Raw genomic sequence first — 57,671 nt, forward strand, 5'->3', positions numbered from 1 at the left:
CATATACTGGGGATAAAACAAAGGAACTTGTCTTACGAAATAATAGTGAAAAATTCCGCGCAGCATATCTTTATGGGGAAGGCTTAAAAGAAATTGGTAGAGGAAAAAGTGGTGAAAAAAACAACATATTAGGAGAGTTTATAGGCATTAAGAAAAATGACTTAAATTCAATGATGTCATTTTTTAAAAAGTATGGATTTTTATTTCCTCTAAAAAATTACGAACAATTTGTAACTTTTCAAATAAAAGATGTAAATTATATAAAAGACAATCTAGAAGCTTTAATAAACATCTTTAGTGCCCAGGATACAGACAACATTGATTATAGAACTTTATTGGATTCGGTTCTTTTTCTGTTACTACAGAAAGAAAAGGTTATAAAAATCAATGACAACACTTGCTATAAATCTTCGAATAAAGACTTATTGCATAACATTAATAATGCAAATAAGATACGATTTGATGACAACAGCAACACAATACAAATTCCTAGAGATGATGGCGGGACAGTGCCAGCATTCGAAGTTAAGGATTATCTTTTAGGTGAGGGTATAAATGTGGTGATTATTGAAGAATACGAGAATTTAATGCAGGATGATGATTATTCATTATCGTTTCTAAAACAAATTGTAAAGGCCTACGTTAGTAAAAAAACAACTATTTTTAGTGAAGATGAATGTTTGATTATTGATTTTTTATATCATTTTTCAAGAAGAATCTCTATCATCATCCCAGAAGATATTTCATTAAATACACTATTTCAGGAAGTGGTATATGAAACATTTACTAAAAGGAAGAATGATGATTTAAAACAAGCTTTATTAAAAATATCAAAGTATTTAATTGAAAAAGAATTGAATCACTTTTTATCGGAAATCAAGCCAAAGTATGATGCGGACACGATGCGTCCCAACTGGAAATTACCTTCTTTATTTTCAGCAATGTATTTGTCACTTTTTTACTTAGATTCTAATCAAGCTATGTACAGGGTTTGTCAAAATATAAATTGCAATCAATTATTTTTAGTATCCAAAACAAACCAAGTTAAAAAGTACTGCTGCGTTTACTGCACTAATGCTGTATCACAAAGGAGATATAGGCAAAAAAAATAGAGTGGAAACTTTTATTAGTTCCCACTCTTTTGCATTTTTTTATTTCGTATTAGACTATCCTTAATTGCATCTGATAACTTTTTAATTTCCTGTCGATTTGGCTTAGTAGAATTTGCCATTAATTTTTTTACATCTATTAGTATCCCCTGCACACGTTCATAATCTTTATCCGCCTGTTTCCAATCGGCAACAGCTTCGCCAATAGAATAATAGTTTTCATTTCCCCCAAGTCTATTATCATATAGATTGAATGGTAATAAAAATGCATTAAGTATCTGTTTATTATTCTTCCTATCCTTAATAAACTTTGAGTTTTCAGCTATATATTCTGCATATGTTATCTGTTTATTTATGGACGTAGAACGTGGTAAATCGCTCACTCTTCCAGTCACACCGTACTTATAATATTTTGCATCCAATACCGCGATACTTTCATCAGTAATCATAATAGTATCTGGTTCAAGTGCTGCATTATCTCTATCACCAACACGTAGTTTCCAGTTAGTTTTAGGGAAATAATAGCCTTTATTAGACTCGCCATAAGTCTCATCAATTAATTTTTCCCAAACATATTCAAAATTGTTAGTTCCAAAATAAAACTCTTCCGGATCATCTGCACTATTTCTGAATTCAATAATTGCCAACATGCTTTGAAATAATTGCTTTAAAGAATCTTCATTTGTTTTCTCTAGTTTTTGTCGCAAAATAGTTTGATACATTTTAAGGTTTGGATTTCGAACATTAGCAGGTTGCGGTAACCTTTGCTTATAAATCCATCCCAATTTCATAAAGCTTTCATATACACAAAACTTATTTATTTCAGTGATAATATGTTTATCAGTATCACTATTTTTTCGAACCATTAAATTAGGATATACAAAACCTGTTTTTTGAGCGATAGGAGTCACTCTTCTTATAGTTTGTTTCATACTTACAGGGCCAGACGTTCCTTGAACATATACTTCTTCATTTTCCATATAGTAATCATAATCTAAATAATATCGCATTACTCGAAAGTATGCTTGGACTGGAAACCTAACTGTTTTTAATACTTGATTAGAAGAAATTTGCGAAACCCTAGACTGTTTATCATTATAAGCAGACAAAACCGATATCAAGTCAATAATATCATCGCGTAAGTTTTCTTCTTTTTTTGAGATATTATATCCTATAGGGAAATTCACACTAATTTCATGCTTGTCTCCCTTAATTTCTGATTTGATACCTACAAATGTATCTCCTTCTTTATTCGTTGCATTTCTACAATAACTATTCAAAGTTTTGGATAACACTACATCAGTAAAAGGCTTACTCATCCTCACTATCCCTTGAATCTAATGTTCTAAACAAATTTTCTTTTATGTCTTGATTGAACACATTGAATCTTTCTTCACCAACAGAATAGTTAAAAGTATCCAAAACTTTTTCTAAGCTTTTATATTCAACATCAAACAGTTCATCTCTACTGAATTTGAATGCATCATCCCAAAGATATTTAATAACTTTATCCCCAAATCTTGAATTCAAATCCTTAATAGCTTTATCGATTTTATCTGTATCTCTATCATTAATACCATATTTTTGTATTACATCATCAAGATTTTCTTCTTTACTATAGTATTTTAAAATTTCTTTTGTTACAAAGTAAGCACCTAATCTCTTATCCTCTGACGATAATGTAGCAGCACTACTTGTAATAATTTGGTCATTAATAACTGTATTGAATCTTTCCCATGTCACACTTGTATCAAGTATTGATTTTGAAGCATGTTCAGCCTTTGCTACATCATTTTCAATCATCTTCATATCCCATCTTCTTTGAAATGCAGTATCTAAAGTAAATACATTTTGATCTGCTGTATTCATTGTTGCTAGAATATATAAATTAGATGGAAGGTAGATAGGCTTTTCTTTCTCATCGAACACTTCATTAGCTATATTGTAATTGGTAATCTCATACGAACTTTTTCCATCATCATCTCTATCAAGTAACTGGAATATCTCTCCAAATATTGCTGGAGCATTACCTCGATTAATTTCCTCAATAACAAGATAGTAGTGGTCTCCAGGATTTTCAATCGCCTTTTTAAGTACTCTTGTAAAAGGACCAGGTGTGAAGTCGTAAGTAATTACTTTATCGTCACCCTCCCCCTTTACTGTTGGTAATATTTGTCCAACAAAATCCGTGTTCATATAATCTGGGTGGAAAACCACTCGTTCCATAAATTTAAAATCATTACAGTATTCCTTTTCAATTTTATAGCTTTTACCTGAACCGGGGACACCATATAGTAAAACGTTATTCCCACCCTTTACTCGATCAACATAATCACTTTTCGATTCATGTACTTCTTGTATTTCTTGAATAGTAACCTTTGGAATGTCATAATATGCACAAAAGTTCTCATATGAAAAACGTTCGAAAAATTCCTTTTCATCCATGTTATTTTCCATAGGTAGAGTTGAATTCACTTTTTCTATGATGCGATTCAATTCATCTATATTGTTTTCAATAATGAAGAGTTCATCGTTTTCATTTAACGATATTGGATAGCCATAAGCCTGAATAGCATTCTTTAAAATATCACTACTTTTCCCATCACCAAAATATTTTGTTGAGAAGTCTTCAAAGTGCATCCTATTACTTTCCGAATTTAACAACTCATTAGCAATCGCTACAAAAATAGAAATAGGCGGATCTTCTGACTTTACATAAGGATTTGGAGCTACATACATTTTAAACCAAAAATGTAAATACCTCTCTAAGTTTTCATCGTCAAAAGAATATAAATAACTTTGAACTTTAAATTTTTCTCCACGACATTCGAGCCCTAATTGACAAGCGTGTTGATATGCAGTTCGTTTATAGCCTCTCAGCTTCTCTTCTATTTGATCTATCGCTTCCAATCGTGGAATGTCATATGTCATATCTGGATATATTTTTAAAATCGTTTTTAAATTATCTAAAGTGAAGTTTCTCCACCTGGCTAATGGAGTATATCCCATAGTTTATTCCCCCTTCTTCAAATTTGGATAGTATTCTAATATTTTATCTACAATTGCTATTAAAACATCTACAACTATTGAATTTCCCGCCTGTTGATAAGCTGGGGTGTCAGCAACAACAATTTTAAAACTATCGCAAAAACCCATCAATCTCAAACATTCCCTAGGAGTTAACTTTCTTAACCGACCTTCTGTTGTTACATAATTATCTACACCAGCTCTATGCATTTTATGCATAGAGGTTAACAACGGTCGGGCAACATCTAAATCTGTTTCAGGACGTGAATAAAAACCTTTTGTTCCAGATGATAATACATATTTTTTAACCTTTTCCGACAAAAAGTATTTTTCTAAATCCTGAATTGTTTTTTCTTTGTCTTTGTTTTCTTCAACAAATACAAAGTCACCATGCCAATTAAATTGCTGATTCTTTTTTTGACACAATTGAATATCACCATCAATTTGTGTATAACGTTTATCTAAGTTCTTTTTATCTGTTACAAAATTAACACCTTTTTGTGGTAAGAAGTATTTACCCGAAACATTATCAATTAAATAGTCTTGCATTGTTTTATCTAGTTTAATTGGTTCAGGGAATTTAAACTCTTTTATTTTTAAATCCTTTCTAAATCCAACTACAAATAATCTTTCCCTATTTTGTGGTACGCCGTAATCTTTCGCATTTAAAATAGCATCGTGCCAATCATAGTTAAGTTCGTCAAATACATCCTTCATTGTTCTCCAGGTATTTCCGTCATCATTACTTAAAACTGCTTTGACATTTTCATAAATAAATACCTTGGGTTGTATCTCCTTAACAAGTCGAGCAAATTCATAAAATAGGGTTCCTCTCGTATCTTCTAGTCCCCTTTGTTTCCCAACTAAACTAAAGGATTGACAAGGACTCCCTCCAACAAATAAATCTACCTGGTTATGATACTGCCTTCCATCTAAGAATGAAGCATTCCAATGAAAATGCTTTGGGTCTATATTATAATTGGCCATATAAGATTCTCTAACTCTATTTCGACTCTCTTGGCCTTTATAAAGCCTATTTACATATGCATTTTTCTCCTCAAACGACTCGATATTTTTCAGGTCTTCCAAGACTGCGGATGTATTAATTTTCTCATGCAACATAGAAAGTGCATCTGACACTTCTCTTAACACCTTAACCGTTTGTTTAAATTCAGTAATATCAACTAGTTTTGTATACTCATTACCTTGTGTCATATTTTTGAAATACTCACTTACGACAAAATCACCACCATAAATTCTTTTATAATCAGCTTCTATTTTAATAAATGATTTTTTTGCTTCAATAAATTTATGCAGCGGTGAATAGTTATCAGATTCATAAACTTTTATCCATTTCGCATAAGCCTTGTGAACATTTTCGTTAAAGTAATCTCCTTCAATAAAATTTGAAAGTAACTCTTTAGATAAATCTATCAAGTTTTCCTGATAATCTATTTCAGTTATAAAATCTTTATACTTTTTATTTATACTCAAAAAATTATTTGCTAATTCAATAGTGTACTCATCTTGATTGGATTCTAAATTTGTTGAAATTTTATCAATTAATTTTTTTAAAACATCAATTTCAACCTCAATTTCATCGATTTCAGGTAATATTTTTTCACTTAATACATCAATATCACCATTATCACACGCAAATACTATTTCGTGAGGTAATCCCATTCTTTTCAATGCATGTTCAATTGCACCAATTCCGCTAAACACAGTTGCTAATTTAATCATTAAAAAATCTCCTTATCTCTATCGAGATCATCCTTAATAATCTCCATTATATCCCCAACATCACACTCTAACGTTTTGCAAATTTTTGTTATAGATTCCATTGAGACTGCTTCGTTTTTCCCCATCTTAGCTATAACATTACTACTTACACAAGCAGCATTTTTTAGTTGTGTCTTATTCATATTTCTATCTATTAATAATTTCCACAGTTTGTTATAAGAAACACTCATAACGCACCATCCCTTTATATTACTTATAGTTCTTTACTGAGTATTTATTATACCGTATCTCTATCTATAATGAAATATTCTTAGCTTATATCAATATTTATTTGATTTCAGATGATAAAATTGCAGTTTATTCATCCTATCAACTCCCCTAGCCAAAAGCCATTCTATCAACTCAACCCTACTTTTACCGAAAGCCAGGATCCATTTTCAGTAAAATAAAAATAAGATTCCCCAGCTTGGACATTCTCCAAAATCACTGGAAAACCTTATTCTATCAATGTTTTAATTCTTCTTATTCATCCACCCTAGACATCAACGCCACACACTCCACATGCATACTCTGCGGGAACATATCTATAGGTTGCACTTCTTTCGTTTCATATCCACCATCTTCTAATATCCGCAAATCGCGTGCTAAGGTTGATGGATTACAAGATACATAAACAATCCGCTTTGGCTGCATGCCAATCATAGCTTCTAGAAAGTCTACTTCACAACCTTTTCTAGGTGGGTCAACGACGATAACATCCGGGCGTAGGCCTTGTGCTTTCCACCAAGGCATAACTTTTTCCGCTTGTCCGACAACAAATTCCGTATTGGTAATACCATTTATTTTCGCATTCATTTTTGCATCGCTAATCGCTTCTGGTACAACTTCTACCCCGTATACTTTTTTAGCCTTTTGTGCCATAAATAATGAAATCGTTCCAATCCCGCAATATGCATCAACTACTACATCATTTTTCGTAATCGCAGCATATTCTAACGCCTTTTCATATAGAACTTTCGTTTGTGGCGGATTAATTTGATAAAAAGAATGGGCTGATATTGCAAATCGAATATCACCAATCGTATCATAAATATATTCTTCGCCCCATAGTACCTTTGATTTCCTTCCCATAATGACATTTGTTCTGCGGTCATTAACGTTATGTATAATCGATTTTATTGTCGGATATGTTTCCGTTAATTCTTTAACTAGTTCCTCTTGATGTGGTAATTCTGCCGTTCGGGTAATGATTACAATCATCGCTTCATTCGTTTGACGACCGGTACGCACCATGATATGACGAAGAACACCTGTATGCTTTTCTTCATCGTATGCAGAGATTCCTAAACTACTTGCAATTCGTCGCACCGCTTCTACTAATCGATCATTCACTTCATCTTGTACAACACATGTATCCATATCCTTAATAATGTCATGGCTCCGCATACGATAGAAACCTGTTATTAGTTCCCCATCATTTTCCCCAACTGGAATGGCTACTTTATTTCGATAGCGCCATGGATCATCCATTCCAAGTGTCGCGTGTACTGGAACATGTTCCATATGTGCTATTTTGCGCATGACGTTTTTCACTTGATTCTGCTTCATTTGTAGTTGTAAATCATAACTCATATGCTGGATTTGACAACCGCCACATTTATAAAACACGTCACAAGGAGGTTCTACACGGTCAGGGCTAGGCCTTTTTACTTCTAACAGCTTTCCATAACCAAAGTTTTTATTTACTTTAACTACTTTTACAACTGCTTCCTCACCAGGTAAACCATAGGGTACAAAAAGCGGATAACCCTCAAGTTTTCCTACCCCATGCCCTTCGTGTGTTAAATCTTCAAATTGTATCGTTATTTCATCATTCTTTTTAACTGGTATATTTCGCTTCGCCAAGATAATCTTCCTTTTTTTGTTTTGTCCATGTTACTTATATTACCATAAATAGACTTATTTAAAACAAACTCGCATATATCGTGCAATATGTCTTCGGTATTTTCCCCTATATGGAATGAAAACAAAAAGAAGACTACTTCACATGAGTAATCTTCCCTCCAATATTTACGTTCTAATCATTCTTATATTAACGGATCATAACATACAATATAAGTAAACGGTAATGTTACTTTTCTTCATCAGTGTGATCATTTAGCAACACCGTATCCACATCACCTGTATCTTCCACATCTGCAGGATCTTGAATTGTGATTTGATTTAACTCCTTCACAGCTTGTGGTACAAAAAACTCAATATGCTGTTTAAGACTCTCGAACTCACCAGGCAAAAGACCACCGTATTCACCATCTATGTTTAATTGCATTTTGTCAGCCGGCGTTACTTTAATATGTTTTGCTTTGGCGTATATGACATGTTTATCATCAAGATGAGTTCCACGCAAAGCAAGTGTTGCAATTCTAATGAATTCTGCTAAGTTCGTTTTTCTTAAAATGATTAAATCGAACAGTCCATCATCAATTTTGGCATCTGGGGCAAGTTTTTCAAAACCACCAACTGAGTTTGTATTTGCAATGAGAAATAACATAATGTCTTCATCAATCACATTACCATCATACTCAATTTTGGCGCGGATTGGCCTAATAGAAGGCAGCATTTCAATTCCTTTAATATAATATGCCAATTGACCAATCATTGTTTTTAATTTGCTTGGCACTTCATATGTTAATTCCGTCAACCTGCCACCGCCAGCAATATTCATAAAGTACTGTCCGTTTACTTTTCCGATATCAATAAACATACGATTGTCTTCTACGATAACATCTACTGCCCGTTGGATATTCGGAATACGTAATGCCCGTGCAAAATCATTCGTTGTCCCTACAGGAATAATCCCTAGCTTGGGCCGATATTCTTGTTCTGCCATCCCGTTAATTACTTCGTTAATTGTGCCGTCTCCACCAGCTGCAATCACAACATCATATTTACGTTGGACTGCAATTTTAGCTGCTTCTGTTGCATCTCCTGCACCAGTTGTAGCATGTGCTGATGTTTCGTATCCTGCACGCTCTAACCGCTCTAATACAGTAGGTAATTCTTTTTTGAAAATTTCCCTACCTGATGTTGGATTATATATGATGCGGGCTCTTTTCATGATAACCCCTCCCAAAAACCGATTATTTCTTTTTGGAAAACATTACACAATACTACCATCATATCTCTTTTCCTATACTTTGCAAAGAGCTTTGATAGTATGTTAATTTACGATATACTTTTTCATGAAAAATATTATACAGCGATTTTCCATAATAAGCTATAAAATATGATTTAGATCAAGGAATTTGCTCTCATTTTCCAAGTCAAAAATAGATCCACTTTTGTCCCTATCTTTTATTAAAATAATATAAAAAATACAAAGCTAGGCTTGTTTTTAATATGCCTAGCTTTGTTGCGTTTATTATCTTTTGTCCATTTCTTGTTTTAAAATTTTATTAACCATTGGTGGATTTGCTTGTCCTTTTGTTGCCTTCATTACTTGACCAACTAAAAATCCAAGTGCTCTACCTTTACCATTTTTATAATCTATAATGGACTGCTCATTATCATTTAGTATTTTCGTTATAACTTCGGTTAATTGACCTTCGTCAGAAATTTGGACGAGCCCTTTTTCTTTCACGATTTTTTCTGGGTCACCGCCGTTTTCTACTAGCTCACTAAATACCTTTTTTGCCATTTTCGATGAAATCGTCCCATCGCCAATCAGCTTGATCATTTTCGCCAATGCTTCCGGTGTAATTGGCAGGTCATGCAGCTCTTTTTGATGTTTATTCATATATGCGGAAACATCACCCATTAACCAGTTTGACACTAGTTTCACATCAACATCATGTGTAATGGCTTCCTCAAAGAAATCTGACATTTCCTTCGTGCTTGTCATACCAACTGCATCGTATTCCGATAGTTTCAATTCTGAAACATAACGTTCACGTCTTGCATCTGGTAATTCTGGAATTTCATTACGAACGCGTTCTTTCCATGCATCATCAATATATAATGGTACAAGGTCTGGTTCTGGGAAGTAACGATAATCATCTGCTTCTTCTTTCACGCGCATTAAAATCGTTTCACCTGTCTTTTCATCAAAACGACGTGTTTCGTGCGCGATTTCTCCACCAGATAACAATACCTTCTCTTGACGCTTTTCTTCAAATTCCAAGCCTTTTTGTACATATGCAAAAGAGTTCAAGTTTTTCAGTTCTGCTTTTGTTCCAAACTTTTCCTGACCGTATGGGCGTAATGAAATATTTGCATCACAACGTAGCGAACCTTCTTGCATTTTCACATCTGAAACACCTGTAAACTGGATTATATTTTTCAGTTTATCTAAGTAAGCATATGCTTCCTCTGGTGTACGTATATCTGGCTCAGATACGATTTCAATTAGTGGAGCCCCTTGGCGGTTAAAGTCGACTAATGAATAGCCATCATCACCGTGTGTTAGTTTTCCAGCATCCTCTTCTAAATGTACACGCGTGATACCAATCTTTTTCTTTTTCCCTTGTACTTCTATTTCAATCCAACCATGTTCTCCGATTGGTTGATCAAACTGTGAAATTTGATATGCTTTTGGATTATCCGGATAGAAATAGTTTTTTCTGTCAAATTTCGTATGTGTGGCAATTTCACAGTTTAGTGCCATTGCTGCTTTCATTCCGAAGTTTACAGCTTCTTCATTTAAGATTGGCAATGTTCCGGGATATCCCAAATCAATTGGGTTCACATTCGTGTTTGGAGCATCACCAAAAGCATTTGTACTTGGGCTAAATATTTTAGATTTTGTTTTTAATTCTACGTGAACCTCTAATCCAATGATTGTTTCGAAATTCATTATTTTCCACCTCCAATTTGAGGTTGTTGTTTATGATAGTCTGTCTTTTGTTCATATGCATGTGCTACACGATATACCGTGCTTTCATCAAAATGTTTTCCAATTATTTGCAAGCCAATTGGTAATCCTTCACTTGAAAAACCACAAGGAATTGAAATACCTGGTACACCAGCTAAGTTTACTGGTATTGTTAAAATATCGTTCACATACATTGTAAGTGGATCATCGATTCTTTCTCCAATTTTAAATGCGGTCGTTGGGTTCGTTGGTCCGATGACAACATCATATTTTTCAAAAATAGAGTCAAAATCTTGTTTAATTAATGTACGAACTTGTTGGGCTTTTTTGTAGTAAGCGTCATAATAGCCAGAACTTAATGCAAATGTTCCTAACATAATACGACGTTTTACTTCCTCACCGAATCCTTCACTTCTTGACTGTTTAAACATGTCCAACATATTTTTTGCATTTTCTGAGCGGACACCATAACGTACCCCATCAAAACGTGCCAAGTTAGCCGATGCTTCTGATGAAGAAAGCAAATAATAAGTTGCAACAGCATACTTAGAGTGTGGTAAGGAAACTTCCTCCCATGTTGCTCCCATGGATTCGTAAGTTTTTAATGCTTCCAATACAGCCTCTTTTACTTCAGGGTGTACGCCTTCGCCAAGATATTCTTTCGGAACAGCGATTTTCAAGCCAGTTACATCACCTGTTAAAGCATCTGTATATGTAGGGACTTCTACATCTCCGCTTGTAGAATCCATTTTGTCATGTCCAGAAATGACTTCTAAGACACGAGCATTATCTTCAACCGTGCGCGTAATGGGACCAATTTGGTCTAGTGATGATGCAAATGCAACAAGTCCAAAACGTGATACACGACCATATGTAGGTTTTAAACCGACAACACCACAGAATGAGGCTGGTTGACGGATGGAACCACCTGTATCTGATCCAAGTGCAAACAAAACTTCTCCAGCGGCAACTGCAGCAGCAGATCCACCACTTGAACCACCTGGTACATAGTCAAGGTTCCATGGGTTTTTTGTTTTTTGAAAGCTAGAGTTTTCTGTTGAAGAACCCATCGCAAATTCATCCATATTTAGTTTCCCGACTGTAACTGCTTGTTCAGCCTGTAATTTTTCCATAACCGTTGCATCATACAAGGGATCTTCAAAATTACGTAAAAACTGACTTGCACAAGTCGTACGTAGGCCTTTTGTTACAATATTATCTTTAATTCCACTTGGGATACCAAATAGTTTTCCGGTTTGATCGTCTAGCTTGTCAAGTTCTTCCGCTTTTTTTAGCGCATTTTCTTCATCTACTGTGATAAAGGCTTGTACATCTTTATCAACTTCTTTAATACGATTTATCGACGTCTCGACAAGGTCTTTTACGCTAATTTCTTTTGCTGCTAGCTTTGCTTCAATTTCTTTTATACTATGGTTAAATAAAGACATCTACTTTCCTCCTTCTTACTCCAAAATGGATGGAACGCGAAATTGTCCGTCCTTTTGATCTGGTGCATTTTTTAATGCTTCTTCTTGGGTAATCCACTGTTTTGGCTCATCTTTACGCATCACATTTTTAAGGTCCAATACGTGCGTGGTTGGCTCCACATTTGTTGTATCAAGTTCTCCTAGTTGTTCAGCGTATGTAATAATAGAACGTAAATGTTCTGTAAACATGACTGCTTCTTCTTCTGTAATCGCAAGTCTTGCTAATTCTGCTACATGTTTCACTTGTTCTTTTGTAATTTCAGACATATGCCGCACCTCCGTTAGACGTTTTATTGTATATTGTTTTTTTGCACTCTTATATTTAAATCGCCATGGTAACACTATTGATGATAGCAGAAACAACTCAATTAACGCAACTTCTGAACCATATTAAGCTGTATTCTTACAAGATTTACAGTGACTTATCCCTTCATTTTCTTTTAAACAAAAAAATGCCCGAGATTGTATCAGTATCTCGGGCCAAAAATAGGGTAAAAATACATTCAGTTTGAAGAAAACGATGTTAATTATGCATTTGATTCTGGGCCATCTACAGAAAGTATGCCAGGCTCAACTTCAAAAGCAGCACTGTCTACTACTGCGCTGTTTTGTGCAAAGAGGAAACCAGCGATAAGTAGGCCACTACATGCAATTGTTGCAATTAGCTTTTTCATTTTATCCCCTCCTTTATAAGTTGGCTATGTGATCATAAGCCTTAGTAACAAGTTTATAGTATTTAACAGAGTCTTTATACCTTTTTGTAGATTCATAGTATTCTGCGAGCATTTTAGCATAAACTACTAAATGACCAAAGTCCCGCTGTTTTTGAAGAAAAGGTATAAATTTCTCTGCTACTAACTCTTCAAATTGTTCATACTGTTTGTCAATATTTAATTTGTAAGTATAGGTAACATAGTAATAGAGCTTGTAATTGACATCATCTTTAATTAGCTCTAACCACTCTACTGCTGTTTCAATAAGCTGTCTTGTCTTGTCTATATTTCTTATATCATAATACTCTGTTATGAGTGAGATTAACGCAGTTAGTCTATCAGTTTGCTTCACATTTTCATCTGCATAAATATGTTCAAAATAGGTAATCGCCTTTTCCGGCTCCCCCAAAGCTGTATATAAATAACCTAAGTTTTGGTTTGTAAGTTGCATAATATGATTATTTTTATTAATTTCACCAAGATGGCGTGCTAAATTATAATGTTTAATCGCCTTTTCTGTCATTTTAATTCTTCGATATGATATACCTAATAGGATATGACATTGGGCACATCTGAAGAAGTTATAATATTTGCGATATACTTCAATTGCTTGATCTGCATATTTAATCGATTCCAATGTATTTCTAAGCTTACTATGCGTTACCGAAATAACGTACTGTAAATCAGCTATTTCTTCTTCTGATAACATAAGGTGATTTTGTTGTTTCTCTTCGGCATGCTTATACATCTTCATTGCATGACTGAATTCACCTTGCAAATAATTATAATTCCCTCTAAACTTGTACCAATAATATTGATGCAAATTATCAAATGACTTTGACATATCATTTAGTTTATTAATTTGCTCTAATGCTTTTTCATTTTCCCCTAAGACGAGAAAGTATCTAATCTTATGTATTTCAAACATAATCAGACTATCGGATCGCATCATCCCTACTAGCTGTTCTAGTTCTTCATAGTCTGTTGTGATTTTCGCCCGATTATTAACTTCAAAAAGTGATTTATACCATTGTTCGCATTTCTCATTAATCGTAATATCTCGGTCACCATCTAATTGAATGCCCAGACGTGCACAGAGCATATTTATTACTTCTGGTGTAGCCTCTGTTCGGGAATTTTCAATTTTAGATAAATATGACATCGAAACAATACCGTGGGCTAACTCTTCTTGGGTCATTTCTTTTTTCAAACGTTGTATTTTAATAAATGTACCAATATCCATCGTTACCCACCTCCGATTTTCTTTTTCAGATTTATTTATCCTGTATATATATCATAACATATATTCTGATAATTCATATTGGGAAAGTTAATAGGCGAAAACCCCGTTTAACCCGTAAAAAACTTTCCTACTTTCCTAGTTTTCGTACAAAAAAGCATAAAAAGCTCATTTTTATAGGATAATCTATAAAAATGAGCTTCATTCATGATAGTTTCATATAAATATTAAAACATTTCAGATGTTGTTTTTCCTTGCATATGTTGGATTAAATAATCTGGGCCACCAGCTTTTGAGTCTGTTCCTGACATATTAAATCCACCAAATGGTTGATATCCTACAATTGCTGCTGTACAACCACGGTTAAAGTATAAGTTTCCTACATGGAAATCTTCACGTGCTTGTTCTAAGTGTTGACGATTATTTGTAATAACAGCACCAGTTAGTCCATACTCTGTGTTATTTGCAATTTCAATTGCTTCATCAAAGTCTTTTGCTTTTGTCATCGCAACGACCGGGCCGAAGATTTCCTCTTGCATGATGCGTGCTTTCGGATCAACGTCACCAAAGACAGTCGGTTTAATGAACCAACCTGTTGAATCGTCACCTTCTCCACCAACAAGTAGTTGACCTTCTTCTTTACCAATTTCGATATAGCTCATAATTTTATCATATGCAGCTTGGTCGATTACTGGTCCCATGAAGTTACGGGATTGATCAGCCGGATTACCAACTGTTAATTCTTTTGTTAATGCTACTACACGATCTTTTACTTGTTCATAAACATCTTCATGGATAACTGCACGGGAGCATGCAGAACATTTTTGGCCAGAGAAACCAAATGCAGATTGGACAATCGATTGTGCTGCTAGTTCTAAGTCTGCCTCATTATCCACGACAATGGTGTCTTTTCCACCCATTTCGATAATCGTACGTTTCAACCAAACTTGTCCTGCTTGTACTTTTCCAGCACGTTCGAATATTCTAGTTCCAACTTCACGTGAACCTGTAAAGCTAACGAAACGAGTACGTGGATGGTCAACTAGATAGTCGCCAACTTCTGAACCAGGTCCTGGAATATAGTTTACTACTCCCGCTGGCATACCTGCTTCTTCTAACACTTCCATTAATTTGTACGCAATAATTGGCGTTGTACTTGCAGGTTTTAATAATACTGTGTTTCCTGTTACCATAGCTGCAACTGTTGTACCTGCCATGATTGCAAATAGGAAGTTCCATGGAGAAATAACAAGACCAACACCTAATGGAATATAGTGGAATTGATTATATTCAATCGGACGACTTTCTACTGGAACACCATCTTTGATTTTTAACATTTGACGACCATAGTATTCTAAAAAGTCAATTCCCTCTGCAACGTCAGCATCTGCTTCATTCCAAGGTTTTCCGCCTTCTTTAATTAAATGTGCCGTAAATTCGTATTTACGACGTCGGACAATTGCAGCTGCGCGGAATAAGATGTCTGCACGTAAAGTAGGGTCGGATTTGCGCCATGTATCTTTAAATGTTTCGTCAGCAACTTGCATTGCCTTTTCTGCAATTTCCTTGTTTGCCTTTGAAACATAACCAAGCACTTCATTTTTATTAGCAGGATTGACAACCTTAATTTTATCTTCTGTCATGATCCGCTCTCCGCCAATAATAAGCGGATATTCTTTACCGAATTCGCTTTCAATTTGCTCAAGAGCAGCAAACAGCTTTTGTTTATTTTCTTCCACTGTGTAATCTGTGAAAGGCTCGTGTTTGTAAGGTACTACCATATAAAAAAACCTCCCTAAAATGATGTATCTTTATCCCATCCAGACCAAATTACATAAAAACCTTCACTGTTAAGATCTTCTTAAAAATCCAACAAATAAAGGATGGAATATTCCCATCCTTTATTTTAACGGATTTATACATTTGATTCAATGAATGCATGCCAATCAAACAAATCATACTAGTGCATGATATGTGTAACCGGTTCTTTCTCACCTGCATTTCGATAAATCATACTTTCCAAACGATCACTCGATTTAATATTGATTTCTAAGTCATATCTATCCGGAAAGACATCTTTCACAACCCCATACGCGTATTGTGTAAAGCCGAGTACTTCACCTTTGCCATAGAATTCAATTGGAACATCAATCGTTAATCTTTTCATTTCACCATTAATATAAAAACCTTTTCCAATCAAACCAACGTAATTAGGAAAATACTCTGCAATTTTATTTGCAAAACCTTGGACAATTTCTGCATCCTCAACATATTTTTTGCTCGCTTGGCTTGATGGAAACAAGATATTTTCTTCCTTTATTTTTTCCCAATCGGCTACTTTATCTTGTCCACCTTCAACGTATGTTTTCGCCAAAAAGTTACCTGGTACAGGGGACCCTTGCTCTTCTTCACGATAAAGTGCAATCATAATTGGAATATCCGTTAGACCGTCCATTGCGCGTAGACGTTTTAGTACATTTTGTGCAATTTTATATCCTTGTTGTAACATTTCCTTTTGAGGAATCTTTTCATAATAATACGGTCCACCAATTTCAGTTTGAAATGCATAGACTGATTTCAAAGCAATCCCAATCGATATCCCGGCTGTTTCAACTGTCTTTTCATCATCTTTCTTTAGGAGAAAGTTTTGCTCTAATATATGAGATAAATATCGTGGGTTTTCCCGGTTATATTTTACCTTTTCTTTTGTGTTCTTTTTGTCACTATCTGCCTGTTTTTTTGGGTTTAATTCATCAATAATATCTAACACGATATCACTCGTAAGAAACTGTCCTTCACGAAAATAATATTCTTCCGTATCAAAATACTCCTTTGAATGTCTGCGCAGTCCTTCCTCCATTTCATCGATATCTAAACGATTTTGTACTTGGCTTACAATGACCCCGCGAGCTGCACTAGGTTCATACGGTAAAATCATGCGATAATTGTCTTTAGACAATTGATAACTAGGTACAATCGATGGCTCTTGTTTTTCCTTTTCATCTTGCACAACTTCATTATCTTTTAATTTTGGGGCACAACTTGTTAATAATAGTAATACACTTATACAAATGAAAATTAGTTTTTTCACGGTAGTCCCGCTCCTTGCTTCCCAATAAATTATACTTCTTCCGCTTCTTCTAGCGATTGTTTTAATTGTTCCTCATCCCATATTGTAATTCCTAGCTTAATTGCTTGGTCATACTTGGAGCCGGCAGCTTCTCCTGCAACGACAACATCGGTGTTATTACTGACACTTCCCGTTACATTTCCACCTAATCCTTCAATACGCTCTTTTGCCTCTTTACGTGTAAACTGTTCTAATTTCCCTGTTAAAACGAATGTTTTATCCGTAAAAATAGTAATTGTCTCATTTTCTGTTCTTTTTGGTCCTTTGTATGTCATGTTCAAACCTAACTCTTTTAATGCTTGTATCATCAATTCCACTTTTTCTTCAGCAAAGTACTGGACAACTGCATCTGCCATTTTGTCGCCAATTTCATCGATTTCAATGAGTTTATCATAGCTTGCTTGTTGTAATGCATCCATCGTTTCAAACGCTTCAGCAAGTATTTGGGCTGCACGTACACCGATAAAGCGAATTCCTAAACCGAATATTAACTTTTCTAAGGAGTTCTGTTTGGATACTTCAATCGCGTTCAACAGGTTTTGCGCGGACTTTTCGCCAATTCGCTCTAGTTTTAGTAATTCTTCTTTTTGTAAACGATATACATCAGGTATCGTTTGGATTAATTGTTCTCTAAATAGTTGTGCTACTACTTTTTCTCCAAGTCCTTCTATATTCATCGCATCACGAGATGCAAAGTGAATCAGTCCTTCTTGTAATTGAGCGGGACAGTTTGGATTCATACAGCGTAAGGCTACTTCGCCTTCGATGCGAACTAATTCATTCCCACATGCCGGACATTCTTTTGGCATAAAAAATGCTTGTTCAACACCTGTACGTTGATCCGTCATTACTCGGACAATTTCAGGAATGATATCTCCTGCTTTTCTTAATACAACCGTGTCTCCGATTCTGACATCTTTTTCACGAATATTGTCTTCGTTATGTAATGTTGCGCGTTGCACGGTAGATCCTGCTACACGGACGGGGTCTAATATCGCGGTAGGTGTAATGACACCAGTACGACCTACACTTAATTCAACATCACGAATTGTTGTCAATACTTCTTCAGCAGGAAATTTAAATGCGATTGCCCATCGTGGAGTTTTAGCGGTATACCCTAGTGTTTCTTGTTGTGCAAGATTATCTACTTTAATGACGATACCGTCGATTTCATAATGTAAATGTGGCCGTTCGGCAGTCCAATATGTTACGTAATCAATAACCTCATCTATTGTAGCGCATTTTTTCCATTCTGGATTTACTTTAAAACCTAATTCTTTCATATATGATAATCGGTCACTGTGGGATGTTAGTTCTTTCCCTTCCCATTCACCTACACCATACAAAAATACGTCCAAGTTACGGGAAGCTGCGATTTTAGGATCCAGTTGTCGTAAGGAACCTGCTGCAGCATTGCGCGGATTCGCAAATACCTCCAGGTCGTCTTTTTCCCTTTGCTCATTTAACGCTAGAAAAGATTTATGTGGCATAAATGCTTCACCACGTACTTCAATTGTTTGTTGCTCTTTTATAGACAACGGGATGCTATTTATCGTTCGTAAATTCCCTGTTATGTCTTCCCCAATTCTGCCATCTCCACGAGTTGATCCTTGTTTAAAGTGACCATTTTCGTACGTTAAAGAAACAGCCAGTCCATCGATTTTTAATTCACATATATATGTAACAGACCCACCCAATGCTTGGGTAGTCCGTTTATCAAAATCTCTTAAGTCTTGTTCACTAAATGCATTTCCTAAACTAAGCATCGGAATACGATGTTCTACTTTTTGAAACGCATCAAGGGGCTGATCCCCCACTCGCTGTGTTGGAGAATCAGGCGTGATGAATTCTGGAAACTGTTCTTCTAACTTTGATAATTCTTGTAATTTTTGGTCATACTCCGCATCCGGTACAGTTGGCTTGTCGAGTACATAATATTCATAACTGTATTTTTGTAAAATCTCTTTTAATGTTGTGATTTGCTTTTGTGCTTGGTGCTTATCCATCCACAAGCACCTCCTATTGTTTTGTAATCGGGGCAAATTTTGCTAATAATCGCTTGATGCCTATTGGTGCTGGGAAAGCAACATCTACTTCCATATTATCCCCTTCACCTTGGACTTTAACAACGGTGCCAACACCCCATTTTTTATGATTTGCCTTATCACCCGGCTGCCAAGTTTTAGTTTCTGCTCCAGTCGTCTTTTGTGGTTCAATCCGTACTGCTTTGCGCTTCGGCACCTCTTTTTGCTGACGATTCGCTTGCTTATGGCTAGATAAAAATGCGGAACTTCCAAATGGACTCGCTACAGCTTCCTTCCCTTCTAGTAACTCCTCGGGAATTTCATCTATAAAACGACTAATCGGGTTCATATTTGTACGGCCGTACAATGTGCGCATTTTGGCATGTGTTAAGAATAAGCGTTGCTCTGCACGGGTAATTCCTACATATGCAAGACGGCGTTCCTCTTCCATTTCTTCATCATCAAACATCGAACGACTATGAGGAAATACATTTTCTTCCATACCAATAAGGAATACAACTGGGAATTCTAATCCTTTAGCTGAGTGTAAAGTCATGAGGACTACTTTTTCCTCAAAGTCGGGATCTTCTTCATCCACATTATCTATATCCGCAATCAATGCTAAATCGGTTAAAAACGAGATTAATGTTTTATCTTCTGTTTTTTCCTCGAAGTTTTTTGTTACGGTCTTAAATTCTTCTAAGTTTTCTAATCTACTTTGTGCTTCAATCGTCCGCTCATTTTCTAACATTTCTTCGTATCCAGTACGTTCTAACACTTGTTCCACCATATCTGTTGCCGTTAAAAACTCCTGTTGTTGATGTAAGTTCCGAATTAATGTTGCAAATTTATCTAAAGCAATTGCGGCACGCTTCGAAACACCGGTAAAGTCGACTTCTTTTACCGTTTCGTATAAAGACAAATCATGTTCTGCCGCATAAGCTTGCAAGCGTTCAATGGATGTTTTACCAATTCCTCGTTTCGGTTCATTTACAACCCGTTCAAAGCTTATATCATCATCTGGGTTAGTAATTAAGCGTAAATAAGCAATCATATCTTTTATTTCTTTTCGATCATAGAACCTTGTTCCGCCTACCATTTGATAAGCTGTTCCAGATTTCATAAACGCATCTTCTATTGCACGTGATTGCGCATTTGTGCGGTATAATATGGCAATTTGGCTTGGAGAAAAGTCATTTTCACGGGTTAATTCTTGAATCTTATCCGTAATAAAGAAGGCTTCATCCTGTTCTGTCGCACCTTGGTAATAATATATCTTCTGTCCTTCAATATTTTCAGTCCATAATTTTTTCGGTTTACGTCCTGGATTATTTTCTATTACTTTATTTGCAGCTTGTAAAATGAACTTCGTGGAACGATAATTTTGTTCTAATAAAATAGTTCTTGCTGCTGGATAATCCTTTTCAAACGATAAGATATTCGAAATATCAGCACCACGCCATCGATAAATCGACTGATCTGAATCACCTACAACGCATAAATTTTGAAAACGACTAGCAAGTTGTTTTACTAAATAGTATTGGGCATGGTTTGTATCCTGATACTCATCTACGTGAATGTATTGAAATCTTCTTTGATAATATTCCAATACTTCCGGGACTCGCTTAAATAAATGGATTGTTTGCATAATCAAATCATCGAAATCTAATGATTGATTTTTCCTTAAAATCTTTTGATATTGTTCATAAACACGTCCTACTTGGCGATCATAAAAATTAGCAGCCTGCTCTTGATACGCCTCAACTGTAATAAGTTCGTTTTTTGCTGCACTAATTTGTCCTAGCATTGCCCGTGGATCAAATTTTTTCACGTCAATATTTAAGTTTTTCAATACTTGTTTGACAACGGATAACTGATCACTACTATCCAAGATAGAAAAATTTCTATTATAACCGATTCGATCAATATCACGGCGTAAAATCCGTACACACATGGAGTGGAATGTTGACACCCACATATGTTGTCCATCTGGTCCTACTAATTTTGCAACCCGATCTCGCATTTCACGTGCTGCTTTATTTGTAAATGTAATCGCCAAAATATTTCGTGGCGACACACCTTTTTCATCCATGAGATAAGCGATACGATGGGTAAGCACTCGTGTTTTCCCACTACCTGCTCCTGCCATAATTAATAAAGGGCCTTCTGTATGTTTAACAGCCTCTTGTTGCTGTTTATTTAATCCGTTAAAAAGCTTTGTTATTTGTGTCATGAAAATACCACCTCAACTTCATGTCTTTTTTAGGAAGCTAAAAGACATACTCTATTTTACTGCCGCAACTGTTTTCAACGCTTCTTTAAAATTTGTATAAATACTATTACCTACAATAATGACATCTGCATGTTCTTTCATTTCCTTTGCTTGTTCAGCTGTTTCAATTCCTCCGCCATAGAAGAGCAATGTTTGTTGTAACTCGTTCTTCACCTTTTTTACAAGCTGTGGATCACCATAAGTTCCACTATACTCCATATAAAATATCGGCAATTGAAAAATATGCTCAGCCATATAAGCGTAGGCTACTGTATCTTCTTCCGTAGGCAATTTACAGTTTGTTTTTTGAAAAGCTTTCGCATCTTCATTTAAAATACAGTATCCTTCGACGAATATCTCATCCCAATTCATAATATCTTTAAAGGTTTTCACTGCTTCGTGCTGTATATCCATCACCCATTTTTTATCATGACTATTAAGCACCATCGGGATAAAATAATAATCAAATCCTGGTGTGATGGCATCCATTTCTGAGATTTCCAATATACATGGCACTTCATATCGCCGAATACTTGATAATAAATCAAGTACATTATCTAATGTAATATTATCTGTTCCACCAACAATAATCGCATCTGTTCCGGATTCGCAAATCATTTCCAGTTGTTCATCCGAAATTTCTTTTGCTGGGTCTAGTTTAAAAAGATGTTTCCATTCATTTATATTAATGTGCACGCCTTAATCCTCCATTTACATATTCCATTGTCCTATTATAACAAAAATCGTATAAGGATTTGAGGGATATGAAGTAATTTTTCAATTGGAAAGCGTGAGATTATGATTTTTGGTAATTAATTGTAGGTTTTCATGCAAGGATATTCCCTTTAAAGGATATTCCCTTTATGGGGTAAATAGTGGAATATAGAAAGGCACATACTTCAGCAAGCAAGTGCCGAAAGAAGATAACTAATAGTACTTGAAATCAGCATAACAGGCTGGCTCCACATTAGCATAGAGCGTAAATAACTCCTATATATAAGCCTTTTTTCATCATCAAATTCATTTGCAGAGCCATACATGTCATGTGCTAATTTTTATCCGTAATTCCGAGAATTTCTTTTACTTTCGCTTCATCCCCCTTGATGTGAATATGAAATGTATCTGCGATATGAACGTCACCATGTTTCACTTCTATACCTTTGCTTTTCACAAGCTGATGTAGCTGATATAGAGAGTCTGTCTTATCCCAAACATTCACAGAGCTCCCGTCTTTATAATAAATACGGTACTCCAAAGTCGGTATTACTCTTTTATGAATTCCTGAGCCATGCGTACGTCTCATTTCTATCTTTTTGCCAAAAATATCTATCGTCTTATAAGTAGTTGCCCTTGTTTCGATATAAGCAACTTCACTCCATTTTTTCTTGTTATATTTCAATAGATTTTGTTGCACAATTCCCGCTTCATTTGTTCGATTAACATATGTCGTTGTAATGAGCAGACCAAAGATACAAACTATCATGATGATAGGGATAATTTTCTTTCCACTTGTTGTTAGTTTTGCCTTTTTCCAAATGATGAAGAAAAGAAGAAAGATAGCACTGAAATATTTCACAGCACCTATCAACGGGGTTGTAAATGTAATAGAACTAGCTGACAGTAAAAAATAAATCCCTTTTAAAATAGGTGTCGTAAGCAGGAATACGAGCAGCATGAACAAACCATAAAACAAAAGTTTCTTCAAAACAATTTTCATTACCCTTTTTAGTTCATTTATTTCTATTTCCAATTAGAAGCACACCTTCTCCCCAAAGCGCTCTGTATGTAGTATAGATTCGCCCTATTTCCAATTACGTAATATTCAGTTATATCTTTTTAAATAAACCTACTATCCACCTTATCAAGTGATTAGCGGATAGCCGGTTACACTAATTTTCTTTTGCTATACGTTCAATCGCGAGTTTGTATCCATCGCTTCCATAATCAATACAACGGCGAACGCGTGAAATGGTGGCAGTTGAAGCATTCGTTTCTTTTTCAATATTACTATACGTGCTTCCATTCATCAGCATTTTGGCTACTTGAAAGCGTTGTGAAAGAGATTGGATTTCTCCCATCGTTGCAATATCATCAAAAAAACGGTAACATTCCTCTCTTGTTTTTAAAGAAAGGATGGCATCAAATAGTTCATCTAATGTTTTTCCTCTCAAACGATCAATTTGCATGATATACCCCTCCCGCTCTGGTCTGTGAGTTCCAACCTTAACGTTCTCTATATGGATTCATTTGATAAAGTTACTTCCTCTTTGAGACCAGGATTGTCTGGAACAATATTAATCCAAGTTTTCCCAGGTACAAAACCAATTGGTTTCCCATCTTTTACTGGTAAAATATAGCCTTCATCATTTTTCCACTGCAATTTTTGTACTTTCCCTTTTTGTAATAAATATGCTTGACCACCAGATTGTATATCAATTTTTCGTCTCCCTGCATCATCCATAATGTGATGGGGTGTTTCCAATATAAATACGTTGTCCAATTCAACCGGCTTTTCCGTTTCCATATCAATCGTCTTTGTACCATCGCTAAAACGAATATATTTTTCTTTTGTTGCATCGTATTCATATGTAACCGTCGTTTTAGGATTTTTATAGTAAACAATTTCAGCCTTTTTGTATGCATCACCAGAAATATGTTCTGACTCTTCTTCGTTTAAAAATGGTAAAGGCTTTAAATCATCCTTCATTGTGTAACCTAACTTTTCAGCCGTATCTTCCACAGCTTCATATTGCAAATAAGAATTATGTGGCGCTTTTCGAAAACTCTCTCGTTTAAATAAAACTTTATCATTATCATAAATAGCACCATTTAAATGTTCGATACTACGGTCTTTTATCATTTGATCAACAAATTTAGCTGCTCCGTGATAAATATATAATGCGTGGTAACCTTTAGCAAGTTCAAAATAATATTCTCTCGCACTACGAACTGGCCCAACTACCTTTGGTTGCTCACTTTGAAAAATAGAGAGAAATCTTGTGATGTTCCCTTCTGCCAAAATTTCAAACGTAATATCAGCCTGTGCAAGTCCTGATTGTGGACGAGCTTTCGCATGATTATTAATCATGACCCCTACAGGACGCGTATCAATTGATTTAGTTGTCTGTAATCCTGTAAATGGGTATGTATGTTTTAGACCATCTTGATTTTCCTTCGATTTTTCCTCTTGCTTCATTTGGTCATTACTTGCATCTTCTCTTTCCTTAGCCGTGTCCTTTTTACAGCCCATTGTTATAAGCAATAATAGGAGAACAAGTGCTATGGTGACCTTTTTCATTTACGCAACACCCCATACTATAAGTATACATGCTAATTCTATTTCCACCTAAAATATAATCCATTTCTCACAGGTTCTTAATACGTAGAAATACAAGAACCTACTTACTTTATCTCGATTGTCGTTTAGTTTGCTAACATGCTCTTACTACGATAATAGAAAGAGCTGGAAAAAAGTATCTTGATGTCCAGCTCTTGATTGTCAAACATAATATATTTTGCTGTCTATTGATATAATCATATACTGGTCATACCATTTGTCAAGCATCTCATATCGCTAGCGCATTGTTGCTGGAAACATGACTTCTCTAGACATGACATCTACAATTCCCTTTTGTGTGATTCGAATATACGGTAAATGTGTCGATGATAAAAATAAAATCGTATAAACAGGATCCGCAAATGGATACCCAAATTTAGTTAAGATAGATTGCAGTTCTTTCTCCAATTTTATTAATGTGTCCATCTCCCCTTCATACATCACGCCACCGATATGTAGTGGAATTTCTAATAACACTTCTCCTTCGTGGACGATAACAATTCCACCTTGTATTTCTTTCAATCTCTTTCCAGCTAGTAAAATATCTTGTTTGTTTTTCCCTATTAATACGATATCACCCGTATTGGAGTAGGAGCTTGCGATTGCCCCCAAGGAATGTGTAAAACCATGAATTAATGTGTTGACATGCCATTTTCCATATCGATCAACGAGCATAAGAAAAGCCTCTTCATTATAATCTGGCAATCTCATCAATGTAATATCCGTTTGAATCGGATACGGCTTCATTATGACGTCATTCACCATTTTTAAACCAATTGGTGTTGAAAATTGTAAGTCTTCCATCGTTAAATCCCAGTTTAATTGTAAAGGTGCCACTCCATGCTCGGTCCAATTCATTCTGCTTTCCTGTTTCATATTTATGCCGTCTTTTACAATCCACTCCCCTTTTGCTAATACACCTATTGGGGTCGGTCTATTTTTTGCTTCTAATATATTAATATGTGCAATTCTACCAGGTGCAATACTGCCGATTTGATCTTCAAGACGTAAATGTTTCGCGACATTATACGTGACCATACAGTATGCCTCTTCTAGTGGAACACCTTTTTCAATCGCTATTTCTAAGCACACATTCATTAATCCCCGTTCATAGAAAGAAGGTGTCGCTCCATCTGTTGTCATCGTTATTTGATCGAAACTTGTGATGTTAGCTTCGATAATTTCTTCCAGTATATGTGGTAAATCTGGTCGGATAGACGAATGGCGTAAACCTACCTGATAGCCTAAGCGTAGTCTAGTAATAACATCTTTCCCGGTCATAGATTCATGGTCTGCATGAACTCCTAATAGTTTTAACTTGGTCAACGTCTTTTCTGAAGCACCTGGAAAATGTCCCTCAACTGGCTTATTTAATCGATTCGCCTCTTGGATCCAGTATAATAATCGATCGTCTCCATCTAGTAATTGTGGCCAAGCTGTCAATTCGCCTCCTTGTACAACAGATGGATGAGAAAGCCAATTTAATACATCTTTCGTATTAAAATAAGCATCTTCATCTTTTAATGTCGTTTGGGAATCAAATCTCGCCCACCAATACATGCTAATCGGTAGTTTGTCAAACTCATCCAGTAAAGTAAACGCTTTCTTTTTATCCAATAAAAAATGCCACATTAAATTATCGTTCACCAATGTCGTCGTGCCAGATGCAGCTGCGTGATAAGCTAGTTGTTCCGGATTGTACAATTGAAATGGATGCGCGTGAGGTTCGATGTAGCCAGGTACAAGATATTTCCCCTCACAATCGACATACGTCGTACCATTATCCTGTTTAGGCAGTTCGTCACCAACATAAACAATCCGTTCTTTATCAATCCAAATATTTGCAGTAAGCCATTGTTTTAAAAAGACATTTAAATATGTTGCCTTCTGTAAAACTAACGTTGGTGCCGCAAGTCCATCTATTATTTTCACATGATTCCTCATATCTCGATTTCTCCAGTAACCGTTTTCAAACATATATATCAACTCTCCAGTTTATAAGTGTTTCCGACTTTGTTCAAAAGTACGCAAAAAGTATGTTCACGAAATTTCCATCGTTAAAAAGTCAAATATCCTCTTATATGTACAACATAATTAGCATTTTTTCTATGTAAACAGCGCACTGTCATGCTATGTTTTATGCAGTTATGGTCATATACGATGAAAATTAGGCAACTCCTATTTCCATTTATCTCATTGCAACCTTCCTCTTGAACAAGATGTATATTGCTATATTAACATATTATGCTTTGTCACTGTGATGTAATGAAGAAAAAATGTGAATTTTTTTAGACATCTGGGGTCAGACCCCCTAAAGTAAATAGTAACCATTAGGAAACAGCTAGACATATCCAACCTTTCTTTCGCTCTTTTGTTTAAGTTCATCGATTCCTGTAACAAACATCATGCGTGTTAGAAAATGTATCATATATGGATGAAAAACAAAGTTCTTTGTATCAATCCATAAACCGTGAATACTACAGCGATTATGGGAAAAATAATACGTGAATATATTAACAACAAAACCTTCCACTTTTATTATTAAATTAATCAAAGTGGAAGGTAATCTATCAAGTATTGATTTTTCCCGATCCTGTTATTTTTCATACTGCTTCTTACACTCTTTTCATTTTAATAGCCTTTGTTGCAATAAAACTTTTTATATACTTATCTAACGGTCTATTTCCACCAAAATCATCTTCATAAAATCCTGTAATTACAAACCCAGCATCAATTTGCCCTTGAATTTGATCTTCTAAAGAATGACCAAATTCAATAGTATGATTCGCTTCTAAGTATTCCGCTATTTCTTTTTCGGTTAAGTAGTCTAGCGAGCAAGATGGAATCGTATTTTTAACAACCAAATTACCTTTTCTATCTTCTTCTTCATCAAAAATAAATAAAAGTGGATTTGTAAAACCCGAAATTAATATTCCATTATTTTTTAGTATTCTAGCTGCTTCTTGCCATACCGGTCTAACATCTTTAACAAATAAATTTGCTACAGGATGAACAATCATATCAAATTCTTCATCTTCAAAATGGGATAGGTCTGACATATTAGCCTGCACAGTTTTTATGTTTAGCCCATCTCTTTTTGCTACAAATTCATCTCTTTCTAATTGCTTGCTAGAAATATCTACGACTGTTACATGCGCCCCAGTTGAAGCTAAAACAGGCGCTTGCTGCCCACCACCAGAAGCTAGACATAACACTTTTAATCCCTTTAAAGATTTGGGAAACCACGCTTTCGGTACTGGCTTATTTGTTGTTATCGTAATATCCCATTCTCCACTTTTAGCCTTTTCTATTATTTCTTTTGATACTGCTTTTGTATAGACCACTCCTTCCTCCGCCTTCTTATCCCAAGCATTACTATTTTGTTTTACGATATCCATTATGTTTCTCCTTTGTCATTTACTATTTTTCTAGACATGGCACAAACCTAAAAACACCCAAGTACTACAAAAAACAGAAAAAGGCTGGGACATAAAGGGCCGACTCCTTCATCCAACTACTATAAATAGTAAAAACTCTTTTTTATACTACATATAGTCGTTGAGGGTCAGAACTATTGGTTTTGTCCCAGCCTAGTAAGTTGTATATGAATAAGTTCTTTTCATAAATTAAGAGTAAAAATGATACCGAGTAATTCAGAAGGTTTACTGAATTTCCGTTTCCCTTTTGGTGCATACAATGAATGACATTATATTCAGTATGATTGTTATTACCGCAAGTATTGTGGCAACCCATATTAATGTGCCAATAGTATCCATAATCGCAGCCCAATCTTCTATCTGCACTCTAGTATGAATTTCAAATAACTGCAAACACAACGATGCGATACAAGCACTCAAACTAAAAATGATAAATTTAACACATTTTTTAAGAGGGTATTTCATTGCGATTAAGGGAATAACCCAAGCAACAATCCCAAGTAATAGGCTTCCTACATTTAACATCTACATTCTCCTTTTTAGTTTTTAGGGATAGCATATCATATTTGTAATGGCTAACACCGTTACTCAGGAAAACACTATCACCTCTTACAATTCAACTCCAATATTAGTTGAGAGATTTGTTATACAATATAACTAATTGTAAACACAATTAAGTATTTTAAAAAAACCTTCTCTATTATAGAATCATAATATGGATCAGTCCATTTATTTCCTTAAAAATGTTTTTTCTTAAAAATAGCTTCTCTTACCATACCATCTGTTCTATTAGTGTCCAGAGTATCTTTTTACTTTCATTCGTCTCCATACATTTAAGTTGGTATAGATGTTTTTCTCTCCTGAGACTCATTCAATTGTGAATTTATAAAGTTTTGTATTGGCACTTTTGTATAAAAAAACATTCCCATAATCAGTACACCAAAAACCCACCCTACTATTTGTCTATAAATTAACATCTGGTCATAGCCATCTACACCATATTTATTCAGCAAATATGCCTTCAATCCTGCCATAAAAAGACCTCGAACAATAAATAACAGTTGAATCATTTGGAACCATTTAAAAATACCTCTCTCGTGAAATAACTTCTTACTGCTTTTACGTTCATATCCTTGTATATGAGCGAAATCCACTGCAAAATATAAAGCAAACGGGCGGCGTATAACGAAAGCGATTATATGAATAACAGTATAGAACAGTCCAAGATATACACTGTTCCATAGCATTAGTTCCGCAGATCCAGATAACAAATTTACCACTGTCCCCAAGAAAAGTGACGATATGATAAACAGTCCTGCAATATTAAATTGCCTTTCTTTAACAAATCGATAAACAGTATATAAAAATCCTGGAATCGTGGAAATTAACATTGCAGCATAATCTCCTAAAGGATTCCGACCAAATTTCCAAAGAACATAAGGAAAGGCTGCGTAGAAAATCAAGTCCAATATAATAAATTTATTACTAGGATTTTTCTGTCCTTGTCCCATCTAAAATTGCCTCGCTTTCCTTTTATTTTCCCTAACCATAGCTCTAAGCTCTTCCCCTTTGGAAATTGGAACATTTATGGCTAGCACCTCCATTTATATATTTGTTTGTTTCTCGTAACTTTTCCGTCTTCAAAGGCCATATAGAAAAGAAGATAATTTAACATTCAGTGTCGGGTTTTTCCGTATGTAAAAAAACGAAATCTTTGAAGGATCCCCCCTCAACCATTCTCCTACATACGGAAAAGAAGATAACAGATGATCCATTTCGTCAATCATGTTATCTCCCACCATTCAAGCACATCTTCTCCTTGACTCGCATAGAAATCTTGAATTTGATCTAAGCACTTGTCAAACTCCTCCGTAAAGTAAACCTATAAATTCCGACTATTATCTTTGTCCATACCTTAACGCCTTTCGTTCTTTTGCTGTATCGTGAACTTCCGAGGAGAATAATTTCTCCTCTACTACAAACATTGTTTAAGATTCATCTTCCATAGCATTTGCAATTTACTTTTTCACATTATTACTCAATACACCCCATTATACTTCACCTTAATTTAATTGCCTTAATTATACCACAATTCAATTTTATTTTGAGCACCTTCATTCATTTTAATCAATAAACTTTAATAATATTACTATAAAAGTCATGTCTCAATCTTCCTCTAAGATGCGCGTAGATTCTTGCTTTTTTCATGATCAAGAAGAACTTGAATCACTTCAAGCGAAGCGTCATTATCAACCTATGTATTGCATAGCTGTGACGTAATTAGTGTGGATGAATCATTTTTTCCGATACCAGCCCTATTGGAAATACGTTTTATAATATATCTTAGGGATTCCACATTCATACGCCTTTTCGGATTACATTCTGTAAACAAATAAACAGGGAGCAGTTTCTTCACGCCCTTCTATATACCTTTTCATCTAAATAGCACATCGTATATTAAAATAAACTTCTCTTTCCATATCACCTTTTCTGTGTACAATGGCAGATTCCCCTGTGAAATTAATATCTTCTCTATCCAACTTTGCAACCCCTCAAAATCCTACAACCTGTAATATATAAACTCAAACAGCCACCAAATGTTATTTTTAACAACATTCGTGGCTGTTTCATGTGCGCCCAAACTTTCATTTGGGAATGTATATTAGATTTGTTTTATATAAACTACTTAATCCTCTTCGACATGTACTCGCTTTACAAAGAATGATAAAATAAGTCCCATGACTGAAAGGCCAAGGATAAAGATGTACGCATACTTTGTTCCTTCTGCCATTAACTCACCAGCTGTAGCGTTCGGAAATTTCTCCATATGCAATGTTTGGCCATTTACCAATAATGTAATTGCCAACGCTGTTCCGATACCACCAGCAATTTGTTGTAATGTGCTCATGACTGCGGCGCCATCACCATATAATTTGCGTGGCAGCTGGTTTAGTCCGTTTGTTTGCGCAGGCATAATAATCATTGAAATACCAATGAAAAAGATGGTATGTGCCAAGATCACTTGCCAAATTGGTGTATCTGCTGAAATCGTTAAGACAAAAAGTAAGCTTGAAATAGCCGCTAAAAGATACCCAAGTGGCAAAAATTTCTTTGCCCCATATTTATCAAATAGCTTTCCTACAAAAGGAGAACAAATGGCATTCATTGCACTACCAGGCAAAAGAATCATCCCGGCTACCGTCGCACTAAATAGTAAAGATGTTTTTAGATACATGGGTAATAGAATGGCTGATGATAATATGAGGAGCATACCGCTGAATAATAACAGCGTTCCTAATGTAAACATAGGAAATTTGAACACTCTTAAGTTAATCATTGGTTGTTTCATTTTCATTTGACGAAAACTAAATAAGATAATAGATATGGCACCTACAAAAAAAGGAGCATATACCTCGACTGAACTAAACGACTTTTCTGCAATGTTACTTAAACTATAAATTAATCCGCCAAATCCAAGCGTGGATAACAGGATAGAAATCAAATCAATAGCAGGTCGTGTAATAGTTGATACATTATCAATCTTTTTTAACCCGATGATTACTAAAGCTACATAAAAGATTAGACTGATCCAGAAAATATAAGACCAGTTTAACGAATCAACAATAAGACCAGCCAAAACAGGACCAATTGCAGGTGCTGTTGTAATGACAAGTCCCATCAAACCCATTACAGCACCGCGTTTATATATCGGAAAGATGAGTAAAATAACATTCATCATTAATGGTAATATAATTCCCGTTCCAACGGCTTGGACTATACGCCCAACTAATAAAACTGCAAAACTAGGTGCTAATGCAGCTAAAATAGTTCCTAAAATAGAGAAGGTTAACGAACAGACTACTAATTGTTTTGTTGTAAACCATTGAATTAGTAGTGATGATACAGGTACAAGAATACCAATTGTTAATAGATATCCCGTAGTAATCCACTGGGCAGTCGTTGGTGATACACCAAAATCCGACATAATGTTAGTCAGTGCCATATTCAAAGCCGTCTCACTAAATAGACCGATAAATGCAGCAAACATTAGTACAGAGGCCATACCTTTAGGGCTACGTACTGGCACAACTTGAATTGATGAAGACATAAATTACTTCCTTCCTTTTAAAACAATTAATTAGACCGGTCTATATAATTTTCACAATAAATTAAGTCCCTTTTTTACTGAGACAGTAATAAAGGGATCATCTTGTTCACATTATGTAGTGGCTCACTCGATTTCTTTGTAAAACATAGCGTAACGCCCCCTTCAATTAAGGCACTAATTGTTTTACTAATTAAGCAAGCACAATCTTCGTTATAGCCACTCATTCTTAATTTATCGTAATAAAGATTTTCCCACATTGTAAAGGTTTCTTCACATGCCTGTCGTAAATTTTCATTGACAAATACAGTTTCCATAGCGAGCAATCCGAGCGGGACGTTTTTAAATTGTGTCCTTTTTTCCATGTCTCTAAATATTTCCGCAATATTTCCAATATGATATTGAAATGCTTTTATTGGGTCATTGTGAGTGGATAGATTTTCTTTAATAGCTGTTGAAATAGTCTTTGCAGATAAATGAATCGCTTCAATAGCTAATTGCTCCTTACCATCGGGGAAATGATAATATAAAGAGCCTTTAGGTGCGCCACTCACCTTAAGTATTTGACTTAACCCTGTAGCATGATAACCTTTTAAATGAAAAAGCAAGGTAGCTGCTTCTAAGATTTTCTCTCGTGATGTTTTTTTACTAGACATAGAACTTACCCCCATCACAATTATAACAATCGGTCTATATAATAATATAAGTATCTTTTTATGTTGTCAATATATTTTTTTAAATGCAATCTAGAGTTTAATAAACTGGCTTCACATGAGGGCTGGTGCACTGGTAACCTTCTTTGGAAATTCCAAGATGGGAGGTGACACCTATAATAAGCGTCCTAATGCTGATGGTTTCATTTGGCATGCTAATAGCGTTTATCATGTCCGATAAAAGTAAAAAATAATCCCTTAGTGATTTGAACAGACTTTGAGGGATTATTTTCCTTTTTGCTATTAAGTACTATTTTACTGAGTCGACGATTTTTTTTGCATCTATCAATGATAAACCATATTTCTCTCTTAATGATTTTATAGTCTTTACTTCTGTTGAACTTTTTAATATTTCTTTTGCTTCATTTTTCATATCGCCATATTCTTCAGTTTTCATTAAAAGTCTATAGTTTTCCTTTTTTAAAGCACTGTTTTGACGCATTAAACTAATACCCCAACCTAAAAGCAATAGCATAATTAGTAGTGAACTTATTTCCGACCACTGCATCTAAAAGACCTCCTCATAATTTTCTTTCAAATTTCAACTCAAACTGTGGCCTCGTTATATAATCCATATAATGGACACTTCCATTATAATCTAAATATACTTGATAGCGAGTACGTAGAACAGGAGCCGAAACCATATCTAGAACTTTCTCTTTACTAACCCAACGGCTATCTGAAGTTTCATCGGATGTTGCCAATTCCCCGCCTATAGGGTCACATACAAAATCAAACATAACTTTTGTCGGTACAATTTTTACACCACTATGTCCTTCATATGTTGCTGTATTAGAGAAAACCCCTACCAAATGGGATACTTTAACGTCAATTCCACTTTCCTCTTTTACTTCTCTAATTACTCCGTCAATTAGGTTTTCCCCAACTTCCACTTGGCCACCTGGAAATACCCAGTGACCTTCTCTACGGGTTTTTACTAATAATATTTCACCCTTGGTATTTTCTACAAAGCCTCCCGCGGCAACGATATGTACCGGCATTTGCATTATCTATCCCTCCACTTTTTCTTACTTACTAGACCGATCTGGTATGCTACTTATTCAATAAATTCGCCCGATTGATGAAAAACTCAGTTTCACACTATGACTCTCGTTTCATAGCCTTTAACAATTTATCTAGTCTTTGTGTGCCTACAACAACGGTATTACTTTTTAATTGTAGTTCTATTCCTTGTTTACCACTTATGTTGTATGCTACTTCTCCCTTGGCATTAAAACGTATACCCCAACCACCAAAACGCTTGAGCGAATTGTATACAACAGGCTTATAGCTAATTATGTCCTTATACAAAAATGATCTATAGTGAGTATGGAAGGGGGAAAAGCGTATATAAATACCATCTGTGCGGACTTCAATGATCAATTTGCACATGCGTAGTATAAACACTGGGAAGAAAATTCCAAAAGCTAGCCAAAGGATAATTAAGAGCATGTCTGGAGCAGGATTATCTCCCATCGGATCTTTAAAAATAATCTGCTTGATTGTGATATACCACATAAGTCCAGCAAGCAACAAGACTAATATCCATAACCATACTTGACGAAAATATTGTATTTCCCTAAAGATAACATCATCTTGTTTTCCCACTCAATTCCCCCTAACACGTTTTCGCTGCATGTTGATTCCGTTAAGACTAATTAGGCCAGTTCTTCTTTTTCTAGTTCTTCTAATTTTTTCTCTGTCATCATAAACATTGATAGTAAGAAAATAAACCATACGACTGATTGCAAAATCACATTTAATACTGAATCAGAAACAAAATTTATACCGAAACAAATAATAAGACCAAGTGGACTTCCATACAAAAGAAATTTCCCCGAAAACCCATTTCCCTTTTTCCACAACTCCTCATCAGATATGGAACGGGATGTCCTGTACCCATACCCTGTATCTTTATTTCTTGATGGGAAAAACTTCAAAATGCATCCTATCAGAAAAAATGAAACACCCAAAATTGCTGATAAAATCAACATAAGTTTCAACCTCCGTATATTTTTATGAGACAAGTCTGATTCCACTTAGCTTGGCTCCTATATTGGGCAATTCCTTTATCCCAAAAGAAATAAAACAACTATTCCTTAATAGCAATACTAATTTCAATGCCTCCGTCTGGATAATACTTTTCAAAATCATAAGTATAAGCTCTTTTTAATTGACCCACTTCTTCTTTTTCCCATATTTTAGTCCATGTATTAAAAACACCTTTTTCATCGTTAGTGTCAACGTTAAAAACCTCATATCTTGTATCGTTAGGAATGACGAGCTTAGTTTTATCTTTTCCTTCAACAGCAACACATAACGTATAATCTCCTCTATAATTAGATTCATATTCATGATACAAACCATATACAACTTCATTCTTCCCAGCTAAAACCGTTGATGCATTTTTCCACATGTCCGTAATCTTTTGCATAACAAGTTCATCATTGAAGTTATTTGTCCTTATCTTTTCAATAACTTTTAGTTCCATATCTATCCCTCCCCTTTTGCCGCACAATGCTGATGCCTATTAATGAAAATGTAGCTAATACTATTAAAATTAATAATTTAAAATTGCGACTATTCGTAACAGAATAGTATTCATAAAATAAAATCACATTTTACTTAAGTTCACGAACTACTCCCAAGTTTCATCTAGATGATTCAAATAGAAATGAATAGCGGTCTTATAACTTAGTATGTCATCATCGACTGTTGTATCTATTAAACATTTGAGTAATAACTCCATTGCTTGACGATGCTCATTCAAATTATATAAGGTCATCGAATAGAACGTTTGGATAGCCTTATTATTCGGGAATGATTCTATTCCTTTTTGAAATATACTTTTTGACTTTTTATATTCCCCTAAGGCTCTATACGTACTGCCTAACCCTAGTAAGGCACCTTCCAGCTCCTTCGGTGACAATCCCAATTTAATTGCCTTTTCGTAATAAGGTACTGCTTTCGTTTCTTCTCCTAATAAATCAAAACTCCAAGCGCAATGGTAGTTAATGGTCGCATGATTAGGAAACTGTTGTACGAGTTTCCTAAGCAATTCGTTAGACTCCCTATGATCACCATTTTTCCGTAAAGCAATAGCCTTTTCTAATTCTCTTTCCATTTTTACCCTCCACTTCTGGTAATTCACAGTCTGGCCCTATACTTTAATAAAAGCGCGTTTTCACATATAAATATTATGTTCGGTTGCAAATATTTTAGTTTGCCAATTCCTTTACCTTTTCTCTAAATACCATGTCTGTTGCAATACTTATCACAAAATCATTAAATATATTTCGTATCCAATATAATTCTCCACCTGTATCATCCTTCATAAATAGGGAGACAGATGTCGTCGTATTTTGAGATTCTTTGTAGAGAGCGGAAGTTAAAACAAACATGGTGGATCCACCTTTGTACCAGAGGTAATCATCACTATGACTCTTTATGTTCTTACCAAGCAAAATTTCACTAAATAATTCTTTTTCTCTTTTTGAAAGGAGTTCTCTACCTAATTTAAACATTAAATCAGCATACTGCCTTGTCGTTGAAGAGGGCATTTTATTTGTCAATAAAAGTTGTAATTTTTGATCCAACATGAAGGGTGCTTTTTTTACAAGGTGGTCAGTTTCATTTAACTTCATTTTTTCGAATAATTTATTTGATAATTCCTGATAAGACTGCATATCCATGACATTTAATTTAGCCTTAGCCGACTCTCGCTTATCCGATAAATATCCTGGCAGTAGAATAGTCGGTGTGAAATAAGCTATTTTATCATGTTTTAACTGAAGTGTTTTCAGACTTTTATTCATGATATCCAGCCCAACTCTATCGATTAGAAAATCCGTACAAGCGTTAGAGCTAAATTGCATCATTCCTTTAGCAATTTCTAGTAGAGATACTTCAGTAGAGTAATTGATTGATCTTTTCCAGTTAGGATGAGCATCCCCATCTGTATGTGGAATGTAAAATTTATCTAGTTCCTCTAACTTTACTTTATCAGTAATAGAAATCTTGTTATTCGTTACACACTTAACAAAATTAAATGCTATTATTACTTTTAATGTACTTGCCAATGGATATTTCTTATCCGAGTTAATAGAAAGTACTTCTTCTCCATTTTCTTTTAAAGTAATAGATATTTTATCTTTATTGCTTTTAAAGTAACGTAACAAATCGTACTTATCTTTTTTCATATTATGCTTATAAACGGCAATTCCTATCAAAACAACTGCAATAACTAATATCAATAATACTGCGATACTACCAATAACAATTATTTTCACTTTTTATCTCCTTAAAATAAACATGCAAAGGCTTCAACATCATCTCTTAAATGCTTTCTATCATTGTGAATGACATTATTATAATCTATTTCTAGAAAATACATAGCTTTGCTCCAGATATCGTAGAAAAAGGGGACGAATTCAAGCTCTTTAAAAACATACACTGCAATTTGTCTCTCGTTATTACGGTAAGCTTCAAAAATCCGATGATTCCCATTAATACAATAAGGTTTATTTCCAGTTAAATACTGACTTTGAAGTGCCATTACGGGGTTCTTATGATTGGTTTTTATCTTGCTTGTATCTTTATTTATATTTCCTTCATCAACAGCGTTTATTATGTCAACAGGATCAAAAATCTCCCTATTAATATGTTTTTCTCTTATATATGAAGTTGCACCATCTATGTCTAAAGCGTATTCAAAAATACCTATTGGAAACTCTGCGTACAAAGAAAATGTTTCTTGTCCTATCGGGTGTATTACTGGATAAACCTCATGTATAAGCGTATCATCGATAATCTTTTTCCACTTAAGTGCAACTTTTCCCCCATAGTCCGACTTATTTTCCATCTCATTTACACGAAGGATTAAATGCTCCAGGGGGTTAAACTTTGGTGATTCCTTTTCATAATAAGCAATTTTACTTTCATTCATTTTCATACACCTTTCTACTATAAAAAAATAGGGCTGCTCTTCATTCAAAAAATAGCGCCCGTTTATTGCATATGCTACAAAAATCAATATAGACTTTCCAAAAATCCACGAATTTGTCTAGGCGATTTTAAAATAATAATTTGTTTTTCATTAGATAACAGCTCTAGCTTTTTTAGGATTTCCGGTCTTTTTTCTTTCGGATAATTCCATATCCATTTTAAAAAGCCGAGATCGATTCTTTCTTCACAACCTTCCCCCATGTCTGGTCTCGTTTGATTCCTATACTTCACCATTCTTTTCAAAGCGCGATAAACACAAATTGCTCTGTGAATATCAAGGAAGATTATTGTATCTGCCGCATGAAGTCTTATATCCATCGTTCCACCGTAATTTCCATCAATGATCCATGCCTCATTTTTTACTAACTCATTTTGAATCTCTATTTGTTCATTCCTTGGAAGGCCTACCCAATTCGGCTGCCAAAATAGTGCATCTAAGTGATATACGTTTAGTCCCAGCTTGGCCCCTAATTGTCTTGCCAATGTTGATTTTCCCGCTCCACCAGAACCAATTAGGATAATTTTTTTCATAAACCCCTGCCTTTCTCTTATCATCTCGCCTTTATATAAAAAAGCACTAATAAACTATCCCTCCAATTACAGGAAGCTAAAATGAAGTTTACTAGGGGTCTACGTGCAAGCTATACATTCAAATAATTAGATATATTATATACTATTGTTATTTGGTATACAATTCAATTTCCGTGTTTATAAAGCGTAAAATATATATTTCATCCTTCTTGCATTCTGTTCATTTTAAAATGCAATTGGTATTAATCTCCATGATTATTCCGTTCTATACGCATACGAAAGATTAAAAATATAAAGATGAGAGTTTGGTCAATGAGAGGGAGCGCACTTCTCCTACTAGTTGTTTCCTTATAAGGGCATCATTGTATTTTTGGGATTGGTACATTTTTTAGGTGTATTTTAAAAGTCAAAAAACTTCATTGATAAGTTGGAGAAAAATATAAAATCCTTACTACATTTATTGTATTAAGGATTTTTTGGTTGTTTAATATCTGTTCAGTTACATTAGTTAGTATGCAAGATAAATGTTTCATACTTAATAAAATAAAACACGGATATTCAATATTTATAACTACATTGTATCTGTTTCTATATCATAAGGATTGATGATGCCGTAATAAATGAAGTCTTCATATTTTCCATCTTTTACTACATGATCTTTCAATAAGCCTTCTTGAACCATGCCTATTTTTTGCATAATTCTTCCTGACGCAGGGTTCGACTTGAAATAGCGTGCGAATACTTTATGTAATTTTTTCTCCTTAAAAGCAAAGTCTATCATTGCCTTTGCAGCTTCTGTTCCGTAACCCCTTCCCCAATATGCTTCACCAATCCAATACGCAATTTCTCCGTTATTAAATTTTTGATGGTTAGATAATGAAATAGCACCATATAGATTTCCGCTGATTCTATCTGTAATTGCAAATTCATATGAACGATCTTCATTGAAGTTTTTCTCGTGGTTTTCCATCCATACTAAGGCGTCGTTTAAAGCATATGGGTATGGTAAGTAAAGTGTACTTTTATAGATTTTAAAATTATTACATAATACTTGAATAGTTTCTGCGTCATTTTTTTCGAAAAGCCTCAAATATAATCTATCCGTATGAATTGTCTTGTTCAATGCATCATACTTCATCCTATGTCCCTCCCATTCCATCGTGTTTTATTTATTTCAAAAATTATATCCCATTGCAACTATTTGTCAATAGGATATATCAATTTTGTTGTCTTGTTATATATACTAAAATAGGGATACGAAACATATTGTCATTCGCATCCCCACATCGCCCATTTTTGTATTTGGTTTGGTCCCTGTTAAAAATCTAATTACTATAAGACTGGATATAACAATCCGCCTATATCTCTCCGATAAAATATATCTTCACTAACTTCAGTTTGTTCCATACTTTGATAGACCTTTTCTGAAGCTTCCATCATAGTCTTACCAGTACTGCCTACTAGCATAATGCGTCCACCTGCAGATACCATCTTTTCATTAAGTGCATCTACCCCTGCGTAAACAGTAAAAATATTCCCTTTAAATTGTGGTAATAAAATATCCTTTTTATATGTTTCTGTTGGATATCCTGAGGCTGCTAAAACTACACCAACGCAATATTCATCGCGCCAGTTTAATTGTGGATTTTTTCCTTTTTGTACATCTATCATTACTTGCAATAAGTCATTTTTTAGTAAGGGCAATACAACTTGTGTTTCAGGATCTCCAAATCGCGTATTAAACTCGATAACTTTCGGCCCTTCAGCTGTCATCATCATACCTGCGTACAGGATTCCAGTGAACGGATGTCCCTCCTGCACCATTTTTGTCGCAGTTTTCTGTATCACTTCCTTTGTTACAAATGAAACTATATCGTCCGTAATATCTGCAACAGGTGCGTAGGCCCCCATTCCACCTGTGTTAGGTCCTTTATCATAATCAAACGCTCTTTTGTGATCTCTAGCTGGCACCATTGGAAATACGTTGTCACGATGTACAAAAGCCATTAGCGTAAATTCTGTACCTTCCATAAATTCTTCTATGACAATTGTTTCGCCTGCATCACCAAATTTCTTATTTACGAGCATTGCATCGACGGCAGCAAATGCTTCCCCTTCAGTTTGCGCGACAACGACGCCTTTACCCGCAGCTAATCCGTCAGCTTTAATGACGATTGGTGCACCTTTTTCTTTTATATACTCACGTGCGGCTTCAATATCTGTGAATGTTTCATATGCCGCTGTTGGTATATGGTGTCTTTTCATAAATGCTTTTGCAAACTCTTTACTACTTTCTAGAAGTGCCGCTTCTTTTGTTGGTGCAAAAATAGTTAGGTTATTTTCTATAAAACGATTCGCAATACCAAGTTGTAACGGGTTTTCTGGACCTACAATTGTATAATCAATCTTATTTTCTATTGCAAATGCTAGTAAACCATCAATATCTTGCTCGTCAATTGGTACATGCACCGCTTCTTTCATTCCAACATTTCCAGGTGCGACAAATAAATCACGAATGCTTTTACTTTCTGCTAGCTTTTTTACAATACTATGTTCCCGTCCACCACGTCCGACAACGAATACTTTCATCAATTTGTCCCCTTTATTGTTTTCTAATTATAAAACTACATGTTGGTTCACAAAGATTAATGTCTAAAATGCCGCCTATTTGTAAATACCATCGCAATGCCATGCAAATTACATAAATCAATAGAATCTTGGTCACGTTTTGAGCCACCCGGCTGAATAATTGCCTTTATCCCTGCCTTCGCTGCCGCCTCAACCGTATCTGGCATCGGAAAAAACGCATCAGAGGCCATCACAGCTCCTTCTGCTTTGTCTCCAGCTTGATTAATGGCAATTTTAGCCGCCCCTACACGGTTCATTTGGCCTGCTCCAATTCCAATTGTTTGCCCATCTTTTGCAAGCACAATAGCATTTGATTTCACATATTTCACTGCCTTCCAAGCAAAGCGCAAGTCAGACCATTCTTCTTCCGTAGGCTTTCGTTCAGTTGGATAAGTCCACTCTTCACGATTTAGTGGGAATTGATCTTTTTGTTGCACAAGTAATAAACCGTTCGTACTATTCAAATTGAATTGCGACTGAATTTGTAGGACAGATTGATGCTTATCTCGTAAAGCAAGTAAACGAAGGTTTCTTTTCTTCTGTAAAATTTCTAGTGCCTCAGTTGAAAAGCTAGGTGCAATGATGATTTCTAGAAAAATACTTTGAAGTTTTTTTGCTAGTGCTTCGCTTACTTCTCTATTTACCGCAACAATGCCTCCAAAGATGGAGGTCGTATCACCTTCATACGCTCTTGCAAAAGCTGTCTCAATCGTATCTGCAATCCCTATTCCACAAGGGTTCATATGTTTTACTGCAACAGCAGCTGGTTCTTCATATGTCTGTAATATTTCTAGGCATGCATTCGCATCTTGAATATTGTTATATGACATTTCTTTTCCATGAAGTTGTGTTGCTGAAGCTAAGCCTTTACTTGTAATAATTGGTTCACGGTAAAGGGCAGCTTGTTGATGCGGATTTTCTCCATATCGTAAAGTTTGGGCTTTTTCATATGTAACTGTATATGTTTCCGGAAACGGATTATTCGTGATTTCGGAAAAGTACTGGGCAATTAAGGCATCATAATGTGCAGTATGTCGAAATACCTTCGCTGCTAAATGAAGACGCGTTTCAGCGTTAAGTTCATTTTTCTCTAATGTTTGAACAACCATACTATAGTCTTCGGGATCTACGACAACCGCTACATCTACATAGTTTTTTGCTGCTGCCCGCAACATCGTTGGGCCACCAATGTCAATTTGCTCCATAATTTCATCATGTGTCGCATTAATTTGTTCCAAAGTCTGTTTAAATGGATACAAATTTACAGCAACGAGATCAATATATGTAATCCCATGTTGTTGGAGTTCATTGTGATGCGTTGGTTGATGACGTTTTGCTAAAATACCGCCATGAACATGCGGATGGAGCGTTTTCACTCGGCCATTTAAAATTTCTGGAAAACTAGTAATCTCGTCAACTGCAATAACAGGAATCCCCGCTTCTTCTAAAGCTCTTAGCGTCCCACCAGTTGAAATAATTTCATAATTTAATTGTATTAAGGATTTGGCAAAATCAACAATTCCCGTTTTATCAGAAACACTTAATAGTGCACGTTTTTTCAAATCAAACTCCCCCATCTGTTCATTTCATCAAGTACTTTTCAAACTTCAACTTGCTTTGGTGAACTTCTACCATCGAGGCCAGCTTCTACCACAGATTCGCGAACTTCTACCATCAAAAGCTCAGCTTCTACCACAGATTCACGAACTTCTACCATCAAAAGCAGATCTTCTACCACGGATTCGCGAACTTCTACCATCAAAAGCTCAGCTTCTACCACGGATTCACGAACTTCTATCATCGAGGCCAGCTTCTACCACGGATTCACAAACTTCTACCATGAAAAGCCAAGCTTCTACCACGGATTCGCGAACTTCTACCATCGAGGCCAGCTTCTACCACAGATTCGCGAACTTCTACCATCAAAAGCTCAGCTTCTACCACAGATTCGCGAACTTCTACCATCAAAAGCCAAGCTTCTACTACAGATTCGCGAACTTCTACCATGAAAAGCAGATCTTCTACCACGGATTCGTGAACTTCTACCATCAAAAGCTAATCTTCTACCACGAATCCGACAGCTTCTACCATCCGCGCTATCTTCTACCTGTTTCAGCACTTTTCATTCCACCAATGTCTTCACATTGATTAATTCCTTTATTACTTTTGGATAAAGCTGGTGTTCTGTTTTCTGGATGCGGGTCTGTAATGTTTCAAGTGTGTCTTGCTCGTGAATTGGGACAGGTTGTTGGCATATGATTGGGCCTGTATCCATCCCTTCATCGACATAATGTATTGTCACGCCCGTTTGCTCGCTACGTGCTTTGTATGCGCGTGTGATGGCATCTTTCCCGGGAAAGGCTGGTAATAGGGATGGATGGATATTTACAATTTTCCCTGTATATTCATTTAATAAATTGGGACCTATCATGCGCATATAACCTGCTAAAAATATCCATTCGATTTCATATTTTTTAAGTGCTGCTAATATTGCTTGCTCGTAGCTAGCTTTGTCCGCGTATTGCTTAGGTTCAAAAGTAAATGTTGGGATATGATGCTTTTTAGCAATCTCAATTACAGGTGCTGTCGGATTATCACTTACTAATAACTGACAGGTCAAGGATTGGTCTGCAATAATTGCTTTAAAATTACTACCTCTCCCAGAAGCAAAAATGCTAATGTTCGGTTTAGCTATCAACGAAAGGACACTCCTTTTTCACGTGTGACCGTACCAATTACTTGTGCGTCCTCGTCTAGTCCCTGTAGTATTCCAAGCACTTGATCCACTTCATCTTCCGCTACAACTATTGCCATGCCAATTCCCATATTGAAAACATGAAACATTTCTGCCTCAGATATATTTCCTTTTTCTTGTATAAAAGTAAAAATATCTGGAACGTGCCAACTGCCTCGCTTGATTTCTACTCCTAGGTTTTCTGGTAACATCCTTGGGAGATTTTCATAAAATCCGCCACCTGTTATATGTGCAATCGCTTTTAATTGGCAACTTTTCATCAGATCCTTTATTGCTTTCGCATATATTTTCGTTGGTTCCATTAATAAGTCACCAAGTGGTTGAGATAGCCCGGGATAAACTTCACTTAAATTTAAGTCTGTTATTACTTTTCGTACGAGTGAATAACCATTTGAATGAATGCCACTAGCGGATAATCCGATGACCACATCACCTTCTACTACTTCGTCACCAGTTATTAGTCGTGATTTCTCAGCAACCCCTACAGCGAATCCAGCCAGATCATATTCTCCTACTTGATACATGCCTGGCATTTCTGCTGTTTCTCCACCGATTAGTGCTGCTCCCGCCTCCACACAGCCTGTAGCGATACCCGAAACAATTTGTTCTATGACATGGGGTTCTAATTTCCCGCTAGCAATATAATCAAGGAAAAATAATGGTTCCGCTCCTTGGGCAACAATGTCATTTACACACATTGCCACAAGATCAATACCGATTGTATGATGTTGTTCCAATTCAAAGGCTAATTTTAGCTTTGTTCCGACACCATCTGTACCTGAAACGAGAACTGGCTCTTTATACGGAAGTGATGACAAATCAAATAATCCACCAAAGCCGCCTACTTTCCCCAATACTTCTGGTCGCTTTGTTTGATCCACATGTTTCTTTATTCGTTGGACGGCCTCATATCCTTTTTCAATATCGACTCCTGCTTCTTTATATACGCTAGCCAAAATGTCTTTCCCACCTTCATCCATATTTTTTTCATTCCTCAAAGAAAATTACCCTTTTTGCTGATATGCTATTTCCCTTTATGTTTGCTGTGTTTACGATGGTGTTAGATAACGTGCTTGCAATAACAAAACCTATATTGACGCTATTCACAAGAACCCTGACGCTTACGTTGTTTGCGTTATTTGCATGAACCGCTCATCCTTAACCGGATATTGTCCTGTAAAACATGCCTGGCATACACCTTGGGCATTCGTTATATCTTGGACGATTGCCTTTTCCATCCCTGCAGATGATAAATAAGCGAGACTTGTTGCTCCTATTAGATGACATATTTCATGAACAGCATGGTTTGCAGCCATAAGTTCTTCCTTTGTTGACATATCAATACCGTAATAGCAAGGATTTGTCGCTGGAGGAGAGGCGATACGAACGTGAACTTCTGTCGCTCCAGCTTCCAATAACATGTTCACAATCCGCTTACAAGTCGTACCTCTAATGATAGAATCGTCAATCATAATGACCCGCTTACCTGAAACAATCCCCCGAACTGGGGACAATTTCATTTTTACCCCTTGTTCTCTTAACTGTTGCGATGGCGCAATAAATGTCCGCCCGACATAGCGGTTTTTAATAAGTCCTAATTCATAAGGTAAACCAGTGTATTCTGCATAGCCGATTGCCGCCGAAATACTAGAGTCAGGCACTCCGATGACAACATCTGCATCAACGGACGCCTCTTTTGCTAACTCTATCCCCATTCGTTTTCGAGATGCATGAACATTCACATGGTTTAAGTCACTATCAGGTCGTGAAAAATAAACATATTCCATCGCGCAAAGTTTTCTTTGTTCGCGTGAAGTAAACGGCATGGAACGAAGCCCCGATGCATCTATAATCATTAGCTCACCAGGTATTACTTCTCTGACATACTTCGCTCCAATCATATCGAAAGCACAAGTTTCAGATGAAATGACATAGGCCTCGCCTAGTTTCCCAATTGATAATGGCCGTATACCACGTGGATCGAGTGCAACTAACATCTTATCTTCTTGTAAAACGATAAATGCATAGGCACCTACCAATTTCTGTAAAGCTTCCATAAGTGCATGTTCCGTTAGCTTCTGCCCAGAACGTTTCATTAAATGAGCCAAAAGTTCTGTTGCTGTTTTCGTTTGAAAAATGCTACCACTTTTCTCTAAATCACCACGAATAGATTCCGCATTGATGATGTTTCCAATATGTGTAATTGCCATACTGTCAACCTGTGACTGAAAAAGATGCGGTTGAACATGAGAGCTTTCATTGTTCGTTGCATAGTGAATATTCCCAATTGCTGCATGGCCATCAAGCTGTTGAAAGTTAATTTGGTTAAAAACCTCATTCACCAACCCAACATCTTTACGTAGCTTTAATTCTTTACCATTATTGACAACAATTCCCGCACCATCTTGCCCACGATGTTGCAAGGCATGTAGCCCATAATAAGTAATTTCCGCTGCCTTTTCATGTCCCCATATTGCAAACATTATTCAATTTCACCCCACATAAGCTTTACTTTCCAATTGTTTTGGAAGTGCATGGTTCCATAATGTGCTTAAAGTTTCTACTTCTTCATCGATACACTTCTCATCATGACACCAAATAACAAGTTGTTTATTATTCGTTACTTCTCCAATCTGTTTTGCGTCCTCCATCATCTTTTCAAACGCTTGTTGATGCTGTTTTTTCACCGAAACAATAAAACGTGATTGGGTTTCACTAAATAATTCCGTCGTTGGATCTCCTGTTAAATGAACGAGAGCACCAAGCTCCTTACTTGCAAATAAACATTCCGCTAAAGCTATAGCCAATCCACCTTCACTAATATCCTGCGCCGAGGTGACGAGGCCTTCTTTAATGGCTGTTAACAATTGTTCTTGTCGATTCGCTTCCGTTGTTAGATGAATAGATGGTGCTTTTCCACTATAAGAGCCTTGAAGCACATTTTGTAATTCACTTCCACCAAATTCCGCCTTTGCCTGACCGATAACATAAATGAGGTCACCTGCTGTTTGAAAATCTTTTGGTGTAATATGTTTCATAGATTCATAGAGCCCGACCATTCCAATAATTGGTGTTGGGAATATTGCTTGTTCTTTTGTTTGGTTGTAGAGCGAAACATTGCCACTAATGACCGGAACTTCAAGTTTCAAACTTGCCTCACCTATGCCTGCGATACTTTGTTCCATTTGCCAAAATACTTCCGGATTCGTTGGATTCCCAAAATTTAACCCATCTGTAATCGCGAGTGGTTTTGCTCCTGCGCAAACTAAATTTCGTGCCGCCTCTGCAACCGCAATTTCCCCACCTGTTTTCGGATCTAAATATATGTATCTCGCATTACAATCTGTAGTAATTGCAATTGCTTTATCGTCATGAACAGATACAACTGCTGCCGTACTACCTGGACCAACAACGGTACAATCTCGTGCAGATGAATCAAATTGCTCATATGCCCACTTTTTACTCGCAATCGTTAACTGTTGTAAAAGTTTCTTGAATGTTTCTGCATAATCTTTTACAACCGGATGGTATTCCGCTTGTTGAAACTTCTCGAAATAAGCCGGTTCCTTTGCTGGTAAATGATAAACCGGTGCGTCATCTGTTAAGGCACTTACTGGTACTTGCGCGACTACTTCATCGTGATGGACAAGTGTAAACATCTGTTCTTCCGTTACTTCCCCAATCGCAACAGCGTCTACGCCGTGCTTTTCAAACAGTTGGATAATTTCCTGCTCACGCCCTTGTTTTACAACAAGTAACATGCGCTCCTGTGATTCGGAAAGCATCATTTCATAAGCGGACATATTTTTCTCTCGTTGCGGTACCGCATCTAAATATAAGGTAATTCCTGTGTCAGCATTACTAGCCATTTCACTCGCAGACGACGTTAAACCGGCCGCTCCCATATCTTGCATCCCGATGAGCGCATCAGATTTGATTGCTTCTAAGCATGCTTCGATTAGCTTTTTTTCAATATGCGGATCGCCAATCGCTACTGCCTGTGTATGGTCTACTTCTTCCTCCACTTCATCTGATGAAAATGTAGCACCGTGAATTCCGTCTATCCCGGTATCTCTACCTGCATAAATAACTGTATTTCCAACTCCAGCTGCAATCCCTTTTTGAATATCTTGGTGTTCTAACAATCCGACACACATTGCATTAACTAATGGATTTGTTTCATAGCAATCATCAAACTGTATTTCGCCACCAACTGTTGGGACTTCCAAATTATTTCCATAATGTGCAATACCACGAACGACTTCTTTCACAAGATGACGCCCTTTTTCCGTCTGCGGATTCCCAAAACGTAATGAATTCATGAGTGCGATCGGCCTTGCTCCCATAGAGAAGACATCACGAACAATCCCGCCAACGCCCGTTGCAGCTCCTTCGAATGGTTCCACTGCAGAGGGACTATTGTGACTTTCAATTTTAAATACAACAGCCTGATTGTCACCAATATCAACAACACCAGCACCTTCACCAGGTCCTTGCAAAACATGTTTTCCTTCCGTTGGTAACTTTTTCAACAATGGACGCGATGTTTTATAACTACAATGTTCAGACCACATCACCGAGAATAACCCTGTTTCTGTATAATTCGGTAACCGATTTAAAAGCGTTGTTATATCATCATATTCCTTATCAGTTAAACCCATTTCTTGATAAATCTTTTCAGCTTTTATTTCCTCAGGGGTTGGTTGATTATATTGCTTCACCATGGATGCCTCTCCTCCAGTTTCTAAACATTTTTTACAAAACACTATTATGCTTACATACCGATAAGCCCAATGACTGCCACTTCGTTCATGTTACAAAAATTAAGTTAAGTTAAACCTATTCGTTCAAAAATTTGATCAACGTTTTGTAAATGATACGTGTAATCAAAACACGATTCTATTTCTTGCCCAGATAAGACATTTGAAATCCGTTTTTCTGCTTTTAGTAATTGTTTAAAATGTGTTTCTGTTTCCCATGCTTGCATCGCCATTGGTTGCACGATATCATAAGCTGCTTCACGAGACATCCCTTTATCAATTAATTGAAGTAATACGCGTTGTGAAAAAATTACACCATGTGTCCTTTCAATATTTCGTTTCATATTTTCAGGGAATACAGTCAAGTTTTTCACAATGTTTGTAAAGCGATGTATCATATAATCAAGTGCAATCGTTGCATCTGGTAATATGATTCTTTCTGCTGACGAATGAGAAATATCCCTTTCATGCCAAAGTGTTACATTCTCATATGCAGTCATAACATGCCCTCGTAATACACGCGCAAGTCCTGTCATATTTTCCGATCCAATTGGATTACGTTTATGTGGCATGGCGGATGAACCCTTTTGTCCCGCCGCAAAAAATTCTTCTACTTCACGTACTTCCGTCTTTTGTAAGCCGCGAATTTCAGTAGCAAATTTTTCAATAGATGTTGCAATTAACGCTAACGTTGCGATATAAGCCGCGTGTCTGTCACGTTGCAATGTTTGCGTAGAAACTGGTGCTGGTGTTAAACCTAATTTTTCACAAACGTAACTCTCTACAAATGGATCAATATTTGCATATGTGCCAACTGCCCCTGATAATTTACCAAACTCCACATCTTTGGCAGCTTGCTCGAACCGTGCGAGGTTACGTTTCATTTCTTCATACCAAAGGGCGATTTTTAAACCGAATGTTGTAGGCTCTGCATGTATGCCATGTGTGCGCCCCATCATAATTGTATGCTTATGTTCGATAGCTTTATTTTTTAGCACTGTAATAAATTGCTGTAGCCCTTTATAAATCAGTGCATTTGCTTGCTTCAAACGATAAGACTGTGCCGTATCTACTACATCAGTAGAAGTTAATCCATAATGAACCCATTTCTTTTCTGCACCTAATGATTCCGATACAGCACGCGTAAAAGCGACGACATCATGTCTTGTTTCTGCTTCAATTTCATAAATTCTATCCATATCAAAAGTTGCTTGTTCCCGAATAGTTGTCACATCATCTTTAGGAATTACGTCTAACTCGCTCCATGCTTCACACGCTAAAATTTCTACTTCAAGCCAAGCAGCATATTTATTTTCTTCCGTCCAAATATGTCCCATTTCTTTTCTTGTGTACCGTTCAATCATTGTATTGCCTCCTGCAAAGGTCTAAGCTGTTGTTGTAATTGTTCCGCAGACTGTCCAATAAAGGTCATGTGGCCCATTTTACGTTTTTGTTTCGGTTCTTCTTTTCCGTATAAATGAAGAAAACCAGACGATAGGTGAGGTACTATATGTAAAATTCGTTCCAAATCCTCCCCGAGAATGTTCACCATATATGCCGGTTGTAAAAGTTCCACTTCTATTAGCGGCAGTCCACAGATTGCCCTTATATGTTGTGCAAATTGTGATACATTACACGCTTCTATCGTATAGTGTCCTGAATTATGTGGGCGTGGAGCCATTTCATTTATGTAAATATCTTCTCCACACACGAACATTTCTATCGCAAACGTGCCGACAACATCCATATTTTCAGCAAGTATTCGGGCTGCTTCAAATGCCTTTTCTTGTACATTTTCACTAATTATTGCTGGAGCATTTGTCTTGTATAAAATATGTTCCCGATGTTCATTTTCTGCAATTGGAAAAAATGTAATTTGACCTGCTTGTGATCTTGTGAAAACGACTGATATTTCTTTATCAAATGAAAGCCACTCTTCCACGATGCAATGCCCATGTTTATTCACAAAGTCTATTGCGAGTTGGCTATCTGCTAAAGATGTTAATTTTATTTGGCCTTTTCCATCATATCCACCCCGACAGGTTTTGATGACGGCTGGGAAGGATATTTGCTTCATAGCTTCTTCACATTGTGCGATATTTTCTACAATATAAAAATGAGGCACGGGTAGCTGAAGCCTTTGAATTAGTTGTTTTTCTTGTTGTCGATTTTGTGTTACTTGTAAAGCATAAGCCCCTTGTGGTAACTTACCTTGTTGCTCTATATAAGCCGCAGCATGTAAATCAACATTTTCAAATTCATATGTCACAACATCACACATTTTTGTTAGTTGTTGAATCGCGAGCAAATCATCGTACTTTGCCTGAATATGATGATCCGCCACTTGTGCTGTCGGGCAATTTTCTGTAGGGTCTAAAACTGCTACGTTATACCCCATCGTTTTTGCAGCCATTGTCATCATTCTTCCGAGTTGACCGCCACCAATGATTCCAATTGTTTGAGGTGGAAGTATTACATTACTTTTTTTCAAGTTCTTCCCTCATTTCTCCAACCTTTTCCTGCATTGTCCTCCGATAATGAACGAGACGTTGTTTCACATCTAGATCAAATGCACCAATAATTTGTGTAGCAAGAATACCCGCGTTCGTTGCACCCGCTTTACCTATTGCAACCGTTGCAGTAGGCACGCCAGCCGGCATTTGTACAATCGAGAGGAGCGAATCTACCCCATTCAATGTACTACTTTTTACTGGAACGCCAATGACAGGCAGATTTGTTTGTGAAGCAACCATTCCTGGTAAATGAGCTGCACCACCCGCACCTGCTATGATTACCTTTAGCCCGCGTTGTTCCGCTGACTTCGCATAGGTAAACATTTCATCAGGTGTGCGATGTGCAGAGATAACATCTTTTTCATATGGAATGTCTAATGCATCCAACACGTCACACGTATTTTTCATCGTATCCCAATCGGAAATGCTCCCCATTATAACCCCTACTAAAGGCATGAGAAAATCCCTTCTTTCTATGTAATGTATCTGTTCAAAATGGATAATTTTTTATTTTGAACAGCCCCTAAAAAATTAAAAAAGTCTATTCTCTTCCCCCAAAATGAGAGAAGATGAATAGACTTTACCTGACCACTTTTGGATCCTTTAACCCTACATAGCAAAATAAGCAATGTAGCGTCATTAAAAAATATCATCAATAACTACGTTTTATACCATCTTCCCTCATAGTCCAGCATTTACGGTGCCAGGTAGAAACTTTTGGCCATATTCCAAAATTATATGAGGACGCATATTCACTTGTTGATTCAAGCATACCAAATAGGGTAAAAGTGTGTCAACCCGTAATGCGAACATTTATTATATTTATCAATTAAATGTTCGTCAGCTTCCTTCGCCTTTCACTTTTTAAAGTCATCACGGAATAACTAACTGCAAGAGCGTATTGATTGATGGCCTATCATATTCAACTATAAGCTAGTTATTATCTCTCATATGTTAAGGATGATAAATAGAATCAACCATCGTTCGCTTAAATAGTTCTCCTGCTTTTGTTTTACCTTCGATTTCAATCGTTATACTATACACTGTATCATGTTGCGTAAAAGTTAAATATTGTGATAATGCATCTTTTCCAGTTGCAGTAATTGTTTGTGTCGATTGTGGATTTTTTGTATTTGTAATGTGGTAAGTTGCTTGCAATGAATCCGTTTGAACAACTGCTGCATCGTGTTCTATTTCATAAAAGAATTGATTCGTTGCATGTAGTTTCGATAGTTGTTCCTTCGTCCGAGTTTGGGTATGCAGTTTACTCGTTGCATCATAGTCCGCTAAAAGTAAATAAGCATTTTCGTCTTTTGATTCCAATTGGAGCTGCCATTCTCCGCTTACCGGCTTTTCAATGGTAAACGAATGAATGTACGCACCTGTAAAAAACTCATCTTTGCTTTTTAATGTGTCTACTTTTAACTTTTCTTGCTTATGATGTGGATCCAGTATGCTGACATTAGCTAAAGGACTAGCGGTTAAAAGTGTGAATTTAAGTTGTTCAACCTTTTCTTCCACTGTAATTGGAATTTGTTCCAATTTCCCCCCTTTCAATGGAGCACCTGTAATCCAACGATTTGCCGGTACTTTCATCACACTATCGTTTCGATCAATCATATCAAATACATGATTCGTCTGTTCGCTAGCAAGATAATCTTCAAAAATCGGCAAGGTAATACCCGTTCTAATATTTGTGTGACTCCAATTCTCAACTGCCAATTCTTGACCGCCTGGTAAGCGACTACTATTTACAGTTACCACACCGTCGTTTTGGCCGTAAGTCGATAAATACACACCTCCAAACCAATTTGCAGAGAAAACTGTCCCCCAGCCCGTTCCACCTAAAGTGTAAAAATTATTGGCATATGCCTGGGCCTCTTGATCTGTTTCCAGGCGAAAGTTCTCCATATACCCTGTTTGCATGGCATATGTTCCGTCTCCCTTTGCCCCGATTAAATCAGCCAACCAACTAGCGCCTGCACTATAAGCTAGATTGGCAAGTTGAGAACCATGATGCGGGCTCGACAAAGTAATGACATTGTTTACTAAATGAGAGACACCATAATAGGTGAGTGCAGTTTGCGTATCAACCCCACCTTTGCTATACGCAACAATTGTAATTGGCTTGCCATTAAAATGTGCGGATATTTCACGAATTTTTTCCGCTAGTAATTGGCCATTATCCCACATATCTGCTGATGCGCCACCCGCGTCATGCAACTGGATGAATGCCGCTTGATAACCGGCATCATATACAGCTTCAGCCATACTATTTTCCACTTCCCACCAAATTTGTGCCACATTATTTAATCCTGGAACGAACAGTAGAATTGGTGCCTCCTGTTTTAAATGGGGTGGCGTCTCACCTAGCGTCCATTCACCAGGTGTTTCATCATTACCATTACCTACCTTCCCCAAAAGCGTATTATCTTGTGATGCACTTGGTACAGGAGCATACATTGTATTCGCACTAGCAAAGCTTGTTGAAACTGTTAACATCATGAAAACAAACAAAGTCACACTTACTATTCGTTTTAGCAACATGTGCCACATCCCTTTCTTATTTTTCTAAACAATATGCAAAGGGTGCGCTTTCATGTTTGACTTTTTTAGGATAATTGAAAAGTCTCCGAAAAAATATTGATTATTATTCATCTGAATAGATAAGTGTTCTTTACTCTACACTTTTCTAAATCCTTTTTACACCCCTTGTTCACCGAAAAATCCCGAAAAAAACCTACCCAAAGTTTGAGTAGGTTTACGGTTTCGAATTATCTTCATTTTTTTCAGTTGTATTCATATGTGTCGTTGCATCCGGTGCAATTGTATCCGCAGACTTTTTTCTTTTCGGATGAAATAGTCGTCCTTTTCGAACTTGTTTTACCCAAAATCCACCATAAATTTGTTTCGGTTCATAAGCGATAATAAATGCCTTTGGGTCGATATTTTTAATCGTTTCGTACAATTTTAGTTCATATTTTCTTGGCGATAAAATTTGCATGGCAAGTCTATCCCCTTCCATTCCATAGGCAAACCAACTTGTAACACCGTATCCTTTTTCACGTAATCGACGTGTGAAATCAATATCTGGATTAGAGGAAATAACATTTACCGTTATGTAACCGAGGGCAAGTTTTTCTTCAATTTTTGTTCCAATTATAACCCCAAGCCCGTAACCAACTGCATAGGCAATTAAGTTTTGAATTTGATTTAAATTATCCAATACGAGACCTAATCCGAGAACATAAATGACCACTTCGAACATGCTAATAAAAGCCGCAATATATCGTCGACCTTTCATTGTTAAAATCATGCGTATCGTAAAAAAAGACACATATACAATATTAATGATTAAAATAATTGAGACCATGACGTACGCATTACTTAGCATAAAAACCACCCCATCCTCTACACTATTCCCGCAAATGATCCATTCATAACCAATTTTATCATTTCCCGAAAAATATCTTGCTTCACCGACCTATGTTTTGCACATATACTGTATAAGAAGATAATCACATATTGATGAAAAGACATAGATTAGAAGACGACTCTTAAGACTGTTTACATTGAGGTGAGACGATGAATCCTTTTCAGCATCATGATTGGAAAAAAAATATCGAATCCTTTCAAAAAATGAGTGATTGGCAGCAATCGATGGGCCATTTTTTTAATGATTCATTTTGGAATCAATTCGACGGAATGGTAAAACCAAATAACTTTCCACAAGTGAACATGTATCAAACCGATCACGAGTTATTATTAATTGTAAGTGTGCCAGGATTAACTGAATTGGATGACTTTAAAATATATGTGGACTACACAACGATTGAGTTAAAAGGCGTTATTGATATACACCATGATAGTGGCAATGTAGTGCAGAAAGAAATCCCTCAAGGTGCTTTTGAACGAAGCCTTACACTACCATTCCCTGTTCGTATAGATAAAATAGAAGCAACATATCGTGATGGACTTGTTTTCATTACTTTACACAGACTCATCTCAGAGGAAAATCAAAGAAATCGAATACGAATTCAATTATTAGATGATGATTAAAGCAAAAATCATGTTTTATACTGTAAACGAGACAAGCTAATGTGAAGGCATACCCCGGCTTCTTTCGCCAGGGGTCTTATCACTTTCACTCGTATTGATTTGGCCCAAATACTCTTTTTTCAAACGATGACTCTTGACCTCGCAAACGTTTTTTTAAGGATACACGCCAATTTTCAGCCAATAATTCACATGAAGCTAAATCAAGGGCACGACTTAAATTGTCTTTATCAAGATACATCACCTCGTTACATGCTGCAATAGACCATTCGGGATATGGGCGTTCAACTAATTCTATATCAATACCTGATATAATATGCCCCTCCTGTAGCACACGAAAATACCAGCCTGTGCGCCCTGTATTTTGAATTCTTAATGCGAAATCAACGACCCTATGCCTTCGAGCGGGTCTCCAACATGGGCGACGAGGTTGTGAAACTTGAATAATACTATCACCAAACTTATACGTATCCCCGATACATACCGAAAATTCATCCATCTCTAAAACTGATAAATTTTCCCCCATAGCTCCTGCATCAATGGTTTCATTTTGTAAATCTTGTTTCCAAAACGCATAATGTCCAAGCGGGTAAGCAAATAGTGCTTTTTCTGGGCCACCATGGTTCTTTTTATCACCAACTTCATCACCTTGAAGCCCCGTTTTACTTAACCAAATTTGTTCATTTCTTTCCTTTTTAAATATTCCAGTTTCCCACGGACGATCCATTGGGTCTTTTGCTCCTACTTGACCAAGTTGTTTCACTTTCCCAGTAAAAACTTTATGTACAAAAGGTTCGTTCATCATAGTCACTTCCTATAATTGTATGATATAGTAAAAGAAAATCTAGCATTATTTTATCGTAATGAGCAGGCAATTTCACTCTTTTAAATTATAGATGCGTTTTGCTAACAGGAGGGAAGATGATGGCAGAGCTACATAAAGCAACCTTTGCTGGTGGGTGTTTTTGGTGTATGGTAAAACCATTTGATCAATGGGATGGTATTCATCAAGTCATATCTGGCTATACAGGCGGGCATGTACATAATCCTACGTATGAAGATGTAAAGGCTGGTCATTCTGGACATTATGAAGCGGTAGAAATTACTTTTGATCCTACAATTATTTCTTATAAAGAAATACTCGAGGTATACTGGAGACAAATAGATCCAACTGACGCAGGTGGACAATTTCATGATCGCGGAGATTCCTATCGTACAGCCATTTTTTATCACGATGAAGAACAGCAAGAGCAAGCAGAAAAGTCCAAAAAGGATTTAGCAGAAAGTGGTAGGTTCTTAAAACCTATTGTTACAGAAATTGTAAAGGCCGCAACATTTTATCCAGCCGAGGAATACCACCAAGACTTTTATAAAAAGAATGAAGATGAATATAAAGCTGATCGTGCAAAATCAGGCCGTGATACGTTTATAGAAGAAAAGTGGTCTTAACTACAAACTTTTAACATATCTTTTTTTGAGTAATGGATGATTTTTAATTTAATAACATGTAGTGCTTGTCAAAATTACTTTTGATATACGAAACAGACTTGATAAAATAAATTGGTAGCATATTCAAGTCTGTTTTTATGCGGGCATATTTATTCATTTTCATCAACGTAAACAACATGATATAAACCGATAGAATCAATTTTCTCCTCACCATATATTTATTTTCAACAATATATATTTGGATGTTGCAAAATTCTACTATTGATTCTTTTCTTTATATTCGTGTTAACAATATACAATGTTACAACGAGTTAGGAGTATGCATATTGACGAAAGCAAAGCAAGGCTTAATTCCATTAAAAATGCTATTATTTAGTTTTCATGCGACAAATACTATTATTCTTAGTTATTTACCACTTTATTTAAGATATAAAGGGTTAAATGGGGTAGAAATTGGCTGGGTTCTCGCTATTGGTCCGCTTGCCTCCATTTTTTCACAGCCATTTTGGGGGTACATGAGCGATAAATATAAGACCGTGAAACGAATGATTTTAATTTGTTTGATTGGCCTATTATTTAGTAGTGTTCTATTTTTCCAAATGAATGGCTTAACAGCTATCCTCATCATGGGAGCAATTTTTTACTTTTTCACAACCCCTATTGGCGCACTAGGAGATAGTTTAGCCCAAAGAAGAGCAGACGAACTACGAGTTCCATTTGGATCCATTCGGATGTGGGGATCAATTGGATTTGCAACATCTTCCTTAA

53 protein-coding genes and 1 riboswitch (1 of these 54 running past the window's edge) are annotated in these 57,671 nt (G+C 36.1%); of the genes, 4 read left to right on the forward strand and 49 right to left on the reverse strand.

The genetic code is table 11. The annotated features are described in order from the left end of the window. Nucleotides 1–1,112, forward strand: a 1,112-nt coding sequence (locus tag ACFFIS_RS15505) for a hypothetical protein (protein WP_390188275.1), incomplete at its 5' end; no start/stop codon positions are given. A gap of 14 nt (nucleotides 1,113–1,126) precedes the next feature. Here the strand turns inward: ACFFIS_RS15505 and ACFFIS_RS15510 are convergent. The 48 genes from ACFFIS_RS15510 to ACFFIS_RS15745 all read right to left on the reverse strand — a co-directional run bounded on the left by ACFFIS_RS15510 (nucleotide 1,127) and on the right by ACFFIS_RS15745 (nucleotide 54,792). Continuing rightward, nucleotides 1,127–2,428: an LlaJI family restriction endonuclease gene (locus ACFFIS_RS15510; RefSeq protein ID WP_390188276.1), complete on the reverse strand. Its 1,302-nt coding sequence runs from the start codon at nucleotides 2,426–2,428 to the stop codon at nucleotides 1,127–1,129. Further along, on the reverse strand, nucleotides 2,421–4,118 hold the full coding sequence (locus ACFFIS_RS15515) for an McrB family protein (protein ID WP_390188277.1): 1,698 nt from the start codon (nucleotides 4,116–4,118) through the stop codon (nucleotides 2,421–2,423). The genes ACFFIS_RS15510 and ACFFIS_RS15515 overlap by 8 nt, the downstream gene beginning before the upstream one ends. Before the next feature lie 3 nt (nucleotides 4,119–4,121). Then, nucleotides 4,122–5,879, reverse strand: coding sequence for a DNA cytosine methyltransferase (locus ACFFIS_RS15520; RefSeq protein WP_320381479.1), 1,758 nt, complete (start codon nucleotides 5,877–5,879; stop codon nucleotides 4,122–4,124). Next, entirely contained in the window at nucleotides 5,879–6,109 is a 231-nt protein-coding gene (locus ACFFIS_RS15525) for a helix-turn-helix domain-containing protein (protein ID WP_320381478.1), read from the reverse strand. Before ACFFIS_RS15525 ends, ACFFIS_RS15520 begins: the two co-directional genes overlap by 1 nt. Before the next feature lie 292 nt (nucleotides 6,110–6,401). Then, a complete protein-coding gene (gene rlmD, locus ACFFIS_RS15530) occupies nucleotides 6,402–7,784 on the reverse strand; it encodes a 23S rRNA (uracil(1939)-C(5))-methyltransferase RlmD (RefSeq protein WP_390188278.1) in 1,383 nt (460 codons plus the stop codon). A gap of 226 nt (nucleotides 7,785–8,010) precedes the next feature. Then, complete coding sequence (locus tag ACFFIS_RS15535; RefSeq protein WP_390188279.1) at nucleotides 8,011–8,997, reverse strand: diacylglycerol kinase; 987 nt, start codon at nucleotides 8,995–8,997, stop codon at nucleotides 8,011–8,013. A 303-nt stretch (nucleotides 8,998–9,300) separates the two neighbouring features. Beyond that, nucleotides 9,301–10,731, reverse strand: coding sequence for an Asp-tRNA(Asn)/Glu-tRNA(Gln) amidotransferase subunit GatB (gatB, locus tag ACFFIS_RS15540; RefSeq protein WP_390188281.1), 1,431 nt, complete (start codon nucleotides 10,729–10,731; stop codon nucleotides 9,301–9,303). Further along, entirely contained in the window at nucleotides 10,731–12,197 is a 1,467-nt protein-coding gene (gene gatA / locus ACFFIS_RS15545) for an Asp-tRNA(Asn)/Glu-tRNA(Gln) amidotransferase subunit GatA (protein WP_390188282.1), read from the reverse strand. The genes gatB and gatA overlap by 1 nt, the downstream gene beginning before the upstream one ends. Before the next feature lie 15 nt (nucleotides 12,198–12,212). After that, nucleotides 12,213–12,503 carry an Asp-tRNA(Asn)/Glu-tRNA(Gln) amidotransferase subunit GatC gene (gatC, locus tag ACFFIS_RS15550; protein WP_390188283.1) on the reverse strand — a complete coding sequence of 97 codons (291 nt, stop codon included), beginning with the start codon at nucleotides 12,501–12,503 and terminating at the stop codon, nucleotides 12,213–12,215. 260 nt (nucleotides 12,504–12,763) lie between these two features. Beyond that, a complete protein-coding gene (locus tag ACFFIS_RS15555; protein ID WP_320381476.1) occupies nucleotides 12,764–12,910 on the reverse strand; it encodes a hypothetical protein in 147 nt (48 codons plus the stop codon). Nucleotides 12,911–12,923: 13 nt separating this feature from the next. After that, complete coding sequence (locus ACFFIS_RS15560; protein WP_390188285.1) at nucleotides 12,924–14,192, reverse strand: helix-turn-helix domain-containing protein; 1,269 nt, start codon at nucleotides 14,190–14,192, stop codon at nucleotides 12,924–12,926. 224 nt (nucleotides 14,193–14,416) lie between these two features. After that, a complete protein-coding gene (gene pruA, locus ACFFIS_RS15565; RefSeq protein ID WP_320381473.1) occupies nucleotides 14,417–15,970 on the reverse strand; it encodes an L-glutamate gamma-semialdehyde dehydrogenase in 1,554 nt (517 codons plus the stop codon). Nucleotides 15,971–16,149: 179 nt separating this feature from the next. After that, nucleotides 16,150–17,280: a CamS family sex pheromone protein gene (locus tag ACFFIS_RS15570; protein WP_320381472.1), complete on the reverse strand. Its 1,131-nt coding sequence runs from the start codon at nucleotides 17,278–17,280 to the stop codon at nucleotides 16,150–16,152. 29 nt (nucleotides 17,281–17,309) lie between these two features. After that, nucleotides 17,310–19,325: an NAD-dependent DNA ligase LigA gene (ligA, locus tag ACFFIS_RS15575; protein WP_390188287.1), complete on the reverse strand. Its 2,016-nt coding sequence runs from the start codon at nucleotides 19,323–19,325 to the stop codon at nucleotides 17,310–17,312. Nucleotides 19,326–19,338: 13 nt separating this feature from the next. Then, the gene (gene pcrA / locus ACFFIS_RS15580; RefSeq protein ID WP_390188288.1) at nucleotides 19,339–21,576 is read right to left on the reverse strand and encodes a DNA helicase PcrA; all 2,238 of its coding nucleotides are present in this window, start codon (nucleotides 21,574–21,576) and stop codon (nucleotides 19,339–19,341) included. Nucleotides 21,577–21,627: 51 nt separating this feature from the next. Next, nucleotides 21,628–22,305, reverse strand: coding sequence for a heptaprenylglyceryl phosphate synthase (gene pcrB / locus ACFFIS_RS15585; protein WP_320381569.1), 678 nt, complete (start codon nucleotides 22,303–22,305; stop codon nucleotides 21,628–21,630). 358 nt (nucleotides 22,306–22,663) lie between these two features. Then, nucleotides 22,664–23,365, reverse strand: coding sequence for a hypothetical protein (locus ACFFIS_RS15590; protein WP_320381469.1), 702 nt, complete (start codon nucleotides 23,363–23,365; stop codon nucleotides 22,664–22,666). 139 nt (nucleotides 23,366–23,504) lie between these two features. Then, entirely contained in the window at nucleotides 23,505–23,801 is a 297-nt protein-coding gene (locus ACFFIS_RS15595) for a YerC/YecD family TrpR-related protein (protein ID WP_390188290.1), read from the reverse strand. A 47-nt stretch (nucleotides 23,802–23,848) separates the two neighbouring features. After that, nucleotides 23,849–24,913: a DUF3048 domain-containing protein gene (locus ACFFIS_RS15600; RefSeq protein WP_390188291.1), complete on the reverse strand. Its 1,065-nt coding sequence runs from the start codon at nucleotides 24,911–24,913 to the stop codon at nucleotides 23,849–23,851. A 276-nt stretch (nucleotides 24,914–25,189) separates the two neighbouring features. Beyond that, nucleotides 25,190–26,929 carry an adenine deaminase C-terminal domain-containing protein gene (locus ACFFIS_RS15605; RefSeq protein ID WP_320381467.1) on the reverse strand — a complete coding sequence of 580 codons (1,740 nt, stop codon included), beginning with the start codon at nucleotides 26,927–26,929 and terminating at the stop codon, nucleotides 25,190–25,192. Between the two features lie 638 nt (nucleotides 26,930–27,567). After that, a complete protein-coding gene (locus tag ACFFIS_RS15610; protein WP_320381465.1) occupies nucleotides 27,568–28,350 on the reverse strand; it encodes a class I SAM-dependent methyltransferase in 783 nt (260 codons plus the stop codon). Nucleotides 28,351–28,614: 264 nt separating this feature from the next. Next, nucleotides 28,615–28,914, reverse strand: coding sequence for a hypothetical protein (locus ACFFIS_RS15615; RefSeq protein ID WP_320381464.1), 300 nt, complete (start codon nucleotides 28,912–28,914; stop codon nucleotides 28,615–28,617). Between the two features lie 308 nt (nucleotides 28,915–29,222). Next, nucleotides 29,223–29,900 carry a VC0807 family protein gene (locus tag ACFFIS_RS15620; protein ID WP_320381463.1) on the reverse strand — a complete coding sequence of 226 codons (678 nt, stop codon included), beginning with the start codon at nucleotides 29,898–29,900 and terminating at the stop codon, nucleotides 29,223–29,225. A gap of 1,175 nt (nucleotides 29,901–31,075) precedes the next feature. Continuing rightward, nucleotides 31,076–32,497 (reverse strand): MDR family MFS transporter, encoded by a 1,422-nt coding sequence (locus tag ACFFIS_RS15625; protein WP_390188293.1) that lies wholly within the window; start codon nucleotides 32,495–32,497, stop codon nucleotides 31,076–31,078. 74 nt (nucleotides 32,498–32,571) lie between these two features. Next, complete coding sequence (locus ACFFIS_RS15630) at nucleotides 32,572–33,150, reverse strand: TetR/AcrR family transcriptional regulator (RefSeq protein ID WP_320381459.1); 579 nt, start codon at nucleotides 33,148–33,150, stop codon at nucleotides 32,572–32,574. Between the two features lie 307 nt (nucleotides 33,151–33,457). Next, nucleotides 33,458–33,715 carry a hypothetical protein gene (locus ACFFIS_RS15635; protein ID WP_320381458.1) on the reverse strand — a complete coding sequence of 86 codons (258 nt, stop codon included), beginning with the start codon at nucleotides 33,713–33,715 and terminating at the stop codon, nucleotides 33,458–33,460. 13 nt (nucleotides 33,716–33,728) lie between these two features. Then, nucleotides 33,729–34,214 (reverse strand): NUDIX hydrolase, encoded by a 486-nt coding sequence (locus tag ACFFIS_RS15640; RefSeq protein ID WP_390188295.1) that lies wholly within the window; start codon nucleotides 34,212–34,214, stop codon nucleotides 33,729–33,731. Nucleotides 34,215–34,308: 94 nt separating this feature from the next. Further along, nucleotides 34,309–34,815, reverse strand: coding sequence for a DUF6141 family protein (locus tag ACFFIS_RS15645; RefSeq protein ID WP_320381455.1), 507 nt, complete (start codon nucleotides 34,813–34,815; stop codon nucleotides 34,309–34,311). A 50-nt stretch (nucleotides 34,816–34,865) separates the two neighbouring features. Continuing rightward, nucleotides 34,866–35,201 (reverse strand): SdpI family protein, encoded by a 336-nt coding sequence (locus ACFFIS_RS15650; protein ID WP_320381454.1) that lies wholly within the window; start codon nucleotides 35,199–35,201, stop codon nucleotides 34,866–34,868. Between the two features lie 98 nt (nucleotides 35,202–35,299). Further along, nucleotides 35,300–35,698, reverse strand: coding sequence for a GyrI-like domain-containing protein (locus tag ACFFIS_RS15655; protein WP_390188296.1), 399 nt, complete (start codon nucleotides 35,696–35,698; stop codon nucleotides 35,300–35,302). 147 nt (nucleotides 35,699–35,845) lie between these two features. Next, complete coding sequence (locus tag ACFFIS_RS15660) at nucleotides 35,846–36,331, reverse strand: tetratricopeptide repeat protein (protein WP_390188298.1); 486 nt, start codon at nucleotides 36,329–36,331, stop codon at nucleotides 35,846–35,848. 94 nt (nucleotides 36,332–36,425) lie between these two features. Continuing rightward, nucleotides 36,426–37,496 carry a serine hydrolase gene (locus ACFFIS_RS15665; protein ID WP_320381452.1) on the reverse strand — a complete coding sequence of 357 codons (1,071 nt, stop codon included), beginning with the start codon at nucleotides 37,494–37,496 and terminating at the stop codon, nucleotides 36,426–36,428. 11 nt (nucleotides 37,497–37,507) lie between these two features. Continuing rightward, entirely contained in the window at nucleotides 37,508–38,152 is a 645-nt protein-coding gene (locus tag ACFFIS_RS15670; protein WP_390188299.1) for a hypothetical protein, read from the reverse strand. Between the two features lie 83 nt (nucleotides 38,153–38,235). Continuing rightward, entirely contained in the window at nucleotides 38,236–38,742 is a 507-nt protein-coding gene (locus ACFFIS_RS15675; RefSeq protein WP_390188301.1) for a DNA topology modulation protein, read from the reverse strand. 571 nt (nucleotides 38,743–39,313) lie between these two features. Continuing rightward, nucleotides 39,314–39,880, reverse strand: coding sequence for a GNAT family N-acetyltransferase (locus ACFFIS_RS15680; RefSeq protein WP_320381450.1), 567 nt, complete (start codon nucleotides 39,878–39,880; stop codon nucleotides 39,314–39,316). 194 nt (nucleotides 39,881–40,074) lie between these two features. Beyond that, nucleotides 40,075–41,331 carry a phosphoribosylamine--glycine ligase gene (purD, locus tag ACFFIS_RS15685; protein WP_390188303.1) on the reverse strand — a complete coding sequence of 419 codons (1,257 nt, stop codon included), beginning with the start codon at nucleotides 41,329–41,331 and terminating at the stop codon, nucleotides 40,075–40,077. Between the two features lie 56 nt (nucleotides 41,332–41,387). Further along, nucleotides 41,388–42,932, reverse strand: coding sequence for a bifunctional phosphoribosylaminoimidazolecarboxamide formyltransferase/IMP cyclohydrolase (gene purH, locus ACFFIS_RS15690; protein WP_390188304.1), 1,545 nt, complete (start codon nucleotides 42,930–42,932; stop codon nucleotides 41,388–41,390). Between the two features lie 38 nt (nucleotides 42,933–42,970). Further along, nucleotides 42,971–43,171, reverse strand: coding sequence for a hypothetical protein (locus ACFFIS_RS15695; RefSeq protein WP_320381448.1), 201 nt, complete (start codon nucleotides 43,169–43,171; stop codon nucleotides 42,971–42,973). Nucleotides 43,172–43,194: 23 nt separating this feature from the next. After that, nucleotides 43,195–43,422: a hypothetical protein gene (locus ACFFIS_RS15700; protein ID WP_390188306.1), complete on the reverse strand. Its 228-nt coding sequence runs from the start codon at nucleotides 43,420–43,422 to the stop codon at nucleotides 43,195–43,197. Nucleotides 43,423–43,492: 70 nt separating this feature from the next. Next, complete coding sequence (gene purN / locus ACFFIS_RS15705) at nucleotides 43,493–44,065, reverse strand: phosphoribosylglycinamide formyltransferase (protein WP_390188367.1); 573 nt, start codon at nucleotides 44,063–44,065, stop codon at nucleotides 43,493–43,495. Next, on the reverse strand, nucleotides 44,065–45,081 hold the full coding sequence (purM, locus tag ACFFIS_RS15710) for a phosphoribosylformylglycinamidine cyclo-ligase (protein WP_390188368.1): 1,017 nt from the start codon (nucleotides 45,079–45,081) through the stop codon (nucleotides 44,065–44,067). The genes purN and purM overlap by 1 nt, the downstream gene beginning before the upstream one ends. A 165-nt stretch (nucleotides 45,082–45,246) precedes the next feature. Continuing rightward, nucleotides 45,247–46,608, reverse strand: coding sequence for an amidophosphoribosyltransferase (gene purF, locus ACFFIS_RS15715; protein WP_390188308.1), 1,362 nt, complete (start codon nucleotides 46,606–46,608; stop codon nucleotides 45,247–45,249). 9 nt (nucleotides 46,609–46,617) lie between these two features. Next, nucleotides 46,618–48,849, reverse strand: a complete 2,232-nt coding sequence (gene purL / locus ACFFIS_RS15720; RefSeq protein WP_320381445.1) for a phosphoribosylformylglycinamidine synthase subunit PurL — start codon at nucleotides 48,847–48,849, stop codon at nucleotides 46,618–46,620. A gap of 104 nt (nucleotides 48,850–48,953) precedes the next feature. Further along, the gene (purB, locus tag ACFFIS_RS15725) at nucleotides 48,954–50,249 is read right to left on the reverse strand and encodes an adenylosuccinate lyase (RefSeq protein WP_320381444.1); all 1,296 of its coding nucleotides are present in this window, start codon (nucleotides 50,247–50,249) and stop codon (nucleotides 48,954–48,956) included. Continuing rightward, nucleotides 50,246–51,376: a 5-(carboxyamino)imidazole ribonucleotide synthase gene (purK, locus tag ACFFIS_RS15730; protein WP_320381443.1), complete on the reverse strand. Its 1,131-nt coding sequence runs from the start codon at nucleotides 51,374–51,376 to the stop codon at nucleotides 50,246–50,248. The genes purB and purK overlap by 4 nt, the downstream gene beginning before the upstream one ends. Then, on the reverse strand, nucleotides 51,363–51,854 hold the full coding sequence (purE, locus tag ACFFIS_RS15735) for a 5-(carboxyamino)imidazole ribonucleotide mutase (RefSeq protein WP_320381442.1): 492 nt from the start codon (nucleotides 51,852–51,854) through the stop codon (nucleotides 51,363–51,365). The genes purK and purE overlap by 14 nt, the downstream gene beginning before the upstream one ends. A gap of 208 nt (nucleotides 51,855–52,062) precedes the next feature. After that, a riboswitch (purine riboswitch) is annotated at nucleotides 52,063–52,160 on the reverse strand. Nucleotides 52,161–52,352: 192 nt separating this feature from the next. Beyond that, the gene (locus ACFFIS_RS15740) at nucleotides 52,353–53,945 is read right to left on the reverse strand and encodes an esterase/lipase family protein (RefSeq protein ID WP_390188310.1); all 1,593 of its coding nucleotides are present in this window, start codon (nucleotides 53,943–53,945) and stop codon (nucleotides 52,353–52,355) included. 214 nt (nucleotides 53,946–54,159) lie between these two features. Further along, nucleotides 54,160–54,792: a DUF2179 domain-containing protein gene (locus tag ACFFIS_RS15745; protein WP_390188311.1), complete on the reverse strand. Its 633-nt coding sequence runs from the start codon at nucleotides 54,790–54,792 to the stop codon at nucleotides 54,160–54,162. A gap of 191 nt (nucleotides 54,793–54,983) precedes the next feature. Between ACFFIS_RS15745 and ACFFIS_RS15750 the strand changes: the two genes are divergently transcribed. Further along, on the forward strand, nucleotides 54,984–55,457 hold the full coding sequence (locus tag ACFFIS_RS15750) for an Hsp20/alpha crystallin family protein (protein ID WP_320381437.1): 474 nt from the start codon (nucleotides 54,984–54,986) through the stop codon (nucleotides 55,455–55,457). 85 nt (nucleotides 55,458–55,542) lie between these two features. On the opposite strand, the gene ACFFIS_RS15755 is transcribed toward ACFFIS_RS15750, so the two are convergent. Then, on the reverse strand, nucleotides 55,543–56,256 hold the full coding sequence (locus ACFFIS_RS15755) for an MOSC domain-containing protein (RefSeq protein ID WP_320381435.1): 714 nt from the start codon (nucleotides 56,254–56,256) through the stop codon (nucleotides 55,543–55,545). Nucleotides 56,257–56,378: 122 nt separating this feature from the next. Here ACFFIS_RS15755 and msrA point away from each other — a divergent pair, with 122 nt between their 5' ends. Together msrA and ACFFIS_RS15765 are read left to right on the forward strand one after the other, a co-directional pair. Continuing rightward, nucleotides 56,379–56,903, forward strand: a complete 525-nt coding sequence (gene msrA / locus ACFFIS_RS15760) for a peptide-methionine (S)-S-oxide reductase MsrA (RefSeq protein ID WP_390188313.1) — start codon at nucleotides 56,379–56,381, stop codon at nucleotides 56,901–56,903. A 326-nt stretch (nucleotides 56,904–57,229) separates the two neighbouring features. Continuing rightward, a protein-coding gene (locus tag ACFFIS_RS15765; protein ID WP_390188314.1) for an MFS transporter crosses the window boundary here: on the forward strand, nucleotides 57,230–57,671 show its start. 740 nt of this gene lie beyond the right edge of the window; 442 of the gene's 1,182 nt are visible here — the first part of the coding sequence; its start codon is at nucleotides 57,230–57,232; its stop codon lies off the right edge, out of view.

It is taken from the genome of Paracerasibacillus soli, assembly GCF_042432965.1.
In the GTDB taxonomy this organism is placed as follows: Bacteria; Bacillota; Bacilli; order Bacillales; family Amphibacillaceae; genus Paracerasibacillus; species Paracerasibacillus soli.

Excerpts from the sequence above, each read along its gene's own strand:
- ACFFIS_RS15520 (WP_320381479.1), bottom strand. The coding sequence starts at position 5,879 with ATGATTAAATTAGCAACTGTGTTTAGCGGAATTGGTGCAATTGAACAT.
- ACFFIS_RS15595 (WP_390188290.1), bottom strand. The coding sequence starts at position 23,801 with ATGCAAATTGATCGTTTGAGAGGAAAAACATTAGATGAACTATTTGAT.
- gatC (WP_390188283.1), bottom strand. The coding sequence starts at position 12,503 with ATGTCTGAAATTACAAAAGAACAAGTGAAACATGTAGCAGAATTAGCA.
- ACFFIS_RS15515 (WP_390188277.1), bottom strand. The coding sequence starts at position 4,118 with ATGGGATATACTCCATTAGCCAGGTGGAGAAACTTCACTTTAGATAAT.
- ACFFIS_RS15745 (WP_390188311.1), bottom strand. The coding sequence starts at position 54,792 with ATGCTAAGTAATGCGTACGTCATGGTCTCAATTATTTTAATCATTAAT.
- purD (WP_390188303.1), bottom strand. The coding sequence starts at position 41,331 with ATGAAAGTATTCGTTGTCGGACGTGGTGGACGGGAACATAGTATTGTA.
- purB (WP_320381444.1), bottom strand. The coding sequence starts at position 50,249 with ATGATTGAACGGTACACAAGAAAAGAAATGGGACATATTTGGACGGAA.
- ligA (WP_390188287.1), bottom strand. The coding sequence starts at position 19,325 with ATGGATAAGCACCAAGCACAAAAGCAAATCACAACATTAAAAGAGATT.
- purL (WP_320381445.1), bottom strand. The coding sequence starts at position 48,849 with ATGGTGAAGCAATATAATCAACCAACCCCTGAGGAAATAAAAGCTGAA.
- ACFFIS_RS15610 (WP_320381465.1), bottom strand. The coding sequence starts at position 28,350 with ATGGATATCGTAAAACAAAATAGTAATGCTTGGGATAAGAAGGCGGAG.
- ACFFIS_RS15615 (WP_320381464.1), bottom strand. The coding sequence starts at position 28,914 with ATGTTAAATGTAGGAAGCCTATTACTTGGGATTGTTGCTTGGGTTATT.
- gatB (WP_390188281.1), bottom strand. The coding sequence starts at position 10,731 with ATGAATTTCGAAACAATCATTGGATTAGAGGTTCACGTAGAATTAAAA.
- pcrA (WP_390188288.1), bottom strand. The coding sequence starts at position 21,576 with ATGACACAAATAACAAAGCTTTTTAACGGATTAAATAAACAGCAACAA.
- ACFFIS_RS15740 (WP_390188310.1), bottom strand. The coding sequence starts at position 53,945 with ATGTTGCTAAAACGAATAGTAAGTGTGACTTTGTTTGTTTTCATGATG.
- purF (WP_390188308.1), bottom strand. The coding sequence starts at position 46,608 with ATGTTTGCAATATGGGGACATGAAAAGGCAGCGGAAATTACTTATTAT.
- ACFFIS_RS15605 (WP_320381467.1), bottom strand. The coding sequence starts at position 26,929 with ATGTTTGAAAACGGTTACTGGAGAAATCGAGATATGAGGAATCATGTG.
- ACFFIS_RS15510 (WP_390188276.1), bottom strand. The coding sequence starts at position 2,428 with ATGAGTAAGCCTTTTACTGATGTAGTGTTATCCAAAACTTTGAATAGT.
- gatA (WP_390188282.1), bottom strand. The coding sequence starts at position 12,197 with ATGTCTTTATTTAACCATAGTATAAAAGAAATTGAAGCAAAGCTAGCA.
- ACFFIS_RS15535 (WP_390188279.1), bottom strand. The coding sequence starts at position 8,997 with ATGAAAAGAGCCCGCATCATATATAATCCAACATCAGGTAGGGAAATT.
- ACFFIS_RS15600 (WP_390188291.1), bottom strand. The coding sequence starts at position 24,913 with ATGAAAAAGGTCACCATAGCACTTGTTCTCCTATTATTGCTTATAACA.
- ACFFIS_RS15555 (WP_320381476.1), bottom strand. The coding sequence starts at position 12,910 with ATGAAAAAGCTAATTGCAACAATTGCATGTAGTGGCCTACTTATCGCT.
- ACFFIS_RS15620 (WP_320381463.1), bottom strand. The coding sequence starts at position 29,900 with ATGGGACAAGGACAGAAAAATCCTAGTAATAAATTTATTATATTGGAC.
- ACFFIS_RS15755 (WP_320381435.1), bottom strand. The coding sequence starts at position 56,256 with ATGAACGAACCTTTTGTACATAAAGTTTTTACTGGGAAAGTGAAACAA.
- ACFFIS_RS15525 (WP_320381478.1), bottom strand. The coding sequence starts at position 6,109 with ATGAGTGTTTCTTATAACAAACTGTGGAAATTATTAATAGATAGAAAT.
- pruA (WP_320381473.1), bottom strand. The coding sequence starts at position 15,970 with ATGGTAGTACCTTACAAACACGAGCCTTTCACAGATTACACAGTGGAA.
- ACFFIS_RS15660 (WP_390188298.1), bottom strand. The coding sequence starts at position 36,331 with ATGGAAAGAGAATTAGAAAAGGCTATTGCTTTACGGAAAAATGGTGAT.
- ACFFIS_RS15750 (WP_320381437.1), top strand. The coding sequence starts at position 54,984 with ATGAATCCTTTTCAGCATCATGATTGGAAAAAAAATATCGAATCCTTT.
- ACFFIS_RS15640 (WP_390188295.1), bottom strand. The coding sequence starts at position 34,214 with ATGCAAATGCCGGTACATATCGTTGCCGCGGGAGGCTTTGTAGAAAAT.
- ACFFIS_RS15635 (WP_320381458.1), bottom strand. The coding sequence starts at position 33,715 with ATGCAGTGGTCGGAAATAAGTTCACTACTAATTATGCTATTGCTTTTA.
- ACFFIS_RS15560 (WP_390188285.1), bottom strand. The coding sequence starts at position 14,192 with ATGGATATTGGTACATTTATTAAAATACAACGTTTGAAAAAAGAAATG.
- ACFFIS_RS15650 (WP_320381454.1), bottom strand. The coding sequence starts at position 35,201 with ATGTTGATTTTATCAGCAATTTTGGGTGTTTCATTTTTTCTGATAGGA.
- ACFFIS_RS15625 (WP_390188293.1), bottom strand. The coding sequence starts at position 32,497 with ATGTCTTCATCAATTCAAGTTGTGCCAGTACGTAGCCCTAAAGGTATG.
- msrA (WP_390188313.1), top strand. The coding sequence starts at position 56,379 with ATGGCAGAGCTACATAAAGCAACCTTTGCTGGTGGGTGTTTTTGGTGT.
- ACFFIS_RS15675 (WP_390188301.1), bottom strand. The coding sequence starts at position 38,742 with ATGAAAAAAATTATCCTAATTGGTTCTGGTGGAGCGGGAAAATCAACA.
- ACFFIS_RS15655 (WP_390188296.1), bottom strand. The coding sequence starts at position 35,698 with ATGGAACTAAAAGTTATTGAAAAGATAAGGACAAATAACTTCAATGAT.
- ACFFIS_RS15670 (WP_390188299.1), bottom strand. The coding sequence starts at position 38,152 with ATGAATGAAAGTAAAATTGCTTATTATGAAAAGGAATCACCAAAGTTT.
- purE (WP_320381442.1), bottom strand. The coding sequence starts at position 51,854 with ATGCCTTTAGTAGGGGTTATAATGGGGAGCATTTCCGATTGGGATACG.
- ACFFIS_RS15695 (WP_320381448.1), bottom strand. The coding sequence starts at position 43,171 with ATGATAGAAGTTCGTGAATCCGTGGTAGAAGCTGAGCTTTTGATGGTA.
- ACFFIS_RS15680 (WP_320381450.1), bottom strand. The coding sequence starts at position 39,880 with ATGAAGTATGATGCATTGAACAAGACAATTCATACGGATAGATTATAT.
- ACFFIS_RS15630 (WP_320381459.1), bottom strand. The coding sequence starts at position 33,150 with ATGTCTAGTAAAAAAACATCACGAGAGAAAATCTTAGAAGCAGCTACC.